Source organism: Flavobacterium sp. LC2016-23 (genome assembly GCF_009674775.1).
Classification (GTDB): domain Bacteria; phylum Bacteroidota; class Bacteroidia; order Flavobacteriales; family Flavobacteriaceae; genus Flavobacterium.
In genome coordinates, this window is sequence record NZ_WKKE01000022.1 from 1 (window position 1) to 57671 (window position 57671).

A 57671-nucleotide genomic window follows, 5' to 3' on the forward strand; every position below is an offset into this window, starting at 1 on the left:
TCGTCCAGTTCTTTGTAGGTCAATTGCGTTTCTTCAAATACTATGGCAATATTATTTGGAGTTTTGGCAACTTGTTCCTCAAATAAATCCAGTACGGTTTTTCCAGCCGGATATTCGATTGCTGTATTGTTAAGATCAAACAATAATTGGTTCTTCTCTTCCTGTGTTAGAAAATCTACTTCCTGAATCTGTATTTCAGGCTGTGCTACTGTCTGCAGCATTAAATTTTCAAAATGACAGAACATTCTCTCGATCAGATCACTTTCATAGATATCGGTATTGTATTCAATTCTAAGGTCCAGTCCTTCGTTCTCAACGAAAATAAAACTTACATCAAACTGAGCTGTTTTGCTTTTAAACTCATACGTGCTTACCTCAAGATCAAGGAGTTCTTCTGTATTCAGGTTGTTTAATTGTTCCTGGTTTTGCAGTACTACCAGGACATCAAATAAAACGGAACGGCTCGTATCTCTTTTTAAATTCAGTTTTCCGACTAATTCATCAAAAGGATAACTTTGATGGTCGTAAGCGCTTAACAGAGTCTCTTTTTGCAGTTTTAAAACATCCAGAAAGGTATTTTCTTCTTTTAATTGTGTTCGTATAGCCAGCGTGTTCAGATACAATCCCATTTGATTCTCTAAATCCGGATGCTCCCTTCCCGCTATCGGAGTCCCCAGTATGATGTCGTTCTGACCTGTATACCTGTGCAAAAGTGCATTGATACCGGCCATTAAGGTCATAAACAAAGTCACATCATGCTCCTTTGAAAATAACTTTAACTGTTCTAAAAAAGCATTCGAAAACTGGTGGCTTACCGAATCGCCATTATAGGTTTGTACTAACGGACGGGCATTAAAGCCTGGCAGGTCTAATACAGGCAATTCGCCCGTAAACTGTTCGAGCCAGTACTCTTTTGATTGTTGCTGTTTTTCATTTTGCAATTCGTCATGCAGCCATACCGCATAGTCTTTGTATTGAATGCTTAACTCCGGGAAAGTGATTTCTTTTCCCTGCAGTAATGTATTGTAAGTTTTTACCACCTCGGCTATTAACAGTTCTATTGACCAGCCATCGCCAATGATATGGTGCAGGGACAGGAAAAAAACAGATTCGTTTTCTTCCAGTTTGATTAAAGAAGCCCGTACCAGTGGCGCAGTCTCTAAATTAAAAGGGTGACTGTTTGTATTTTGCAGATAATCAGCAATGGCTTCATGCTTATTTTCTGTCGAACTAAAATCTTTCTCTGCTATCGTAAATTTTACTTGTCCGGCCGGGATTATATATTGCTGGACTTCTCCGTCGGCAGTAGCTTTAAAGCAGGTTCTTAAAATCTCATGACGATGAATTAACAGCTTAAACGATTCTTCAAATTTCTGTACATCAACAGTTCCGGTGAGTTTTACCGTTGCAGGCATGTTATAGGCTAAGCTACCTCCTTCTAACTGACTCAGAATCCATAACCTTTTCTGTGAGGCGGTTACGGGATACGAATTTGCTTCAGGAGCCTCAGGGATTGCCTGATAATCATTCTCCTGCAATTGTCTGCTTAATGCTGCAATGGTCGGGCTTGTAAAAAACGTTTTAAAAGAAACTGTTTTTCCTAATTGTTTATGGGTTCTGTTAATGACCTGAGCAATGATTAAACTGTGTCCGCCTAACTCAAAAAAATTATCGGTTATCCCTATTTTTTCAAGTCCAAGTACTTCCTGCCAAATGGCCACTAAACTTTTTTCGGTTTCATTTTGTGGTGCGGCGTATGCTTTTCTGATCACGTCAGCGTTAGTGATACCCGGCAGTGCTTTTCGGTCTATTTTTCCATTTGGCGTCAGGGGCAATTTATCTAATACGATGTAAAAACCCGGAACCAGATAATCAGGTAATGCATGTTGCAGAAAACTTCTCAGCTCCGATTTATCGACAGGCGCAGTACTTACCAGATAGGCTGCCAGTACTTTCTCCTGATTGTTTTCTTTTACCTCTACAACAACTTGTTTTAGATCATCGGAATACTTTAAAATTGTGTTTTCTATTTCTCCTAATTCGATCCTGTAGCCTCTTATTTTGACCTGAAAGTCTTTTCGACCTAAAAATTCAATATTTCCGTCAGATAACCAGCAGCCTAAATCTCCGGTATCATACAGGCGTTCTCCTGCCTGAAAAGGATTTGCGATGAATTTCTCCTGCGTAAGTTCCGGTTTGTTTAAATAGCCTCTTCCTACTCCGGCTCCGGAAACATATATTTTTCCGGCAACCCCTATTGGCACAGGTTTAAACGCTTCGTCCAGGATGTAAATTTTAGTATTCGATATAGGTTTACCAATTGGAATGACTGTCTTATCAAAATCATTTTCGGACAGCTTATAAATCGACACACAAACGGCACATTCCGTTGGGCCATAAGCATTATAATAATCAATTCCTGATTGTACAACTGCAATTGCTTTGGTAGGATTAGCCGGTTCTCCGGCGGTAATCACACATCGCAATCCTGAAATGTCCTGTTCGGATAATAATCCTAGATAACTCGGCGGAAAAGTAACTACCGTAGCTTTTGTTTCTTTTAAAAAGGATACAAACAGATCTTTGTCTTTTATGACTTCTTCCGTCGGAATGCATAACGTCGCGCCGCTGTACAAACTCATCATAATCTCTGATATAGAAGCATCAAAAGCGACTGAAGCAAACCAGACAATCTTATCCTCTTTACGGACGTCAAAAAAGCTAATCTGATCCAGCGACATATTGATGTTACTCGTATGCTCAATCAGTACGCCTTTTGGCTGTCCTGTAGAACCCGAGGTATAGATCACATACGCTAAATCTTTGGGTGAAATGACGGTATTGATATTTTCATCGCTGTTACGGTCAAAATTTACAGATTGTAAAGCTACTGTCTTGCAGTTATGAAGGTCTGTAACGCTATCCGTGATCAGGAGTTTTAAACCACTGTCTTTGATCAGATAGTCAATTCTTTCCTGAGGATAATGGGTATCTATGGGTAAATAAACAGCACCTAACTTTAATATGGCCAATAGCGAAATGATTCCGTTATCGGACTTAGGTAAAAACACGCCAACGATATCTCCTTTATTTAGGCTGTAATTTGAGGAAATGTAATGAGCTAACTGATTGGCTTTTTTATTTAATTCGGAATAGGTTAAGTTCGATTCTTTACATACCACAGCAACATTGTCCGGTGTTTTCGCAACCTGCTCTTCAAATAAGTCAACTATTGTTTTTTCTTTCGGATAAGCAACATCGGTGGCGTTAAAATCTACAAGTAACTGCTGTTTTTCTGTATCAGACAGTAATTCATAATCCGCCAGGTTTGTTGCGATATTATTTTCCAAATCAGCAATAAACTGCTTAAAGTGTTGTAGCAGATAGTTAGCAAGTGTCTTCTTTGCAAAATTTTCTAAATAAGAAACGTTAATCGTAATAGCGCCATTCTCCTCTGTTTTTAAATGAAATAAAATCCCCTTACACGCTAAACCGTTGACCGAATTAATTCCGATACTGTAATTAGAAAAAATACTTAAATCGCTAAAACGGGTCTTTTCAGATAAATCATCATTAGTGTAGTCTGAATATTGTAAAGTCTCCAGAATTTCAGATTTTACTTTTTGAAGATATTCTTTAAACGATACATTTAAATCTACAGGAAATGATAACAGCATAGGATGTGATGGCTCCTTATAATCGGAAACAATGTAGCCATCAAAATCAGCCATAAGCTTTTTTAGCAAAAAAGAATAAATGGCACTTAAAACCGTTGCCTTAGCTATTGTGTTACCGTTTGTAAGCTTATTGAAATAGTGGAGATCCCCAGCCTCTATAGTAACACACGGAAGATTATTTTGCCTGCCCCCTACAGCAGCAACCTGTTCTCTGTCGGCTATTTTTTTCTTCCAGTATTTTGTAACTAAATAAAAATTATTTTGCATTGTACTATTATCCATAACTTTCGAATTCGTATTTGGTTTACAATCAGTGTTCTATTCCGATGCGTTATTTTTTTAACTTTAAATGAAATTGAAAGGTTTTTTATTTCTGTTCTTTTCTGACATAAAAAGTCTGAATCATTCTTGAAAAAATGTAAATCTTTTGTATTTAACTACAGAGATTTCGCACGAAAATAACAGTTCCATTTTTCTAAAAATTACGGACTTTTCGTATAAAAGTTACGGACTTTTGTAAATTGCGCTTATCATATCTTTATAAACAAGAATAAACTTACATAGATACGTACTAAACGTATGTTTTTACATTAAATTAACAAAATAATCATATAAGAAAATTCTGAAGCATAAAAGACCTTTTTTTCTAAGTAAAAAGAGCGGTCCTTACTTCTGTATCTGATGAATAACAGATCATACATTCAGTACATTTTTTAAACAAAAAACCTCCAAAATCTAATGACTTTGGAGGTTTGTAATTGTATTGAAATAGCAGCCTAAGATCTGCCGGTCGTTTTTACATTTTTTAATGCTTTAAAGTAGATTACTGAACTGGCATAAAGTCAAAAAAAAGCTGCCTTATTATTGAGACAGCTTCTTTTTGTTATCGAATCTTTTTTACAAATGCGCTATATACGTCATCCTTAATAGAAGTTCGCAGATAAACTTCGTTTTCATCACTTGTTTTAAATTCAAATTGAATTAAAGCGGCATCAGAATAATAAAATAAGGAATCATCATCGGCAAATTCGAGATTTGAAATAGGCTGGGTTGTTAATTTGGTTTCCGATGCTATTTCACCATTCGTTATGTCTAATTGAAAAAGTTTTCTTTTGCGGGTATATCCCCAAACATTATCACTTTCCTCCACAATGTATTCGATCGTATCATCTTTAAAATCTGTTTTCCATAGCTGGGTTCCTGTTTTGGAATCAACAGCGTATACCGAAGAAACTTCCGGGCCTTGTGCCGCAAAATATACTTTTTTGTCTTTGCAAAATATACGTTCCTTGATATTATGCTGATTCTCATCAAATTTAAATTGCCATAAAATATCCGGTTTATTTGGACTTAAAGCAAAAAGCACATTTTTTTCACTTGCTATAAATACATTTTCACCATCGGTTACCGGTTTTCCGTGCATAGGTTCCTGAAAGTCCTTTTGGTAGATCAGTTTTCCGGTATTGGCTTCAAAACTATAGACATAGTTGCCACTTTGGGTAAAAATTTTGTTGTCAAAATAAAGAACCGGAATATCGTTATTGGCAGAATCTAATTTATAGTTCCAGAGTAAACTTCCGTCTTTTAGATTCAGCGCATAAATATTTTGATTTTGAGCCGTAATAAACAATTTTCCATCATTTATCACCGGAATCTGATCTTTTAGTACAATTTGATCGGTACTATTTCCTATCCTTGATTTCCAGAAAAGAGCGCCGGTTTGATTATCAATGGCAAAAATTTCACCGTTAATAAACGGAACATATAGCACTCCGTCCAGCAGCGTTACTTTATTGGCGCACATTTCAGTATACGCATCTGTCGCTTTTACAGTCCAGGCAATTTGTTCGGATTCTAAATCAAATGAAAAAAGGGTACCGTCGTAATCATAAATGAGGACTAACGCCTGATCTAACGGAACTTTTTTAAGAGGATTTATGGCTTTATGGGAGAAGCCCTCAGTAGAATTTGGAACTTTAGTATCAGAATCAGTTTTGACAGGTTTTGCTGTGGTTGGCGTCTGCCCAAACATATTGATAACCGTACATACAAATAAAAGTGTTATTAGGCTTTTTTTCATTTTTACAATTTGGGAATGTCTCCGCCAAATATAGTAAAAATATATTATAGGATTTTAGAAGTGAAAGCGCTTTAAAAATAGAATCATAAAGTACTTAAACTAAAAAGGAGGCTTCAATGAAGTCACTTTTCGAATACCGGATCTTTTTACCAATTATTCTTCATGTGTATTGCATTTTATTGTTATTGAAAACTTACTTTTAATTTTAACTTTACAGCAAAACTGTTGTGAAAGTTTTGTTGTATTTTTTTTTTACAACAGAATATTTACAACAAAACTGTTGTAAAAGTTTTGTTGTATTTTTTTTTACAACAGAATATTTACAACAAAAAAGTTACAGACTTAATTTTAATTTTAGTTTTACAACAGAAATAGTATTATTCACTTCCCTGCATCCAAATATAAAAATTAGAAAAAACAGCTTTAAAAAACTTCTTAAAATTGCTTACAAACCCCTAGATAAAGCGTTTTACAGGTTATTTAACTATTGTTTTAATGAAAAGGATAATGATTTTATTTCATCAATTACAGTAAAAATATTCCTTAAATTCGCTTGAAGAAAATTAAACGGATTGCTTAAAACCAGCTAAAAAAATTGCAATGAACAGGAACCTGCAATCTTTCCCGATACTTATTAGCGAAAGGCTTACACTTCGGAAACTTTCCAAAAAGGATTCTGAAGAAATATGGCAGTTGCGCTCGGACGCAGCAATAAATAAATTTCTTAACAGAAAACCAGCCAAAACGTTAGAAGATGCCTTACACTTCATCAGCACTATAATTGAAAATGAAAGTGAGGATCTTTTTTATTGGGCCATCACAAAAACCGGGGAGGATAAACTACTGGGGACCATTTGTCTGTTTGACTTTGTGGCAGATGTAAAAAAATGTGAAATCGGATATGAACTGCTTACCGGATATCAGGGCCAGGGAATCATGACCGAAGCGGCGCGAACGGTTTTAGAATACGCTATTAAAACACATGGAATCAAAGCAATAGACGCACAGACCCATAAAGACAATCAAAACTCCACCAAACTTCTTGAGAAATTAAATTTTAAGAAACGGGATGATGCAATTGAAAATAATCCAAATCTTATTTTGTTTCGATTGACGATATAAAGCCATCATCAACCAAAAAAGAGACTCGAAAGTCTCTTTGTGCAATTTATATATCTTTTATAAATGTTATTTAGTGATTAGTTTTTCAAGCCTTGCCATCATTTCATCCTTTTCTTTCAACATACGTTCGTATAAGGCAATTTTTTCTTCGTGTATTTGTACAATTTTATCAATCGGATTAAAAGCACAATTGATATATCCAGAATTGTTAGCAACTGCTCCTTCATGAAAAGTGTTGGCAATAATATTTACCGCTTGTTCTTCATCAAAATTCTGAAAAGCTTCCACAGGAATTTTTAAGGCCTGTGAGATTTGATCCAGTATATCGTTTTCAATGACATCTTTTTGCTCCAGCATCGAGATTTTCTTTTGATTCCATTCGTTTCCGAGATCAAAAGCCAATGCCTCTTGTTTGATGCCCAGCATTTCTCTGAATCGTTTTACGTTTCTTCCCTGATGTATTTTCTGTTCCATAATGCGTATCAATATTTCTAAAGGCTCAAAGATAAAGCCATTTTGATTAAAAATTGTGCGTTTCAAAGATAAAAAAATATCCGGTAAAAGATTTATTTTGTAAGATATTATATCTATTTTTTAAAGAGAGTATCTTTTTAAAAGAGCGGAGATCCATTTTTTGTCATTTCGACGAAGGAGACTCGAGCGATAGCGAACAGACGAAGTAAATCACACTAGTAACTCCATCCCTAAAATCGCCAATCTTTGTCGAAGTGCTAGTGTGATTTCTCCTTTCAGTCGAAATGACAAACTTTTTTGCATGATTTGAAGAAAATTTCATTACAAGCTAATGATTTTTTATCTTGAAAAGGTTAATAAATTGTAGTAATAATATTTCTTATATTAGAGGTCTAATAACTAAGAGTCATCTCAAAAGATGTGTTTTTTATGGATGGAATAATTAAGTTAAAAGTAAGCCAACAAAAAAACAGAAGATTATGACTAGAATAATATTGATAATTACTGTTTTGCTTTTTAACTGTTTGAGTTTTTCTCAGACTGCAAAAAAAGATAATTATACATTGACAATCCGAAAAGGAAAAGTTGTAAAAGAAAACAAACAAACATTTTGGATAACTCCTACAACTCTGACCAACAATACTAGAGATACAGTAAGATATTACAGTATGTCTTGCTCATGGCAAAGCTTTTATTCAGTTGATAATAATAAATTGCAAGTTGAAGCAAAAAATTGTGACAAAAATATTCCGATAATTTTGACACTTGCACCTGGAAAATCAAGAACAGTCAAAATTAGACTATTATTAAGTCATAGAATTGATCCTTCTGAAATAAAATTCAAGATCGGCTTCAACTTAATTAAAGTATCCGGAACTCATAAAGAATTCAACTTTGACTTTGAAGAACAGCAGAGAAAGAAAAATATAATTTGGTCAAACATAATTTTAAGATAAAAGAACAAATGACATGTAGGTACAATTATGAAAACGGTAGTGGTAAATTCTGAAAACTAACCGACCAATTAGGAACTTCAAAATAATATTTTATGATCATCGTGGGAGTAATTTTATTAGCGATTGTTACATTTTTATTTCTATACATAAGAGATAAAAAATTATTAGAAACTGTTACAAAATCTCATCGTGGTACCAAAACGGAAAGAAAATTGGTTCTAAAACTTTTAAAAGCAGGATTTCCGGCACAAACCATTTTTCACGATTTATATCTTCGTGATAAATACGGAAATTATTCTCAAATTGATTTGGTTCTTGCAACAAAAGTCGGAATAATTGTGTTTGAAGTAAAAAAATACAGCGGATGGATTTTTGGAAATGGAAATCAGAATAAATGGACACAAGTTTTAGCTTACGGAAAAGAGAAATATTACTTTTATAACCCAATTCTTCAAAATAAAAAACATGTAGAAAATCTTAAAGCAACGCTAACTGATTTTCAAAATATTCCATTTTTTTCAGTCGTAGTATTTTTTGGAGATTGCGAGTTTAGGGATGTCAGTTTTATTCCAAACAATACCTTTTTAACTAAATCGCCAAGAGTAATATATGCTGTGAAAAAGGTTCTTAAAGAAAATGAACCTGCAAATTACAAAAGTAAACGTGATGTTGTTAATGTTTTATCTGCAGCTGTCGAAAACGGTAATAACCAGGAAATTTCCGAAAAACATATTAAAAACATAAAAGACATGTTGGGTGAAGATCGAATTTTTCACTAAATCATGAATCTGTATTTCCCGCAACGATAAGATAGTATTCCCATATAAAAACATAAAAAAACTCCATTATTTCTAATGGAGTTTCTTGGTGGGCGATGAGGGGTTCGAACCCCCGACCCCCTCGGTGTAAACGAGGTGCTCTGAACCAGCTGAGCTAATCGCCCTATTTTATTAGGCTGCTATCATTTTGTGATTGCGAGTGCAAATATACAGCTAGAATTTGTATTTGCAAGCATATTTAGAAAAAAAATGAAATTTTTTTTAGCATTATTATTTAGTACGCTATTTTTCAGCTGCTTAAAATGGGAATTAAATTTTGCTTTTCTAAAATTTAGTTAAAAAACAAAATCCCAAACGGTAATCTCGAATAATCTTTTGTAGTGAGACGCTATAATCATACATTTGCATACCTTAATACTATATTCAGATGCCACGATATCAGGAAAACGATTTACCAAAAGCTAAATTAGACTCTAATTCACTTCAAAAAGCACTTCAAATTTTCAAATACGGTAAAAATCACAAATGGAAGTTTTTCCTGGGATTGATTTTTCTTTTATTAACCAGCGCTACTGCCCTCGCCTTTCCTAAATTAATGGGTATGTTAGTAGACTGTGTAACCAACAAAGACCTGAGCAGGGCCAATGAAATCGCCATTGCACTTATGGGAATCCTGACACTGCAGGCTATATTTTCTTTTTTCAGGATTTCACTTTTTGTGAATTTTACAGAGAACTCCTTATCAAATATCCGTTTTGCCCTGTATGAAAACCTGGTCAAACTCCCAATGTCTTTTTATGCCCAAAAGCGTGTTGGCGAACTAAACAGCCGTATCAGTGCCGATATTTCGCAATTACAGGATACTTTTACCACTACCATTGCTGAGTTTTTACGCCAGTTAATCTTAATCATTGGTGGTTTTGTTATTCTGGGAAACATCAGCCCGAAATTGACTTTAATGATGCTGGCTATTGTTCCTATTGTAGCCGTAGCAGCCGTAATTTTCGGAAGATTTATTCGTAAATACGGTAAAAAAACACAGGATAAAGTAGCCGAAAGTCAGGTTATTGTGGAGGAAACCCTTCAGGGAATCAGTAATGTAAAGGCTTTTGCCAATGAATGGTACGAAATTCAGCGTTACAAAAACAAAATAAAAGAAATTGTAAAAATCGCTATTAAAGGCGGTCAGTACAGAGGTTATTTTGCCTCCTTTATTATTCTTTGTCTTTTTGGCTGTGTAGTGGCCGTGGTTTGGTACGGCATTACTTTAACGATCAAAGGCGAAGTTGAAGGTGTGGGTGATTTGATTTCGTTTGTACTTTATACTACGTTTATCGGAGCCTCTTTTGGAGGAATAGCCGAAATGTATGCACAAATCCAGAAAGCGGTTGGGGCAACGGAACGCGTTTTTGAATTACTGGAAGAAACTCCGGAAGAAATCAACGCAAAGCCACAAACTACTCCTATTGAAAAAATCAAAGGAAATGTAGCCTTTAAAAATGTAGCCTTCAGTTATCCTTCCCGAAAAGAAGTCGAGGTGCTAAAAGATGTCAGTTTCACAGCCGGATTCGGTCAGAAAATCGCGATTGTGGGGCCAAGTGGTGCCGGAAAGTCGACTATTTCTTCCTTATTGCTTCGTTTCTACGATATTACATCAGGAGAAATTACCGTTGATGGAAAAAATATCTATGATTATGATTTAGAAAACCTTCGCGGAAACATGAGTATCGTTCCGCAGGATGTAATTTTATTTGGCGGAAGCATCAAAGAAAACATCGCGTACGGAAAACCAAATGCAACAGATGAAGAAATTATACAAGCGGCCAAACAGGCCAACGCATTCAACTTTGTAGACGGTTTCCCGGAGAAATTCGAAACTTTGGTTGGAGAACGCGGTGTAAAATTATCCGGCGGTCAGCGTCAGCGTATTGCTATTGCGAGAGCTTTGCTTAAAAACCCAAGTATTTTAATTTTAGATGAAGCTACTTCCTCTTTAGACAGTGAAAGCGAAAAATTAGTTCAGGAAGCCTTAGAAGTCCTGATGGAAGGAAGAACAAGCATTATTATTGCACACCGTCTTTCGACCATTAGAAATGCCGATAAAATTCTGGTTTTAGATAACGGAAAAATAACCGAAGAAGGTACGCACCAGGAATTAATAAACCTTGAAAACGGGATTTATAAAAACCTTAGTAATCTTCAGTTTAGTAATTCATAGAATTGAAATTCCAAATTAAAAAAATTCCAAATTCCAATAACCAGCTTTGCGGGAATCCCTTTAAAAAACAAACCCGACAGGTTTTAAAAACCTGTCGGGTTTAAAAATAAAAAAAACTCCATTTGCTATGCAAATGGAGTTTTTTTATAAAATCTAAAAATCTAAAAATCTAAAAATCTAAAAATCTAAAAATCTAAAAATCTAAAAATCTAAAAATCTAAAAATCTAAAAATCCAGACAAAGACTGAGACTATAAACTGCGACTGAAAACTACTTCCCCTTCCTACGCTTACGTTCTGCCTTAATCATCGATAATTCACGGCTGGTCTGACCTGCCACGGATGTATTTTCTTCAGCACGACGAATTAGGTACGGCATCACGTCTTTTACAGGTCCGAACGGTAAATATTTGGCCACATTATAACCGTTTTCAGCCAGGTTGTAGCTGATATTATCGCTCATTCCGTACAATTGACCGAACCAGATTCTGTTGTCGTTTTTAGCGATTCCTTTATCGTGCATCATTTCCATCAATTTATAAGAACTCAATTCGTTATGAGTTCCGGCAAAAATGGACATGGTATCTAAGTGATCGAGCATATAACGTACCGCATGATCGTAGTTTTCATCTGTTGCTTCTTTAGAAACACAAATTGGGGAAACATAGTTCTTTTCTTCGGCTCTTTTGTTTTCTTTTTCCATGTAAGCGCCGCGAACCAGTTTCATTCCAATAAAGAAACCTTCTTTTTTGGCAACCTCATGCAGTTTTTTCAAATAATCCAAACGATCCCAACGGTACATTTGCAACGTATTAAAAACAATCGCTTTTTCTTTATTGTATTTGCGCATCATATCGGTAACCAAATCGTCAGCAGCATCCTGCATCCAGCTTTCTTCACCATCAATTAATAGTGCAACATCTTTTTTATGTGCTTCACTGCAAACCTTGTCAAAACGGGCTGTTACTCTGTCCCATTCTGCCTGTTCAGCCGGAGACAATGTTTGTTTTTCTCCTAATTTTTCATACAACTCAAAACGGCCTAAACCAGTTGGTTTAAAAACCGCAAACGGAATCGCTAAACGTTCTTTAGCAAATTCTATCGTTTTTAAAGTCATTTCCAAAGCAGCGTCAAACTGCTCTTCTTCTTCTTTTCCTTCAACTGAATAATCTAAAACAGATGAAACGCCTTTGGTAAACATTTTGTCTACTACAGTAATACAGTCGTCTTCGTTGATACCACCACAAAAATGGTCAAAAACAGTTGCACGGATTAATCCTTCTACTGGCAAATGTGCTTTAATAGCAAAATTGGTAACAGCAGTTCCTATCCTCACCAAGGGTTCGCTGTCGATCATTTTAAAAAGAAAATAAGCTCTGTCAAGTTCCGTATCGCTTTTTAACGAAAATGCAACCTGAGTATTATCGAATATTTTTTCCATTTAGGTTATTTTTTTGTGCAAATATAGACAGAGTTTCAATATTATTTAGTTAAAAATGCCTTATTTTGCGGATTCAATTAACCAAAAAAATATGCAATCTATTCAGGCCAATAATTATCTCGTGCATTTCAACCAAAATGCATACGAAGCTTTAAATACACATTTAAAAGAAAATAAATACTCTAATTTGTTTATTATAGTTGATAATGAAACAAATGAGCATTGCTTACCTAAATTTTTGCCCTTACTTGAAACTGATTTAACCATCGAAATAATCGAATTTGAATCAGGTGAAATCAATAAAAATATCGAAACCTGTATCGAAATCTGGAAGGTGCTGACCGAACTGGGTGCCGACAGAAAATCGCTTGTTATTAACCTGGGTGGCGGTGTTGTGACCGATTTGGGCGGATTTGTGGCTTCCACTTTTAAACGCGGAGTCGATTTTATCAACATTCCGACTACCTTATTGTCTATGGTTGATGCTTCGGTTGGAGGGAAAACCGGAGTAGATTTGGGAAATCTGAAAAACCAGATTGGTGTTATTAACGTGCCTCAAATGGTATTAATTGATACACAGTACCTTGAAACCCTGTCGCAAAGCGAAATGCGTTCAGGACTGGCAGAAATGCTAAAACACGGCCTTATTTATGATGCAGCGTACTGGAGACAGTTTCTGGACCTAAAATCAATTGATTATGCTGACTTTGACGAACTGATTTACCGTTCTGTTGAAATTAAAAATGAAATTGTAATTCAGGATCCAACTGAGAAAAACATCCGTAAAGCCCTGAATTTTGGTCATACCTTAGGACATGCCATCGAAAGTTACTTTTTAGAAAGCGAAACCAAAAAGACTTTACTGCACGGCGAAGCCATTGCAATCGGAATGATTCTGGAAAGCTATATTTCATTGCATAAAAAATTAATTAGTACAGCCGAATATGCCGAAATAAAAGCGGCCATCAAAAGTATATATGACGATGTCCAGATCGAAGAAAATGACATCGAACCGATCCTGGAATTGCTTATTCACGACAAAAAAAATGAGTACGGATTAATTCAATTTGCATTGATTGAAGGAATCGGAAAAATAAAAATTAATCAATCCGTTGAAAATAAATTAATTCTGGACGCGTTTGAGGATTATAAATCTTAAACTTTTTTTTAATCAAAACCATTGCTTTAGGTATATTTTATTTTTTACATTTGCCACGATGAAAACAAACAGTAAACAAAGACATTTTAGTTCTTATAGAAACCGGCTCAATAGTTCCTTGCTAAGGATGCTGGATCGTTTTTATAATAGTAAAAGTCCGTTTTGTTTTGATGTTTTCCAATGCTCAAAAGCAGAACACGAAAAACTGCAGATTATATTTGCCAATATTAGGGTTTGAATTAAGATTTAGCACCGTTTTCCTAAATTAATAATACAATCTTAAATATTGAAAAATAAATGAATACAAAATATTCGGACTTAATAAATCAGACGTACTACTTTCCACAAGAGGAATTTAAATTAAACAAAGACAACTTACAATTTCACAATATCGATTTGATGAAATTGGTTGAACAATACGGTACACCATTAAAATTCACATATTTACCTCAAATTTCTGAAAACATCAATAAGGCCAAAGCCTGGTTCAGAAAATCGATGGAAAAAAACAAGTACGAAGCAAAATATTACTATTGCTATTGTACAAAAAGTTCTCACTTTGAATATATAATGAATGAAGCATTTAAGAACAACATTCATGTTGAAACTTCATCTGCATTTGACATTAATATCGTAGAGAATTTATTGGAAAACGGTAAAATCAACAAAAGTACTTATGTCATTTGTAATGGTTTTAAAAGAGACGAATACATTAGCAACATTGCCAGATTAATCAATAACGGACATAAAAATACTATTCCGATTATCGATAACTATGAAGAACTGGATTTGCTTCAGTCAGAAATAAAGGGAAAATTCAAAATCGGAATCCGTATTGCCGCTGAGGAAGAGCCTAAATTTGAGTTCTATACATCAAGATTAGGTATCGGATATAAAAACATCGTTTCCTTTTACAAAAAACAAATTCAGGAAAATGACAAATTAGAGCTGAAAATGCTTCACTTTTTCATTAATACCGGAATAAACGACACAGCCTATTACTGGAATGAACTGGTAAAATGTATCAAAGTATACATTGCACTTAAAAAAGAATGCCCTACCCTTGATGGGCTGAACATCGGAGGTGGTTTCCCGATTAAAAACTCACTGGCTTTTGAGTACGACTACCAATACATGATTGACGAAATCATCAATCAGATTAAAATTGCATGCGATGAAGCCGAAGTGGATGTACCGAACATCTTTACTGAATTTGGTTCGTTTACAGTAGGTGAAAGCGGTGGCGCTATCTATCAGATTTTGTATCAGAAACAACAAAATGACAGAGAGAAATGGAACATGATCGATTCTTCGTTCATTACCACTTTGCCGGATACCTGGGCGATAAACAAACGTTTTATTATGCTGGCAGTAAACCGCTGGAATGATACGTATGAGCGGGTTTTACTGGGAGGACTGACTTGTGACAGTGACGATTATTACAATTCAGAACAGAATATGAACGCCATTTATTTGCCTAAATACAACAAAGAAAAACCTTTGTATATTGGTTTCTTTAATACTGGAGCGTATCAGGAAACTATTGGAGGGTACGGAGGTTTACACCACTGTCTGATCCCTCAGCCTAAACATATCTTAATCGATCGTGACGAAAACGGAATTTTAGCTACTGAAGTTTTCTCAGAACAGCAAACTTCTGACGATGTATTAAAGATTTTAGGCTATACTAAAAAAGCATAAAAAAAAACTGCTAAATAAAAGTTAATAACCATAAAATTATTAATTTGCAGTATCATCCAAAAGGTTAAACTTTTAATTCAAAAAAAAAACAAAAAAATAAAAAAAATGAAAGGACCAATCAGTCAGTTTATTGAAAAACATTATTTGCACTTTAATTCTGCTTCTTTGGTTGATGCTGCGAAAGCATACGAACAACAATTGGCAAATGGGGCTAAAATGATGGTAAGTATGGCTGGCGCTATGAGTACAGCAGAAATTGGTAAAATTTTTGCCGAAATAATCAGACAGGATAAAGTTCAGATTATTTCCTGTACCGGAGCCAATCTGGAAGAAGACATCATGAATTTAGTAGCACACTCTCACTATGAAAGAGTACCAAACTATCGTGATTTAACTCCTGAAGATGAATGGGCTTTGCTGGAAAGAGGATTAAATCGTGTTACTGACACTTGTATTCCTGAGCATGAAGCATTTCGTCGTTTACAAAAACACATTTATAAAATCTGGAAAGATGCTGATGACAAAGGAGAACGTTATTTTCCACATGAATTCATGTATAAAATGCTGTTATCAGGTGTTTTAGAGGAATATTATGAAATAGATTTAAAAGATAGCTGGATGTACGCGGCAGCTGAGAAAAATTTACCTATTATTGTTCCGGGTTGGGAAGATAGTACGATGGGTAATATTTTTGCTTCCTACGTAATTAAAGGTGAATTAAAAGCTTCTACCATGAAATCAGGGATTGAATACATGACATTCCTTGCTGATTGGTATCCGAAAAATAGCAGTAACGGTATTGGATTTTTCCAAATTGGTGGTGGTATTGCCGGAGATTTCCCTATTTGTGTAGTGCCGATGCTTTACCAGGATATGGAAATGCATGATATTCCGTTTTGGAGTTATTTCTGCCAGATCTCAGATTCAACAACGAGTTACGGATCCTATTCCGGAGCAGTGCCAAATGAGAAAATCACCTGGGGTAAACTAGATATTAAAACCCCTAAATTTATTATTGAGTCGGATGCTACAATTGTTGCTCCGTTAATTTTTGCATATTTATTAGATTTATAGGATAATTTTATGAAAAGAGTTATAGTAGACTACGCTAAACTTACCAACGAAATTTTAAACCTTTTGGTGGAAAAATTTCCTGATGGTTATGATGATTCGGATGTTATCCGTTTTAGAAATGCTAAAAATGAATTGATCGAAGCTGTTGAAGTTCGTACTGAAGACACTATTTATTTAGTAAAGATTAGTACTAAACTTGCTGATAGAATTGAAAATTACGATGAAGATGATGATATTGACGTAGATGTTGATGTAATCGAACCAGTAAAAGGTCTTGATCTTGATGATGATATTGACGATGATGATGATGACGATACACTGGACAAACCGGATGTTGACGGCGATGATGACGATGATGACGACGATAAAGACAAAGATGATATTGCTGACGATGATGACGAAGACGATGATGAAGATTAATTTATCGCTTTCTACATAAAATAAAGGAACTCTTAATCGGGTTCCTTTTTTTATTAGCAAAAATTAATTCTTTAATTATAAGAAAAATACTATATTTACGTTTTGTTAAAGCTATCAGCCCAATGAATTCAGAAATACTACATGCCAAACTAAAAGAGAACTTTGGATTTGAGAAATTCCGACCTAATCAGGAAACAATTATCAAAACCATACTTTCAGGTCAGGACACTTTGGCGATTATGCCGACCGGAGGAGGAAAATCAATATGTTTTCAGCTGCCGGCATTGGTTTTGCCGGGGATTACAATTGTAATTTCGCCTTTGATTGCCTTAATGAAAGATCAGGTAGACAGCTTAAAGACCAACGGCATTCAGGCCTGTTACATCAACAGCAGCCAATCTGCGGAAGAACAGCAGTACTTTATAGATAATTTAAAATCAAACACTTTTAAACTGGTTTATATTGCACCGGAAAGTTTATCTTATCTGGATGTTGTTTTTAGTGAACTGACGATCAGTCTTATCGCCATAGATGAGGCGCATTGTATTTCTTCCTGGGGACACGATTTCCGTCCGGCTTATACCAATTTGGGTTATTTAAAAAGCCGCTTCCCTTCTACTCCGGTTCTGGCCCTTACTGCCACAGCCGATAAGGCAACGCGTACCGATATTACCAAACAATTAAACTTAAAAAATCCGAAAACCTTTGTCGCTTCTTTTGACAGGAAAAATTTAAGCCTGGAGGTTCGTCCGGCATTAGATCGTGTCAAACAAATTATTGATTTTGTAGAAGACAGGCCCAACGAATGCGGGATAATCTATTGCCTGAGCAGGAAAACGACTGAAGAACTGGCCGATAAACTGAAAAAGAATGGCGTTGCAGCAAAAGCTTATCATGCCGGATTAGATAATAAAGTACGTTCTAAAACACAAGACGAATTCATCAATGATGATTGTCAGGTCGTTTGCGCTACCATTGCGTTCGGAATGGGAATCGACAAATCGAATGTACGTTGGGTGATTCATTATAATTTACCCAAAAACATTGAAGGATATTACCAGGAGATTGGCCGCGCAGGTCGTGACGGATTGCCGGCAGAAACCATTTTGTTTGAAAGTTATGCCGATGTAATTCAGCTTCAGAAATTTGCATCCGAAGGATTGAATGCTGATGTGCAACTGGCAAAGTTAGAAAGAATGAAACAATATGCCGACGCTTTAAGCTGCAGGCGGAAAATTCTGCTCTCCTACTTTGGCGAATTGGTGAAAGAGAATTGCGGTAATTGCGATATTTGCAAAAATCCGCCCACTTTTTTCGATGGTACGATTCTCGCGCAAAAAGCATTGTCTGCCATTAGCCGTTTACAGGAATCAGAACCTCTTGCTGTAATTGTAGATTTCTTAAGGGGCTCGAAAAACGCATATATCTACGAAAAAAATTATCAAACGCTAAAAACCTACGGAATTGGCGCTGACATTTCGTGGTACGACTGGAATCAATACCTGATACAGCTGATTAATCTGGGCTATTGTGAAATTGCCTTTCACCAGCACAATAAAATCCTGCTTACCCCTTTCGCAAGGAAAGTTTTATTTGAAGGTGAAAAAGTAAAATTGAATACCGTTGTTAAAAAAGTAATTGATAAAAACGAAATCAAAGAAGCAAAAGCTAAAACTGCTAAAAACTCTCTTTTTGAAATACTGCGAAAATTACGCTATGAAATTGCCAAAGACGAAGAAGTTCCTGCTTACGTCATTTTTAGTGATGCCGCTTTAAGACAAATGGAAACTTTAAAACCGATGAGCGACGAGGAATTCCTTGCGATTGATGGTGTAGGGAAAGCAAAACTCGAAAAATACGGCTCCGAATTTATAGATGCTATTATTTATTATGAAAAGGTAAAAAAAGCGAATGTTAAGCCTAAAAAAGAGAGCAATACCTATAAAACGACTTTAGAATTATTCCAAAATGGTGCTTCTGTAGCGGAAATTGCCAAACAGCGAAATTTAGGGCAAACTACGATTGTTTCGCATTTGGCTAAACTGTATGTTGATGGAAATGATATCGATTTAAGTCCTTTTGTTTCTGAGGATGAAGTTAAATTGCTCCATAAAGCACAAGTAGAATTAGAATATCCAACAGCCCTGAAGCCTTATTATGATTATTTTGAAGAAAAAATGCCGTATGATAAGATTAGATTTGGACTTGCAGTTGTGGAACGGAATAAATAGATTTTTTGTATCCTTTCGAGCGAAGGGAGACTCGAGCGATAGCGAACAGACGAAGTAAATCCCATTAGGAGTTCGACAAAGCCTGGTGAAAGTAGGCCTGGAGTTTCTTGTGTGATTTCTCCCTTCACTCGAAATGACAAGATTGTGAAAAAATTAAACATAAAAAATCCCGTGAATTGAATCCACGGGATTTTTTTATTATCAGAAAAAAGAAAAGCTACAAATACCGCTCTTCAAAAACTTTCTGATGATGTTTTTGATGGCCGATAATAACAAAACCTAAAGCACGAACAGAAATCTGGTTATTGGAAGCCGTTCCAATTGCTTTAAGCTGTTCTTCAGATAAGCTTTTGTAAAATAATAAATTAGAATGCCTTACAGCAGATAATTCAGTTAGTAAATCCTGAATACTTCTTCCTGCTGCATTGGTATTAGCGGCATAATCATTCTCTTCAAAACTCTGTAAAGGCGTTTTGTCAAATCTCGAAAAACGTAATGCCCGATAAGCAAAAATACGTTCCGTATCAATTACGTGCTGAATAATTTCTTTAATGGTCCATTTGCCTTCTGCATAGCGGTAATCGAATTTATCCATTGGGATATTTTGCACAAACCGGATAAAATCATGCAGGGAAATTTCCAATTCTTCGATCAGATTTACATTTCCGGCTTCCCGAACGTAAGTTGCAAACCCTCCTGAATATTCGTTTTCTAATAATTGGCCTGAATTCATTTTCTGTCTTTTTAATTTTTTAGCTATTTTAAAACTTCCTTATTAAGCTGAGTTTCTACTTGCGTTTGTGTTTCCAAAAAGTGATCTTGTAACGATTTTTTCATATACTTTGATGAGCTCGTCATTAGCCCCGTTTTCTTTGTTCAGTTCATTAATTCGTAACAAAGCATATTGTTGTATCGTCAACAATGGCATAACGATACGCTCTCTTATCTGAATGGATGCTATACCATCAGGATAATTTTCCATCAGTGTTTTATGGTCGGCAATTTTAAGCAAAAGACGTTTTGTTTCTACAAATTCGTCATAAATAATCTGCCAGAATTCCCCAAATTCAGGGTCTTTTCTCATATAAGCTGTCAACGGAAAAAATGATTTAGCCAACGACATCATACTGTTTTCCAGAAGTGTTCTGAAAAATAAGGAGTTGTGGTATAAATCATACACCTTATCCCATTGGTTGGTTTCTTCAAAATGTTTCAAAGCAGATCCTACTCCAAAAAATCCGGGTACATTTTGTTTTAACTGACTCCATGAACCTACAAACGGGATCGCTCGTAAATCGGCAAAATCCAATTGTTCCGATTTGCTTCTTTTAGATGGACGGCTTCCGATATTCGTTTTAGAATAATATTTCAGCGTACTCATTTTTTCCAGATACGGAATGAATTTAGGATGATTCTTAAAGCTTAGATATTTATCATATCCTAAACCGGCCAACTGCGTCAAAATTGCGGTTTCCTCGGGACTTAACTCATTTTTTTCTTTACTAAATACCTGGTTTGTAACTCCGGCGCTTAACAAATTTTCAATATTATAACGGCAGGAATCCAATGTTCCGAAATTAGAACTGATGGTTTGCCCCTGAACTGTAATCTGGATTTCGTTATTTTCAATTTTCGGACCTAAAGAAGCATAAAACTTATGTGTTTTTCCGCCACCACGTGCCGGAGGCCCTCCACGGCCATCAAAGAAAATAGCTTTTACCCCATATTTTCTTGAAATTTCCGTTAAAGCAATTTTTGCCTGATAAATACTCCAGTTGGCCATTAAATAACCGCCATCTTTCGTTCCGTCAGAGAAACCTAACATGATCGTCTGCTTATTTCCTCTTGCCTGCAAATGTTTAGAATATTCAGGATTGGTATACAGCTGCTCCATAATATGATGGGCATTTTGCAAATCATCAACAGATTCAAAAAGCGGAATAACATCTACGGTTGGATTTTCCCAATTATTCAGACGAATCATTGCAAAAGTCTCCATAACATTCAGCGCGCTTTCGTTGTTACTAATAATATAACGATTGGCACCAAATTCTCCATTGGCTTTCTGAATCGTTTTTATAGCCTGTACAGATTCCAAAGTAGATCTTGTGATTTCATCCTCAAAATCAGCCGGATTTAACTCTCCTTTGACTTTAGATAAAACAACCAATTTTTCCTCTTCGGATAATTCGAAATAATTTTTCGGAAATATATCGGAACCCGAATTCAGGTAATAATTCACGACATCTTTAAATACACCGTTATGAATTTTACTATTCTGGCGAATGTCTAAAGTCGCAAAATGGAAACCAAAAAGATTGATTTTTACTAAAAACGCTTCCAGTTCGTCTAAATAAAGCGACTGATGTTTTTCTATAATAATATTTCTAATTAAGTTCAATTGTGTCAGCAATTCGTCTAAAGTGATGTAAATTTCACCTTTGGAATAAAAAACCGAACGATAAAGTTTATGTTCAAGTTCAGATACTAAAGTATCTACACCTGAGAATGTTAGCTTCCTTTTAAGATTCCTCATTTCAACATAATAGCACTTTAAAATAGAAGTACGTAAACGATCTGCTACTTTTAAAGTAATCTCTGTTGTAACAAAAGGATTTCCGTCGCGGTCACCGCCTGGCCAGAATCCAAGTTTGATTAATTGGTTTTGAATTGCATTTCCATTAAGTATATTCTTTTGCAGATAATGTACAATTTCACCCGAAGTAGCATAAAATACATTCTCCAGATACCAGATTAAACTCACCGCTTCATCATAAGGATTTGGTTTTTCATTTTGTATGAAGGGCGTTTTTCCCAGCTGTGCTAAAAGTTGTTTGATTTTAAACAAATCATTCAATCGAATTGCTTCTGTCAGATCGTTTATAATCCCTAAAACCGGTCCGGGATAAAATTGTGTCGGGTGCGCTGTTAATACTGTTCTGACGTTAAAATTTTCCAGAAATTCAATTAGTTCATCGTCTTTCTCCTTGGCATCTGATCTTTCTTTTATATCACGAAGCGAACCACGGCCTTCCATGTTATTCACTTCAGGGAAAGCGGCATCTTCAATAGCATCAAAAAGTACAATCTGACGTTCGATGTACTGAATAAACCGAAACATTAAATCGATTTTTTCCTGCTCAGACGCATTATTTAAGTATTTACCGGAAAAGAAATCAAAAATTTCCTTTGGTGTTTCCTGTTTTTTAAATCCTGTTTCACAAGTCTCTGTAAATAAAGGAAGTAATACCCCTGTATTATCAATAGAATCAAAAGGTAATGTTATAAAAACACTATTGTAAATGTGGTATTTTGAGAGAACATCTTGATTAAAACGCTCAATTTTGGGTAACGTATACATAATCGTGTTATAGTTGGTTGGTTAATTGGTCATAAAAAAACCCCAAGAATAAACTTGAGGTTATATTTTAATATAGCATTCAAGAAAATATTACATATTTTTAAAAATAGTATGCATCAAACGCTTCTTATCGTTTATACTTTCCTCTAATGAAATCATAGTTTCTGTTCTGTAAACTCCCTCGATATCATCGATCATGAAGATTACTTCTTTTGCATGCTTAGTATCTTTTGCTCTGATTTTACAAAAAATATTGAATTTTCCTGTAGTAACAGATGCTACCGTTACGAATGGAATTTGATTGATTCGCTCTAATACAAATTTAGTCTGAGATGTATTATTCAAAAATACTCCCACATAAGCAATAAATGAATACCCTAATTTATCGTAATCTAAGGCTAGTGAAGATCCCATTATTATCCCTGCGTCTTCCATTTTTTTTACTCTAACATGTACTGTTCCAGCAGATATCAATAGTTTTTTTGCAATGTCAGTAAACGGAACTCTCGTATTGTCTATTAACATATCTAAAATCTGGTGATCTACTTCATCTAAACGAAATTTACTCATAATTCTTTAATTAATATTACTAATTGCTATAACAAAGTATAAAAATATATATAAAAAATAACAAATTCACATAAAAATTAACTTTTTATCAATCCGTTAACAAATTTAATATTTTTATTTAAATAAAAATCTGCTTTTTGATTCGAATTCGGAAAATTACTAAAGTCATCTGAATAACTGGCTCCTTCAGCATCGTATTCATAATGTCCGAAATAATTTTCTAACTCGCCTACTTCAACTATATAGGCATTGAAGTGAATCTTATTTTCAATCAATTCTTCTCTGTATTGTGCGACAAAATTCGTAATAATTTCGATACCATCATAATTTATTTTGATATTTTTATACATAAAATCATAAAAAACCACTTTATTTTGTGAAATATTCAAATAATCATAAAATCTATTATCAACTAAATCGTTTTCGCAGAGTATTTTGAAAGCTGAAATAAGTGAGAAAAAGATGAACTTTCGAGTTATTTCGCGTTCATAATCGTTTGTATAATGTCCTGCCTCAAACAGAATGGTCGGGACACCCAGAAACTGAAAAGTATCACCAATGCAATTGATATTAAACGAATCGTCAAAACGACCGACTTGCCCGGGAATATATTCCTGCAGAACATCATTTATTCCTGCGATAAGGTTAATCGCCTTTAATCGGTTGGCATTGACTTCCCTTTCTTCATTATAAGAAGGTGCCAAAAAGGAAACAGTAGCTGGTTTTCCTGTATCTCCTGCTCCAAAAATAGTACGCTGATCATGAAGATTAAAGCAATAGTGAGGTTTAAAAGATTCAAAAACATTCCTTAATACATTACTTTCAGGCTGAGTAAGATTCTGAGAATCACGGTTCAGGTCTATCTTATTTGCATTTTCACGGGTATACAGCGCCGCTCCGTCAGGATTTAAGATTGGAATGCAATAAAACGTAAAGGTTTTGAGCATTTTATCAGCAAAATCAGATCCGCTGTTTAAAACATTGATAAAGTCAAAAAGTGCTTTTGTGGTAGTACTTTCGTTTCCATGCATTTGTGACCACAGATAAATACGTGTTTCTCCGGTACCAATCTGGTAACTATATATAGGTTTATCCAAAACCGATTTACCGATCAGCTGCACCTGATGATTCGTATTTAATCTGTCTAATAAAGGCTGAATATGATCTAAAGTCAGGTAACGTCCTTCTATTGATTGTTCTTTGTATTGGTTAAATAATTGTTCTAAATTCATTGTCTTTCGATTAGTTTACAAAAGTAAACATCTTTATTTTTACAATTGTAAACACTGAAAAAGAATCCAAATTTAGAAATGTAAACAGATATTTAAAGGTTATTAAGTGATTATACCACTCTGTTATTAACAATTGTGACTTCTGTTAATTATAATAGCTAAATATATATCTATCAACTACTTAAATATGACTACTTCAAGTTAAAAACTGTCAAAATAAGCCTTAAAATACTAATTTACAACTGTAAAATAGGTTATTCCGATTCTTTTAATTACATTTGTAAACATACAAATTAATTATAATAATTTACAATGGTAAACATCGATGATTTTGTTAAAAGATTGGAAGTTATCCTCGATTATTATGGATTAAACGCCTCTGCTTTTGCGGATAAAATTGGCGTGCAACGCTCCAGTATGTCTCATCTCCTCTCCGGAAGAAATAAGCCAAGTCTTGATTTTGTATTAAAAATTTTAGATGTTTTTCCCGATGTAGATTTGTATTGGATCTTAAATGGAAAAGGAAGTTTTCCTAAAAAAGAAGATGATCCAAAAAATAATACAACAGCGATTATTGCTGATACTGAAAAAAAAAGTCCTTCCATTCCGTTGAATGATCATTTTGACTCAGGGGATTTATTTTCGCAAATGAATACTATAGAAAATATACCAGAAGAAAAGAGAAACCTCTTAGAAACAAAAAGTCCAAATGTTGTCCCGAATGAAGGTGAAATTGAAAAAATTGTATTTTTTTACAAAAACGGAACATTTAAGGTATATACACCATGATTTAAAAATAACGCGTATTTGAAAATTTTTGAAATTATTTTTTGTTTACACGATTCTCAAGCGATTGATGATACAATAAAAAAACGGCCTGACTTCATATTTTGAATCAGGCCGTTTTAATTATGAGATAGAAATAATTATTTTCTCAAAAGGAATACTGAAGTTACTCCGGCTTCAGCTCTTACATTCAGTGGAGCAAAATCACCTGTCGATGTAGGATAGCTAAAAGTTAATACCTGTCCCCCTGCATTAAGCCTCTCGGCTACATAAATCTTTTTCGTCACACTATCATAAGCAACATCTACAGGATTTCCTAAAGTCGAATTTGGACCATACACTCTAATTTGATTCATTAAAGCAATTGTTCCGCCTGCCATTGTTGAATTAAACACCGTTGAAAAGTTTTTGATTATAATCAGCCCTCCGTCTGTTCCGGATGTTGCGCTTGCCACATCGGTTAAAATCATTACATCTTCAGAGGAAGAATACGTTATTCCGTGGGAACGTGTTAAACCTGCAATGGTAACTCTCTTGGTGGCAGTGATTGTTCCTGAAGCATTATTCATAAAATCTTTAAAGTAGACAAGATCACCAGTCAGATCTGCAACAGCATATAAATCGTTTCCGTTAATGTGAATTCCCCATAATTTAAAATCTGTCGTAAATGATTTTACAAGAGAAAAACTGGAAGCTGTCTTTTTATACACGAGGAATTTATTTATCATTCCGTTAGAAGCCAGCTGATCCTGAGCTACTACGACAATGTCTCCTGAAACTGCCGTTTCGCGTGCGTTGGTAAATTCTCCCGCCAGGCTGCTCGCCGAAAGCATCAGATTATCTGTACCTGCTTTTAAGGCACTCTTTATTCCGGTATACGTTTCTAATTTATTATTCGTTCTCGAAGCTACAATCACTGCGTCGTTATCACTATTATATGAAATTCCTTCAGCATCCAACGAGGCTATTGTAAAAGATTTTACCGTTGGAGTTGCTGCCAGCAAATCTGTATAAGTGATTTTTCCGGAAGTGTTGCTGGAAGTAACCAGTGTTAATTCAGGTGTTACAGCAGGATCATTATTGTTATCAGAGTCGTTATTATCACAAGATGCGAAAACTAAAACCAAAAATGCGGACGTAATAAATAGATTTTTCATAATTATAATTTTAGATCGTTATCTATTGACTTACGAAAAAACTATAATCGTGGTTTTCATACTATTAATATTATTATTTTTTTATTAAAATTGATAACTTCTTTCAGGAATTTTACCCACAACTCCATCGTAATGTTTTTTCAATACTTGTAAATCAGCTTCATAATTTCCTGTTGGAAAAAAGGGTGTTCCTAAATTTACTTCTTTTTTTCCCCAGTCAAAAGCCACAGGAACTATTGGTATATTCGCTTTAAGCGCTATATAATAAAAACCGCTTTTTATTTCACCAACTTTTTTACGTGTTCCTTCCGGAGCAACCGCTAAACGAAAAACTTCCTTTCGATCAAAAATCGCGGCTATCGACTCTACTTTATTCAAACCTCCGGAGCGGTCTAACGGTTCACCTCCTACACTTCTGAAATAATAACCAAACGGAAACTTAAATAATTCTTTCTTTCCAACCCAGTTCATTTCCAGTCCGGAAATTCCTCTTGTAAAAATTCCCAAATAAAAATCATGATTGCTTGTATGAGGCATTACCATTAAGATACATTTTTTCACTTCCGCATTTTCAATCCCCACTATCTTCCAGCCCATTAGCTTAAAAAAGATAAATTTATACAACTGTTTCTTCATTAAAATTTATTATTTCAGGCAAAATAAAAGATTTAAATGTTATTTTTGGTTAAAACGAGAACAAAATGATTCAAAAAATATTCAGTTATCTGATTCCTATAAAAATATTCAAAAAAAAATCGGCCCGAAGCAAAACAATCGAAGTTACGTGGGCCAATGGAGAATTAGTTCTGGATTCTGAAAACACTAATTATTCTTATGGAAGCCTGCAGCGTATATTAAGGTATGGATTGCGAAATATTGGTTATAAAAATATTCTTGAGATGGATCATATTTTATTATTAGGAGTTGCCGGTGGAAGCGTCATTAAAACTTTAGTGGATGAAATTGAATATAAAGGAAAAATTACGGGTGTTGAAATCGATCCTGATATGATTCAGATTGCGAACCAATATTTTAATCTTGATAAGATAAAACAGCTGGAAATTATTATTGATGATGCTTTTGAATTTGTTTTAAAAACGAAAGACCAGTACAACTTAATTATCATTGATGTTTTTGAAGATATAAAAATGCCTAACTTTCTATTTGAGTTTTTTTTTAGCGAACGGGTTTGTTCTCTTTTAAAAAACAGGGGATTTATACTTTTTAATACCATGATCCTGGATGAAGCGCATAATATAAGAAACAAGAAATACATTTCAGAAATAGATTCTAAATTGTTTACCTCAAAAATGTTGCCCCGAATAGAAGTTCATAACGAATTAATAATCATTGAAAAAGTAGCTTAATTTACCCGTATGAAAAACCTTGTATCCATTTTAAAAGCCTTGCCTGTTACAAAAGTTATTGACTCAAGTATTGATTTTTCAAAATACATTCCATTAGATTTATCGGTCACTAACAAAGAATTAGTTAAAAACAAACCTGTAAACGCTGCAGAATTTGAAGTTTTTATTTCCAATTATTTAGAACGTAACAATGCTAAAATTGCATTTGGTGGTTATATAGAAGGTCGAAATCTTTACCAAAGAAGCAGTATTTTTAAAGATGGATCCAGCCCGGAACGCAACATTCATATTGGACTTGATTTATGGGGGAAAGTTGGAACAACCATTATTGCGCCACTTGATGGTGTAATCCATAGTTTTAAAAATAATGAAGGTCTTGGCGATTACGGACCGACTATTATCATGGAACATGAAGTCGAAAATGAAAAATTTTATACTTTATACGGACATTTATCGTTAGAAAGTATAGAAAACCTAACCGTTGGGGATATTTTCAAAAAAGGAGAAAGTTTTGCAACTTTTGGAGATTCAACAGTTAACGGGGATTATGCTCCACATTTGCATTTTCAGATTATAAATAATATTGAAAATTATAATGGTGATTATCCCGGAGTCTGCAATATAAATGACTTGAACTTTTATATAGAAAACTGCCCCGACCCTAACTTATTATTAAAAATAACATAAATAGTTATGAAGAAAGCAATATTGATTATATGTTTGTCCTTATTAGTGGGATGTAAATCCAAAACAGTCAGCAGAGATACTGAAGATCTTAAAATTACAAAAGTAGCGTCTTCAGAAATTAATTCCAGTCAGCAGCAAAAAGCCTATGATTTGGGAAAAAGAGTCCTGGAAACCTGCAATACCTCTAAGTTCAAACCTTTTAATGAAACTGAAGTCACCAAATCTGTGATGGAGAACACCACCGAGGAGCGTCTGACAAAAACCTGTCAGCGGTTCAGACAGTATTATGGCAGTTTTATTGATTTGAAATTAGATGGTGTTTACAAAACTAAACGAGAAGTGATTTATCGTTACCATGCCACCTACACAAAAAAAGTGGCCAACAAGGAGCTTCGTGTTTTTGTAAACGAAGAAAATTTAATTTCAGCCATAAAATCAATGGATTGGGATGAAAATTTCGAAACTAAATTAAAAGAATAAAAAATATGAATTTAAAATTCCCTCTTTTTGTGTTGTTGTTTATTTCGGCTTTAGCAAGTGCACAGCAAACTATGACCGTTAACGGTTCCAAACCTTTTCCGGCTACACAGGAATACACCTTTATATGCGAAAAATATGCGTACACTGGTGAGACAAAAGTTCAGGTTGCAAAAACAGAAAAAGGCGGGATTTTAAAATTATCAATTGCTACAGCCAATGACGCATCCAGAATTTCAGGTGGTGTTTATGTAGATTTAGCCAATGGTGATGTGATCGCCTGTGTCGACAAAAATGTTAAGGAGTCGGCAAATGGCCAGACAACTTCGTATTATTATTTTACGCCGGCAGAAATGGTAAAACTGAAAAAGACTGATATTAAAGGAATTAGATTCATTATTGTTGGAAGTTCTAATACTTTCGGAAATCAGACCGGTTACTTTACAACAGTAAACAAAACAACTTATTTTTCTACAGCATTTGATACTTCGAAAAAATCGTATGATACAGCAAAAGAAATTAGTATTTTGTAATTAATATTTTACAAAATAAGTATTATATTTAAAGTCTAATTATTAAAAAATGAATTCAAACGAAAATTTAATTGCTAAGTTCTATACTGCTTTTGGAAATGGTGACTATAAAACAATGAGCGAATGCTATCATCCAAAAATACATTTTATTGATCCCGCTTTTGGTTTACTAAAAGAAGAACAAGTTTCTAAAATGTGGGAAATGCTGCTTTCAAGAAGCAAAGGGAATCTCAAAATTGAATTTTCGAATGTTAAAGCAGACGATTTTTCCGGTTCTGCCAATTGGGTGGCGACCTATAATTTCAGCAAAACAAACAGAACAGTTGTCAATCGAATTTATGCCGAATTTATCTTTCAGGATGGTTTAATCATCAAACACATCGATCATTTTGATGTGTGGAAATGGTCTAAACAGGCTTTTGGTATTACAGGTCTTCTTATGGGATGGACCGGTTTTTTTCAGGGCAAAATCCAGAAACAGGCTTTGCTTTCCCTTAAAAAATTTCAGGAATCAAAATAATTGAAATAAATAATAAACCCGACAGATTTTTAAAAATTGTCGGGTTTGTTTTTTATAAGCTTATGAGTTAAACCAGCCTGCAACCAATTCATCTTCAAATGAATTTGCATTTTTGTGAATAAACTCATTTGTGTTTTTATTATAGGAATAATCCAAAGCCCACTCTTTGTGATTTGCGGCTAGTTCTCTAATACTTTTACAGACAAAAGCAATCTCTTCATCAGTGGTTGTAGGGTGAATAGACATCCTGATCCATCCCGGTTTTTTGATTAAATCACCAATTGTAATTTCATCGACCAGTTTATTGGATGTTTCCTGATCTACATGCAATAAAAAATGCCCGTAAGTTCCGGCACAGCTGCAACCGCCTCTGGTCTGAATTCCAAATTTGTCATTCAGTAATTTGACGCCTAAATTAAAATGAAGTTCCTCAATAAAAAAAGAAACAACCCCCAGGCGATTTTTATGTTGTCCTGCTAAAATTTTAATATTATCGACAGGATCAAGTTCATTAAAAACAAAGTCAACAATTTCATGTTCACGTTGCAGAATGTTTTCGATACCCATCTCTTCTTTCAGCTCGATTGCCAAAGCCGTTTTTATAACCTGAAGAAATCCGGGAGTTCCACCATCTTCACGATCTTCAATATTATCAATATACTTATGTTCACCCCAGGGATTTGTCCAGCTTACAGTTCCTCCTCCCGGACAATCGGGAATCATATTGTTGTATAATTTCTTATTGAAAATCAAAACACCTGAAGTTCCTGGCCCTCCTAAAAATTTATGCGGAGAAAAGAAAATGGCATCCAGGTAAGATTCCGGATCAGCAGGATGCATGTCAATTTCGACATAAGGTCCTGAGCAGGCAAAATCTACAAAACAAACGCCATTGTGCTGGTGCATCAGTTTGGCAGCTTCATGAAAAGGCGTTTTTAATCCCGTAACATTGGAGCATGAAGTGATAGAAGCAATTTTAATGGTTCTGTCGCTATATTTTTTCAATAATTGCTCCAGATTATCCAGGCAAAAAAGCCCTTTTTCGCAAGATGGAATAATCTCAACATCTGCAATCGTTTCTAACCATGAGGTCTGATTCGAATGATGTTCCATATGTGAAATAAAAACGATAGGTTTTTTTTCAGCAGGGACAATTGTACAATCTTTAAGATTCTCCGGAATTTTTAAACCTAAAATTCGTTGAAATTTATTGACTACACCTGTCATTCCGGTTCCATCAGTAATCAATACATCATCCTGACTGGCATTGGTATGACGCTTGATGATATTTCTGGCATGATGATATGCTTTTGTCATGGCAGTACCTGACACTGTGGTTTCAGTATGCGTATTGGCAACAAAAGGACCAAATTCATTCAAAAGTTTCTCTTCTATCGGTCGATACAATCTGCCACTGGCAGTCCAGTCGGTATAAATGATCTGTTTTTTGCCGTATGGAGAAGTAAATTGCTGGTCTACGCCAACAATATTTTTTCTAAATTCCTGAAAATAGGTTTCTAAAGTGATGGTACTATTTTTGCTATTCATTGGTATGCCTGTATTTAATTGCAAATATATTGCTTTTTTATAGAATTGAGAATTTATCAATTATAAACTTCAAACATTAGATAACCTTTTGGTATCTTTATTTAAATAGTCTTTTTTGTAAAAAATTATCACAATATTCTATCAGATTAATAGGATAACAGAACTTAAACTATAACAGTTATGGTAAATTTATCAGTTGCCACTTTTGGTGGAGGATGTTTTTGGTGTATTGAAGCTGTAATCCAGCGTTTAAAGGGAATAGCAACTTTAAAATCGGGATTTTCAGGAGGTTTTATCAAAAATCCGCCCTACCGTGAAGTTTGTACGGGAAGAACGGGTCATGCCGAAGTGATTCAGGTAAGCTTTAATCCTGACATAATTTCATATCATGACTTAATTTTAATTTTTATGACAAGTCATGATCCTACCACTTTAAACCGTCAGGGTGCTGATAGCGGAACACAATATCGTTCCATTATTTTATACCACGATGAGACGCAGAAAGAAATTGCGGAAGAGGTTTTTAAAGAAGTGACACCTCTATATGAAGACGCGGTTGTAACGGAACTAAAGCCTTTTGAAGTCTTTTATAATGCCGAAGACGATCATCAAAACTATTATAATAACAATCAGGATGCCCGTTATTGCCAAATCGTGATTGACCCTAAAATACAAAAACTAAAAAAAAGGTATGCTGATAAACTAGCCTGATAAAGTACAATGAAAAATTTAAAAATAGACAATAGATTTACGGCTGAACTGCCTGCAGATCCTAACGAATCCAATGAAACCCGTCAGGTTTCAAATGCCCTTTTTTCATACGTAAATCCAACACAACCTGCCGATCCCAAACTCATTCATGCTTCAGAATCTGTAGCGGAGCTGGTTGGCATTTCTAAAGATGAAATTCAGTCAGAATCGTTTCTAAACGTTTTTTCAGGAAAAGAAATACTTCCCGGAACGCGTCCCTATGCCATGTGTTATGCCGGTCATCAATTTGGGAACTGGGCAGGACAATTGGGTGACGGGCGTGCCATAAACCTGACAGAAGTAGAACATGAGAATCAGTTTTTTACCCTTCAGTTAAAAGGTGCCGGAAAAACTCCTTATTCCAGAACTGCCGATGGCCTGGCCGTTTTGCGTTCTTCGATCCGGGAATATTTATGTGCTGAGGCCATGTATTATCTAGGTGTGCCTACTACCCGATCACTTTCTTTGATGCTTTCCGGTGATGAAGTTTTGCGTGATATTTTATACAACGGAAATCCTGCTTACGAAAAAGGTGCCATCGTTTGTCGTGTGGCGCCATCATTCATTCGTTTTGGAAGTTTCGAAATGATCACTTCCCGAAATGAATTGAAAAACCTGAAACAATTTGTGGAATACACAATCAAGCATTATTTCCCGGAAATTCAGGGAGAGCCTAAAGAACAATATTTGCAGTTTTTCCAGAAAGTGGCCGATACAACGCGCGAAATGATTTTGCACTGGCAAAGAGTGGGGTTTGTTCATGGTGTGATGAATACAGACAATATGTCTGTTCACGGAATTACTATTGATTATGGTCCTTACGGCTGGTTGGAAAACTATGATCCAAATTGGACTCCAAATACTACCGACAGCCAAAACAGGAGATATCGTTTTGGAAATCAGCCTCAGGTAGCACAGTGGAATTTGTATCAGCTGGCTAATGCGCTTTATCCGTTAATTAATGACGCTAAGCCTCTGGAAGATATCTTAGAATCGTTTATCAACAAATTTGATTCTGATTATAAAAAAATGTTCCTTAGTAAATTAGGAATATTCACTTCAACTGAAACTGATAGTGAATTAATCACTGATCTGGAGGAGAACCTGCAATTATCAGAAACCGATATGACGATCTTTTTCAGGAATCTAAATCGAATCAAAAAAGAAGATACGGCTGAAAATGCCCTGGAAAAAATTAAAGATGCCTTCTATATTCCGGAAGAAATTGCCAACAATGTTCTGGAAAACTGGATCAGCTGGTTTGCTTCTTATCTAAAAAGATTAGGGACAGAAGAGCTTTCAGATGAAGACCGTATCGCAAAAATGAATACTATAAATCCAAAATATGTATTACGAAATTATATGGCGCAATTAAGTATTGATGCTGCAGATCAGGGAGATTTTTCTTTGGTGAGTGAATTCTATTTGCTACTTCAAAGACCTTATGACGAACAACCGGAAATGGAAAAATGGTTTACCAAAAGACCCGATTGGGCCCGCTCCAAAGTGGGCTGTTCTATGCTTTCCTGTAGCTCTTAATATTTTTTTTTGCCACGAATTTCACGAATTATCACGAATTTTAAATTTATAAATTTAAGCTAACACGTATTTTAATTAGCGAAAATTCGTGAAATTAGTGGCAACTTTCTCAATTTGAGGTAATATAATCGATTATCATATTGGCGTGAATTCTGGAATTTTCAATAAACCATTTGTGTGTGTGCATTCCGCCACAAATTACACCTGCCAGAAATAATCCCGGGACATTCGTTTCCATAGTTTCAGGATGGTATGTTGGTGTTTTCAATTCATCATCAGACAATTGAATTCCCATATTTTCTAAAAAAGACAAATCGGGCCTGTAACCTGTCAATGCCAGAACAAAATCATTTTCTATCGTAATTTTCCCATTTGGGGTTTGAATTTCGACTTCATTGTCTTTGATTTCAGTGACATTAGATTCGAAATAAGCGGTGATACTTCCTTCTGCTATCCTGTTTTCGATATCGGGTTTTGCCCAATATTTGACGCGTTTGTTAATTTCATTTTTACGAATGACCATAGTAACATTGGCCCCTTTTCTCCAGCATTCCAGAGCGGCATCAACAGAAGAATTATTAGCGCCAACCACCAAAACATTTCTAAAAGCATATTCATGGGCTTCTTTGTAATAGTGGCGGACTTTTGCCAGTTCCTCGCCTTTTACATTCATTTCGATCGGAATATCGTAAAAACCGGTCGCGATAATTACGTTTTTAGCGTCATATGAATTTTTATCCGTTTTCACTTTAAATGATCCGTCATCCTGCTTTTTCACTTCAGCGACTCTTTCAAATAAATGGATAGAGAAATTAAAGTAACGATGTATATTTCTGTAATATTCCAAAGCTTCCTGACGGCCCGGTTTTGGTGCGAGACAATTAAATGGAATGTCTCCGATCTCCAGCCGTTCGGCAGTTGAAAAAAAAGTCATGTATAAAGGATAATTGAAAATACTGTTTACAATCGCTCCTTTTTCTATAATCAGGTAATTCAGGTTTTTCTTTTGGGCTTCTATGGCGCAAGCCAGACCAATCGGACCGCCTCCAACAATTATTAAGTCATATGGTGTTGTCATAAATTATTCTTTTCCCCAGTCTTTAAATGGATTTTTACTTAAATAGGCGTTGTAATATCTTGGATCGTTAGTGACTTCTTCTCCAAGCCATTCTGGTTTTTCGAAGGTATCTGTTTCAGATTGTAACTCTATTTCAGCCATTACCAAGCCTTCATTTTCTCCATAAAATTCATCCACTTCAAAAATATGATCTCCGGATTTTATTTCGAAACGTGTTTTTTCAATTTTGCCCTTTTCGCACAATTTTAGTAATTCCTGAGCTTCGTCAATCGGAATTTCATTTTCCCATTCAAAACGCGACATTCCACCATGATGCCCGATCCCTTTAATAGTGATAAATCCTCTCTGGCCTTTAATTCTAACACGAACTGTTCTTTCAGGAATTGAACTTAAATATCCCTGCGCAATTTTATTTTGAGTAAAAGCCTGTTCTTTAAAATCATTTGATTTCACAAGAAACTTTCTTTCAATTTCAACCATTTTGATGTGTAAATTAATTTTAATGCAAGTTACTCAATTTAATTAAGTCTCAGAATTGACAGACGTTAAACTCTTTGTTTCCTGTCATTTTTGATGTTATTAAACTTAATTACAAAAACGACTTTAAAATATCTGATTATTAACATGTTACGTGTTATTTTTTTGGTTAAATTTGATACGATCTTAATTTCACACTTATGTCTAAAAAAGCACTATATCTCTTAGGCATTGCAATACTCATTATTTTGGGTACTTTTTTCTATCCGGAATTGTGTTGCCATTGTATGAAACCCCTAACAATTGATTCTGTTGAAAAACCAATTGTAGTAACTTCTGAGCCTGTTATGGTCTTAAAGTAATTAATCAAAATCGACAATCAATGAATATACCTTGTATTTTAATACCTGCGCTAATCGGATTAATCTGTGCAATTTTAGGTTACTTACTAGGAAGAATGAACTGCAATACTGATGATTCGCTTGCCACTACTTTACAAGCTGAGCTGGATGCCTGCCAAATAAATACCAAAAATCTAAATAAACGAATCGCTGCTTTAGAAGCAGAACTTGCCGCCCGAACAATTATTACTACTTCAGCCCAATCATTTACTGCACCGACGAATCCACTCTTATTATTTGAGGCTGAACTTGCCAGAGCTGTTATGGGAGAAAAAATAAAAGAAAATGATCTTACAATTGTGGAAGGAATCGGTCCAAAAATTGAAGTATTGTTTAAAAATGCCGGAATAAGCACCTGGCATGAATTATCAGAAGCGTCTACAGAAAAATTACAGTCCATTTTGGATGAAGGTGGTGAAAATTATGCTATTCACAATCCAGGTACCTGGCCAAAACAAGCTCTACTGGCATACGAAGGAAAGTGGCAGGAATTGAAGGACTTACAGGACAATCTGAGAGCCGGAAAAGAATAAAACCAATACCTAAATAACCTTAAAAACTGGCTTCAGGCCAGTTTTTTTATAGTTTATCAAGAAGATGAGATTGCCATTTTTTAGCTTTATTGTACCATAACTGTCCTTTTGAAACTTCTAAAGGGCACTCAAAATTATTGGTATAAAGAGCCCCAGTTCCGAGACCCTGAGGCATTTTTGAATGCTGCAAAAAAGTCCATTGTGCGATTGCATTCAGTCCGATATTACTTTCTAAAGCTGATGTAATCCACCAGCCAATCTTGTATTGGTCTGCCAGCGTAATCCATTCCTGCGTACCTCTGAAGCCCCCTACAAAACTTGGTTTAAGAATAATGTATTGCGGTTTGATTTTCTGCAGCAGCTTTTCTTTTTCTTCAATTGAAAATACTCCGATTAATTCTTCATCCAAAGCAATAGGAAAAGGTGTTATTTCACACAACTCTTTCATTGCTTCCGGGTTTCCTTTTTTTATAGGCTGTTCAATACTATGAAGCTGGAATTTATGTAGTTGATTTAATTTATCTAAAGCTTCACTTAACTCAAAAGCGCCATTGGCATCGACTCTGATTTCTATTTGTTCCGCAGAAAAATGACTTCTGGTAAAGTGTAATAATTCCAGTTCTTTTTCGAAATCTATAGCTCCAATTTTGAGTTTGATACAATCAAAACCTTCGTCTAATTTTTCTTCTATTTGTTCTTTCATGAACTGGGGTTCTCCCATCCAGACCAGACCGTTTATAGGAATTGATTTTGAAGTAGCTGTAAAAGCAGAAGGAAATAACAAATATGGATTTTCACTTTTAAGAGACAAAAAAGCCATTTCTAAGCCGAATTGTATAGAAGGAAATTCCAGCAAAGTTTCCCAAAGTGCAGTTTCTCCCAGATGGATATTATGACAGGCCCAATTTAGTTTTTCCTCATAATCCCCGCGATCGTCAGCACTTAATCCTCTTAAAATGCCACACTCCCCTATTCCCTTTTTTCCGTTTTCTTCGAGGACAATAAACCAGGTTTCTTTTTCGGTCATAATGCCCCTCGACGTTCCTGACGGGCGTTTAAACTCCAGCATATATTTGTGGTAAGTGGCTTTCATTTTTTAAGTACTGAGATTGTTTTCTAAGATTCTAAAAAAGCTTTAAAACTCTTTCGTAATCATCGGATTTAATACCTGCTTTTTGAAATGTTGTAAAGTCTGACTTCGTTTTGTCGGTCCAGCTCAGACTGTCTGTAACATTTTGATTTTGGTATTTTTTATAAATAGATTTTGCGGAACTGTAATCATCACTTAGCAAATAAACGTGTGCCAGATTCAATTTTACTAATAATTCCGTATCATCCAGTTTTTCACCTTCTTTCAATGTTTTGATTGCTTTTGCGTATTGCTTCGTCAGGATATAACAATAACCAATCGAGCTGTAGTCTAGTGCTGTTGCTTTTCCGTCATTAATAATGGTATTTAATTTAGGAATCGCTTCGTTGTATTTTTCTTTTTTTATCAAAGCTGCAATTTGCGTTCGTAAATCGTTGTAAACGTTTTTAGAAATATCCGCATCATTGTAACAGGCATTGCCGAAATCTTTATACACTTTGGTTTTTTCAATTGCCAATAACTTTTGAAATTCAGAATAGCGGTATTGTTTCATTATTTTATTCAAAATACAGACACAAAAATCATCCGAATTGGCCATTTTCTGAGCCATTGTCGAGGTTTTACACAAACTTATAATTTCATTTTTATTATCCTGATTCCAACCGCGGTTGAGTTTGGTATCCACCCAGGGCACCACTTCCAAAACAATCTTTTGACTTAAAAGCCAGTTTTTACTTTCGAAACCAAACCAAATGGTAGTTGTATTTTCTTTCAGGCAGGAAGATTTATCCAGAGAAAGCCTTTTGGCATCTTTACTGACCGGTTCTACCTGAGCAAAACAGGCTGTATCTGTTTTTCCGTCACTTACATACTTTTTTGCATTTTCATTGGACGTAAAAATCGAATACGTGCATTGGTCATCTCCTGAAATTTTCGACATCAGAAAAACAGCTCCTGCAGAACCCTGACCGATTCCGTAAGGATCCGGTATCGCTTTAAGAATTGACACCAGACTATTGGTCATTTCCTGATTTTTATCCAAAAGCGTAATTCTGTAAACTATTTCGGTAGTCCCGACAGGCAAATCTTCTGTGTGAACCGTAATACGGTCACCGGCAGAAACAATAATTTCTCTGGTAGTGGCTCTTTCTTTGTCCCAATACCCCTCTTTTTGAGCGTACGTACTGTAAAATGAAATTACACAAAACAACAGAAGTATTTTTTTGAAAATCATAATGTTATGAATTTTATTGAGTATCATTAATCATATTTAGAATCCGTTTTTCAGCTTCCGCTTTTGTGATCCCTTCATGAAAATCTTTAACAAAAGAATGATTGAAACTTTCATGAGGAAAAATTACCGGTCTGTTATTGCCTTTTTGAGTCACCACCGTCGTTGGAATACTTTCTGAAAACTCGTAACCGCTTATGTCATTCGATAACCAGCCAAAATATTCCGTTTCATGATTTTCATTGTCAAAATTTTCAAGATAATCCTGAAAACTCTTTTCGCTCAAAGAAACCCAAACCCCGTATTCTAAGTCCTGACAATGATCATTTACTTTTTGAAATAGCACGCAGCGTATAAATCTGGCCACTTCTTCCGGATATTTGATAACACAAAAATCTTGGTCAATAACAGCAATTTCCTCCTTCTCTTCACTCGAAAGCCAGTAATAATTGTTAGGTGAATTATACGTTAAGGCTGGCCAGCCTTCATGCTGCTGACCACAACATTCACAAGTAAAAGCAGTAGTATTCATTGTTTAAATTTCCGGGAGTAACCGTTTCGTTCAGTTTAAAATTTACAATTCTATCGATTCTCCGATTTTAAGAAGCATTAAATCTTTTCCTTTATCGAAAAATTTACGAATTGATTCTTCGTGATTAATTTCAATATAACCAAAAGTATCAAAATGATATCCCAGGATTTTATCACATTCTAAGAAATCTGACGCTATGATTGCATCTTCAACGTCCATAGTAAAGTTATTTCCGACTGGAAGAATAGCTAAATCTAATTTAGTACGCATCGGAATCAGTTTCATATCCATAGAAAGTGCTGTATCACCCGCAATATAGATGTTTTTATGTTCCCCTTCGATTACGAAACCTCCAGGATTTCCGCCGTAACTTCCGTTTGGAAAAGAGCTGGAATGGATCGCATTTACGTATTTTACTTTTCCAAAATCAAATTTCCAGCTTCCACCATGATTCATCGGGTGTGCCTTGAATCCTAATGTGGCATAATAACTTGTAATTTCAGCGTTTGAAACAATAACTGCATCGGTATTTTTTGCAATAGCTTCAACGTCTAAAACATGATCGCCATGTGCGTGAGTCAGTAAAATATAATCGGCTTTTAAAGTGTTAATATCGATTGCCGAAGCTTGAGGATTGCCTGTAATAAAGGGATCAACAATAATATGTTTTCCTCCAACTTCAATCCCTAATGATGCGTGTCCGTAAAAAGTAATTTTCATTTTTATAAAATTTAAAGTTGAATTTATTTTATCTTCCGCCTAAGAACAAATTAACTATGATGTCTGAAATTAATGAAATCATGCATATTGTCAAAAGAAGGGAAAGCAAGAATGTGCTTAATGCTAATTTTTTTAATTCCGGATCTAACAGTTTTGGCTCCTGGTTTTTAGCAACCGTAATTAAATGTTTGGTTAAAGGGATGTATGCCAGTAAAAACAAATATTGATCGAAACGATACCCGCTTAAAACAGCAAATACCACTACCAGTATCATTGCAGTTACGATAAGTGTAAAATGGTATATTTTTGCTTTTTTACCACCAATCTGAACGACTATAGTATTTTTACCCGATTTTCTATCTGATTCTTCATCACGCATGTTGTTCAGATTTAAAACTCCGACACTTAGCAAACCAATTGAAATAGCCGGTAATATTAAAAGCGGATCTACTTCTTTGGAATATAAAAAATTAACCCCCAAAGTACTCACCAATCCGAAGAAAACAAAAACAAATACATCGCCAAAACCTTTGTATCCGTAAGCTGAATTCCCCACTGTATATCGAATAGCAGAAGCAATTGCCGCAATGCCAAGCAACAGGAAAAACAGAGAGTAACCAAAATTAGATGCTCCAAAAGCAAAATAAATCAGGGTAATGGCTGATAATAAAGTTAAAAGTGATGTAATTATAATCGCTTTTTTCATTTCCTGCGGTGTAATAACACCACTTTGGATAGCGCGCTTTGGCCCAATTCGGTCTTCATTATCAGTGCCTTTTACGCCATCTCCGTAATCATTTGCAAAATTCGATAAAATCTGTAGTCCAAGCGTAGTTAAAAGTGCGAAGCCAAAAATTTTCCAGCTAAAAACTTCTGTCGGCGTATTGATGGTTTCTGTTGGGTTGGATAAGGCATAAATACTCCCTACTATAATTCCGGAAACTGATAAAGGTAATGTGCGCAAACGTGCGGCTTCAATCCAGTGTTTCATTCTGTTTTTAATTTTAGATTTTAGATTGTTAGAATTTAGATTGTTGGAAAAGTTTACAGTCTCAGTCTCAGTCTCGGTCTCGGTTGAAGCTGAAAACTGACACTGAGACTGAGACTCTAAACTTTACGGTAACCACTTATTCTCTCCGAAGTTGGGTCTTCTTTTTTCCAAAAATGCATTTCTTCCTTCTTTCGCTTCTTCGGTCATATAAGCCAGACGGGTTGCTTCGCCTGCAAAGACCTGTTGGCCGACCATACCGTCATCAGTCAGGTTCATGGCGAATTTCAGCATTTTTATAGATGTTGGTGATTTTTGCAGAATTTCCTGTGCCCACTCATACGCAGTATCTTCGAGTTCATCATGAGGAATTACGGCATTTACCATCCCCATATCCATTGCTTCCTGAGCCGAATAATTTCGTCCTAAAAAGAAAATTTCACGTGCTTTTTTCTGACCCACCATTTTAGCCAGGTACGCAGATCCGTATCCCCCGTCGAAACTGGTAACATCAGCATCTGTCTGTTTGAAAATAGCATGTTCTTTACTGGCCAGGGTCATATCGCAAACCACGTGTAAACTGTGTCCGCCACCTACTGCCCAACCGGGAACAACGGCAATAACTACTTTAGGCATAAAACGAATTAAACGCTGCACTTCCAGAATATTCAGACGGTGTTGTCCATCTTCCCCTACATACCCCTGATGCCCGCGAGCATTCTGATCGCCGCCGCTGCAAAAAGAATAAACGCCGTCTTTAGTTGAGGGCCCTTCTGCCGAAAGCAATACTACTCCAATTGAAGTGTCTTCCTGTGCGTCGTAAAAAGCCTGGTATAATTCTGAAGTTGTTTTTGGACGAAAAGCGTTTCTGACATTTGGTCTGTTGAAAGCAATTCTGGCAACTCCATTACATTTTTTATAGGTGATATCTTCAAATTCTCTGGCAGTGATCCAATCCATTTCTATTTGTTTAGTTTTAATAATTATAGTGTAAAAATAAACCATTTTTATATTTTTACCTACTCTATTTAATTTTAGTCTGCAAGAAAATAGCTCCCAATATTAACAATTGGTATTTACTTACAAAAAATAACATTATTTAACATTTGGATTCAAAAAAAATAAGTAATTTTACACTCTAGAAATCAATGAGATACATTTTATTTCACTGATTTATGATTGATTTTCTTTCACTGATTTATTAACCTAAAAAATGACTTTTTTTGAGAAAATTTAAAAAATTTGTCGCTTATTTTTTGATGGTTTTTATTGGTAAGCCCTTAATTAATGAGCAAATGATTTATGCATTTGTAAAAACTTCAAAAAAGAGATAGTAACACCTACGGTTAAAAGCTGGAATTGTCTGTAATTAGCAAAGATTGAAAACGAAAAAAGGAAAACAAGCTAATAAACTACTTTCTAAAAGTTATTCTATAAAACCAATGGCTCAGCCGTGAAATTGATTTTTTGCATTTAAGATGAATGTATCGATTGTTTAAAGACATACCCAAGTAAAGGAGTAATTTCAAAAATTCTTAAAGCTATTACTTTTTTAATGGATTCGAATTATTTTATTTCTGTTTTTTTTTAATTACAATTTTTTTTAAAACTAGAATAAAAAAGAGAGAGGCTACTTGTAATGAGTAGCCTTTCTTGTTATGTTTTACAGTAAATTCCAAAGTTTTAAATTCCAGATTCCAATACTACGTGTTTTTGTTGGAATTTGCTTTTACTAGACTTCTACTGCATCGTAATCAACAATAGCGTTACATTTTTGGAATTTGGAATTTTAAATATTGGATTTTAAAGAAAACTAATTATCCTTTACCAGATAGATTCCGTCTTCTTTAATTTCAATGAGTTTGTCTTTATACAAAGCACCTATTGCTTTTTTAAAGGTCTTTTTACTCATTTTAAGCACCGTTTTAATGTCTTCAGGGTGAGAACTGTCATTTAAACGTAAAAAACCGCGATTGGCTCTTAGTTCGTCCAGGATTTTCTCCGCATTTGGCTCAATACTCTCATATCCCTGCACCTGAAGCGCCACATCGATTTTATTATCAGGACGGATGTTTTTTATATAACCCGTCATTCTGTCGCCTGTTCTTATAGCATCATCGTATACTTCGTCTTTGTAAAGCAGTCCTTTGTGTTTCTCATTGATAATAACATTAATTCCGATTTCGGTAATATGCGAAACGATTAAATCAACTTCTTCTCCTTTTTCAACAGTTAAAGTATCATTGTTCAAAAACTGATTGGTTTTACTTGAAGCCACCAGACGATTGGTTTTTTCATCCATGTAAAGATAAACCAAATAGCGTTTTCCTTTTTCCATAGGACGTGCCTGTTCTTTAAACGGAACCAGAATGTCTTTTTCCATTCCCCAGTCCATAAAAGCACCCACCTGATTGATGTAGTTGACTCTTAATAAAGCAAATTCATTCAGTAATATATAAGGTTCCAGCGTTGTCGCAACAGGACGCTGTTCGTGGTCTAAATAAACAAAAACGATAAGCTCCTCGCCTATCTCAAATTCATTTGGAACGTATTTATTGGGTAATAAAATATCGTGAATTCCTTCAGGGTCTTTTTCAGGGTTTCCTAAAAATAAACCAACTTTGGTATCACGCAATATAGTAAGGGTGTTGTATTTTCCTATCTCAATCATATTCTTAAAATTCTAAGCTGTTAAGCAGCTAAGTTTCCAGCTGCAAATGTACGAAGTTTGAAAATGGTAATCCTAAAAATGTTTCTAATTAAAAAAAGACACCGGCATCTTAGCGTAGTTTAGTCATTTTAATTAAATTTGAGAACCCGTAATTAATCCAAAATCAATGAATAAGACCCTTTTCTACACCATTTTTACTTTTTTGTTTTTTACTCATATTACGACTTCGCAGGTTGCCGAAGATCCCGAAATAAAAAAAATGATCAGCGAAATCAAGGCCGAAAACCTGGAAGCTACGATCCATAAATTAGTTTCTTTTGGCACCAGACATACGCTTAGCGATACCAAAAGCAAAACCAAAGGCATTGGCGCCGCACAGCAATGGGTAAAATCCGAGTTTGACAGGTTTGCACTGGAATCTGACGGAAGATTAACTGCTGTAATTGATTATTTTGAAGTGAAAGCCGATGGAAAACGAATTATCAAAGACAGTCAGCTTGGCAATGTTATGGCGACTTTAAAAGGAACAGATCCGGGCGATAACCGTGTGCTGATCATAAGTGGACATCTCGACTCGAGAGTTTCCGACGTCATGAATGTAAAATCGAATGCTCCGGGCGCCAATGACGACGGATCCGGTGTTGCGGCTGTCATTGAATTGGCTAAAATAATGAGCAAGAGAGCATTTCCTGCCACCATAATTTTTGTAGCCGTGACCGGTGAAGAACAAGGTCTTTATGGAGCGCGTCATTTAGCAGAATTAGCCAAAGCATCCAACTGGAATATTGTGGCCATGCTGAACAATGATATGATTGGAAATAGTTTGTCCAGTGGTACTAATGTAAGAGACAATACGCAGATCCGGATTTTTAGCGAAACGATTCCGTTTTTAGAAACCGAAGAGGAAGCTAAGATGCGTAAAGCGACAAACCGTGATAACGACAGCCCTTCACGATTACTGGCACGTTATATTAAAACCGTTACGGAGCAATATGTGGACCAGCTGAAAGTTAAATTAGTGTACAGAAACGATCGTTTTTTGCGTGGCGGAGATCACACTCCGTTTAGCCAAAATGGATTTACAGCCGTTCGTTTTTGCGAAATGAATGAAAATTTCAACCATCAGCATCAGGATTTAAGAACCGAAAATGGCATTCAATATGGTGATCTTCCCGAGTTTATGGATTTTGAATATCTGCGAAAAAACACTTGTGCAAACTTAGCCACTCTAGCCAATTTAGCCTGGTCGCCTAAAGCGCCTTTAAATGTAGGGATTGAAGTAAAACAGCTTTCCAATTCTTCTACATTAGCATGGACTGCCCCGGAAGGAAAAACACCATACGGTTACCAGATTCTGATGCGAGAGACTTCTTCTTCTCACTGGGAGAAAACTTTTTTTGTAAAGGAGACTAAAGCCGAAATACCGTATTCTAAAGACAATGATTTCTTTGCGGTGCAGGCTGTAGATGCATTGGGTCATGCCAGTTTACCAGTATTTCCAGTACCTGTTAAGTAAGCTATTACCGGCAATTCAAGAAGCATTTTACAGGGCAAAGGAACTAAATGTAAAAACATCGCATTCAATAGCTATTCAAAGAAAAAAAGCATCATATATGATGCTTTTTTTCTTACTATTAAACTAACTCCTTAAAATATTGTTTTAAAATAACATCGTTTTCAAAAGTGGGCGTGAATACTTCCAGAATACACGGAGCATCATTTGCTACATAAAACGATTTTATGTTTTTGACTAAAGATTCCTCGTCAGTAGCCGTGAAGTAATTCAGCTGATACATTTTAGCCAGATGTTCCGCTGTTAAATGATGTGAAGTTTCAAAATAAGTATTGAAAACCGGTTTCTCTTCGTGTCCCGGTAAAATCCTGAAAATCCCGCCCCCGCCATTATTAATTAAAATAATTTTGAAATTTTGAGGGATATAAGAATTCCATAAAGCATTACTGTCGTATAAAAAACTAATATCTCCGGTAATAAAGACGTTTTGTTTTCCGCTTCCTACTGCAGCGCCTATAGCTGTCGATGTGCTTCCGTCAATTCCGCTTGTTCCCCTGTTACAAAAAACTTCGATAGAAGGATCAATATGAATCAGTTGTGCATAACGAATCGCTGAACTGTTGCTAATTTGCAGCTGACTGTTTTTAGGCAAAGCTTCAATTACTTTTTCGAAAACCTTAAAGTCAGAAAACGGAATTTTATCCAGGTATTCTTTTCTTCTGATTTTTCTCAGATCGTAGATATTTTTTATGTTGGCAAAATAATCGCTCTCTGTAATTTCAGCTTTCGAAAATAAATCTTTAAAAAAGTCATTTGGCTGCATTACAAAATGATTTGATAACGCATTAAAGGTATCATAAGCCCTCAAAGTGTCAAGGTGCCAGTGGTATTTTGGTTTGTATTTTCGTAAAAATGCCTTGATGCGTTTTGAAACAATCATTCCGCCGAAAGTCACTAAAATTTCAGGTTGAAAATCTTTAAAATCAGCCTCTTCAAAAGGTGTAATTAAAGTATCGATACTATTAATAAAAGCAGGGTGATGCAGGTTTGAAGTGGTCTCTGTCAGCACCACTACAGACGGATCTTTGGCCAGCGCCTCTGTTACTTCATCATTGATTGCATTGGCGTCATTTACACCAACCATGACTAATTTTCGTCTGGCTGCATTCCAGACAGAAACAATTTCGTCACTGTTTTCTATGGTTTTTGTTTGTAGTGCAGGTTCTGCATTTGTAATTTTTGATTTTACAGAAAGTGCTTCAACGGTTTCATACAAAGGCTCTTCAAAAGGCGCATTAATGTGTACAGGACCTTTTTTAAGGATAGCGGTTTCGATTGCCTTATTAATTTTCAGATCATTTTCAACAGAAGCTTCTTCGGTTAAATTAGCATTGAAAACCGAATGATTTTCATAAACATTCTGCTGACGAATCGTTTGCCCGTCTCCAATGTCGATTTTGTTTTGCGGACGGTCTGCAGAAATGATAACTAACGGAATCTGACTGTAAAATGCTTCTGCAACAGCCGGATAATAATTTAACAACGCAGATCCCGAAGTACAAACCACTGCTGTTGGCTGTTGGGTCTGCTGGGCAATGCCCAGGGCAAAAAAAGCAGCACAACGCTCATCGGCAATACTGTAACATTTAAAATTAGCATTTTGGGCAAACCCGATAGTTAAGGGTGCGTTTCTTGATCCGGGAGAAATTATGATAGTGGTGATTCCTTTTGCTAAACAAATTTCGATGATGCTCTGAGCAAGCGGTATTTTGGGGTAAATCATTCTTATGACGTGTTATTATTCCAGAAAATCGAAAAACTTTCTAATACTACAAAGTTACAAACTTCGATGTTGATTTAACTTATAAATGGTGAGATATTAAGTCAATTTTTAGAAAAAGGGAATATCTTTGTAAAAGCTATTTTTTTGAATAAAATAAACTTCTAATGCGTTTCATATACCTGTTTTTATTTTTCATTTCGGTACCAATCTTACACTCACAAAATCAGTTTGTTCCTGATGATATACCTTATAGAACGGGTTTAGAAACAGCCAAAGCTGCAAACAAACCGCTTTTTGTAATGCTGTATGCCGATTGGTGTCCGCATTGCAATCAGATGAAAAAAGAGGTCTTTAGTGATCCTGCAGTAATGGATTTCCTTAAAAGAAATTATGTCTGCCTCTGGAAAGATATTGAAAAGGAAGAAGGAAAAATGCTCAAAGATAAATTCAATACCAAATCACTACCCACCTTTTTATTTTTAGATGCCACTGAAACATTGCTTTACGCGCTAAAAGGCGAAATGAAAACAGCAGCGTTTCTGACCGAAGTGAATTATGCTTTGAATCCGAAAATGCAGCTGCCGTATTTAGAAAAAGAGTTTCTGGCTGATCCATCCAATTCGACAAAATTCTTTGCTTACCTGAATACTTTAAAGAAAGGAAAAGACAGAACCGATTTGTCTCCGGCCACGCACCTTTATCTGAACACACAGTCTGATACACAATTGGTGAGCGAAACCAACTGGCGTGTGATTGCAAATGGGGTGACAGACATTAATTCGAGGGAATTTCAATATGTTTTAAAACATCAGAAAGAATTTGCTGCCGTAGCTTCGCAAAATCGTGTAGACCGCAAAGTCGAAAGTATCGTAAGCGAATTGCTTCGCCCTTTGGTCGATAATTTAGACACCGTGAATTATTATAAACAAAGGGAAATTGCAAAATCGATCCGATTGCAGAAAACGGATTCCCTGGTTTTTAAGTTTGATCTGACTTTAGCCGAAAGAACCGAAAAATGGCAATTTTATAAAAAAGTAACGCTTGAAGATACTCAGAAACTGGTGTGGAATGATGCCAGTTTCCTAAAAGATATCGGACAAACCTATCTCAAACATATAACCGATACCAATGCTTTGAAAATGGCTATTTTTTGGGTAAAACATTCTTTAGAATTGAATGATTCGTATGACGGAAATTTACTTTTAGCCCGGCTTTATAACAAAATAAAAGACAAGAAATCCGCTTTAAAATATGCGCAACATGCAAAAGTAATCTGTACCGAAATGACCTGGAGTACTAATGATGTTGATGCTTTATTAGCGGAATTACTGTCTAAATAACATTAAGAAAAATCAAAAAAAATCATGAACATCACGCTCAGACCCGCCACTACAAACGATTTGGAAAAAATTCTTGCTATCGTCAATCATTCTATTCTGCATACAACCGCTAATTATAGTTATGATATTCAGACTCTTGAAGTGCAGACAAAATGGTTTGAAGATAAAAAAACTAAAAACTTACCTATTGTTGTTGCCGATTTAAACGGTGAAGTTGTTGGTTTTGGGAGTTACGGCACATTCAGGGAGAAGATCGGTTATCAATACACCGTGGAACACTCTGTTTATGTGGTAGATCATGTGATCGGAAAAGGAATTGGCTCTCAGTTACTGACAGAACTCATTCGTTTGGCAAAAGAACAGGGTTATCATGTCATGATAGGTGCTATCGATGCTGATAACGCAGGAAGTATTGCTTTTCATGAAAGATTTGGTTTTGTTTCCATAGGAACGATTCGGGAAGTGGGATACAAATTCGATCATTGGCTTGATTTGGTTTTTATGCAGTTGATTTTGGAGTAGTGTGTTGGTCCACGGATTAAGAGGATTCGCAAAAGTGACAACACAGATCTGCACAGATATCAGATTACTAGAATTTTACCGCAAAGAACGCCACGATTTACACAAGGAACGCAAAGTAATAGGCTTATTTGTTATCATTTCCGTAAATTGTTTAATAAACTGTTATGAATAACATTTGATAAAAAAATCCACAAACCTGTATTGCTGCAAGTTTGTGGATTTTTGGTTAAAATAGCACCGTTATTAGCTTTTTATCCAATTGATTACTTCAGGATCTGTAGGCAGCGTTCTTGGTTTAATTACTTTTACCAATTCTCCTTTTTCGTTGATCAGGTATTTTTGAAAATTCCATTCTACTTCAGAATCCTGTAATCCATTTTTAGATTTTTGAGTCAGGAATTTATATACTTCACACATATCATCTCCTTTTACGGAAACTTTATCCATCATAGGGAAAGTCACCCCGTAATTTTGCTGGCAAAAAGCCCCGATTTCTTCATTTGTACCAGGTTCCTGTGAAGCGAAATTATTGGCAGGAAAACCAACAATTACAAAACCTTTGTCTTTATATTCTTTGTAAATCGCTTCCAGATCCTTGTATTGAGGTGTGAGACCACATTTTGAAGCCGTGTTTACAATCATTACTTTTTTGCCTTTTAAAGAAGCAAAATCAAAAGGATTTCCCGATAAATCTTCTACTTTAAATTGGTAAATAGTTTCTTTTGTCATAACCTTATCCGTTTTAGGAGTTTTTGTTTTATTGGTTTGTGCTTGATTTTGGCAGCTAAATAAAAATAGGACGCCATAAGCCAGAGATAATATTTTTTTCATCGTTTTAATTTTTTTATAAAATTAGTTAAAAAGAGTTTTACAGTTGTTTTTCAGCAACCTTATTTTGTATTAAATATAAGTTAAATAAAAAAAATGAAGCCTAACGTTAATCAGACGTTAGGCTTCTCCCCATACAAACAAATCAAACCATGAAATTTGAATTTTTTAAAGCTTTTTTGCTTTTTATCTTTTATAGTTCAGAATCTGCAATTTAATTTTTCCACAATTCCGGACTATTTTGTCGTATTGACATTGCAGCAAACCTGAGTATTGTAAACCTGCTGACAAAATCATTTTTTTTTAATTGTTTTATTCTCTATAGTTGATTCCTCGGTTTTTATCGAAATTTTTCATCCTCGATTTCACTCGTCTGCAAATATTTTTTAGTATCGGTGTTTACAATAGTAAAAAATTCTAATTCGTTTGCAGGGGCAAAACTTTCAGCATCGGCATCATCTAAAGCAATATTTTCGATTGGAAGTCCGAGGGCATCAACTATTAGTTTTTACAAAGACTCAAATTCGTTCTTCCCTCCTTTGCTTTTATCTCTTTTAAACCATCTTTATTAAAATTTGCAAGTGCCAAAACACTGGTCAGGCCTACAATCAATATTTTTAAATTATTTATTTTATACATGACTTAATTATTTTACTGAGATTTACTTTACGATTTCTATCTTAAAAAATGCCTGTTTTACTAATTTCTTAACCTAACAGTTCACCCTGAAAATTTAATTTTAAAGGAATATTTGTTTTATTTGCTATTTAACTAAATATTTTATTTCATGTTATAATAGCATTTACGTAAGTGGTTTCCTTTTGGTTTTAAAAAAGTCAAAAAAAAGTTACTTTTTTTTAGAACTCCTTGTTTTACTAAGGTTTAGACTGTTAAAAAAAAATATCGTTTTCACGAAAAAATAAATTATCTTTATCTGAACTAATCAAAATAAAAAAATAAAAATTTAGTTTAAGCTTAAAAATCCCATTATATGAGTCAAGAAGAATTACTAGTTTTAATTTACAAAAAAGACGAAAGAGCTTTTACCCATTTGTATGATATGTATTCGAAAAGTTTGTTTTCGGTTATTAATGTTCTGATAAAAAACCGAGAAGAAGCTGAAGATGTTTTGCAGGAAGTTTTTGTCAAAATATGGAAAAATATAGATTCTTATAACGAAAGTAAAGGCCGATTTTATACCTGGATCCTTAATATAGCTAGGAATACATCAATTGACAAGCTCAGATCCAAAAATTTTAATAACAGTCAAAAAAACCTTTCTTCAGATAATTTCGTAAATCTGTTAGATGACAGTAATAAGTTGACGAATAAAATTGATACGATCGGTATTCAGGAATTTGTAAAAAAGCTGAAACCTAAATGTATTGAGATAATCGATTTATTATTTTTCAAAGGGTATACCCAACAAGAAGCTTCAGAAGAACTGGCAATGCCATTGGGGACTATCAAGACGCAAAACAGAAACTGTATTAACGATTTACGTAATTATTTAAAAATCTAATGGAAGCAAAAGAATATATAGAATCAGGAATTCTGGAACTTTACGTTTACGGTTTATTAACCGAAGAAGAAAATCTGGAAGTAGCCGAAATGGCTAAAAACAATCCCGAAATAGATCAGGAAATCCTTTCGATTGAAAGGGCTATTGTGGCTCTGTCGTCAAGTTTCTCCCCATTCCATTCGGTTGCTAATTTCGAAAAGATCAAGGCACGCCTCGAGCTTAAGCATGGCAAAGTAATCGATATGAAGCCTGCTTCAAACTGGTCACAATATGTGGGCTGGGCAGCTGCAGTCGTATTGCTTTTAGGTCTTGGGTACCAAACTCTGGAACTGACCAAAACAAAAGACGCTATTGCAACCGTTGGTAACGAGAAAACTAAAATAGAAAGAGATTTTGCTTATCTGGAGCAGCAAAATAAACAAACTGAAAAAAGTCTGACTATTGTAAGAGATATTAAAAACACCGGAGTAACACTTGGTGGTCAGGCGGTTTCTCCAACCTCATTTGCAAAAGTATACTGGAACAAAGACACCAAAACGACTTATATTGATGCTGCAGGTTTACCAAAACCTCCAAAAGGAATGGTGTATCAGGTATGGGCTTTAAAATTAAGTCCGGTACTTACACCAACCAGCATTGGTTTGTTAAGTGATTTTGACTCCAACGATCAAAAAATATTTGCTGTAAGCCAAACCGTTTCAGCGGAAGCTTTTGGTATAACACTTGAGCCGGCCGGAGGAAGCCTTACACCTACTATGGAACAGCTATATACTTTAGGAAAAGTATAATAACAGAGTCGTACTAATATTGAAAACGCACATTAATTTATTTTGATGTGCGTTTTTTTTATTATTTTTAAGTCAAAAACAATCAAAAGCCATCACATGAGCGGAACTTTACTTTTAAGAATTACAATTGCTATTATTCTCCTGACCCATTCTGTATTCGGAATGTTTAATAACGGGATCAACGATTTTGGGAATTTATTTCTCAACCAGATTGGATTTGCACCGTATGGCGTTCTTTTGGCCTGGTCGATTAAATTATCACATGTTTTAGCGGCCGTTCTTCTGCTTCTTAATAAATATGTCAAATTAGCCGGTTTTGTAACAATTCTGGTTCTTATTATGGGAATTATTCTGGTTCATTTTCAGGAAGGCTGGTTTGTCGTAGGCGGCGGAAGAAATGGTATGGAATATAACTTTTTATTGATTATGGTGCTTCTTGCTATTATGTTTCCGAATGGTTTTAAAAAGGATAAAATTCAGGCGCAGCACTAACAAATTCTATTTTATAATATTAAAAATAGCCTAAAGAATGGAAATAACCTGCAAAAATTGTAATCATATTTATAAAGGCCATTACTGTAATAATTGTGGTCAGCCTGCCGCAACCCACAAAATTAATGCACATTATTTATGGCATGAAATCAGGCACAGCTTATTACATTTTGATGAGGGCATTCCGTATTCCATCAAACAATTATTTACAAGACCAGGGCATTCTATTCGCGAATTTATTGAAGGAAAACGTGTCAGGCATTTCAAACCTTTGTCTTTGGTTGTAGTTTTGGCTACTTTTTACGGCCTCTTATATCATTCCTTTCATATTAATTTATATGATAATACGTCTAATCCCAATATAGATATTGGTCAGTTTAATGAATGGAGTTCGAAACATTATTCATGGATCATAATCGTGACCATTCCGTTTTTTACTTTAGGAACCTACCTTAGTTTTAGAAAACAAGGTTATAATTTTGTAGAATACTTTGTACTAAATACTTACAAAGCCTCTCAGAAATTGTTTGCTCATCTTATCATATTTCCTCTGGTTCTTTACAATAACGGAAAACCTGAACTGCATAAAATTATGATTGCAGTATATATAATTGATCTTATTTTAACTTTCTGGACGAACATTCAATTCTTTAATAAAATTTCTAAAATCAAAGCATTGTTACTCTCTATTTTAAGCCAGCTTATTTTCTGGGCCAGTTTTCTTTTAACAATAGGTGTGATTGCTTCTCTATTGGGGTATTCATCTTTCATCAATTAATTAATTTCGACGGATTGGCTTGAAATCTTTATAACAAAAAAAATGTTCGACTTTTCAGTCGAACATTTTTTTTGAATTAATAATTCTATATATTATTTTTTGCTTTTATAATGCTTTCTGTAGGCTGGATAAGTTATCGCTCCAATTAGCGAAATAGTTCCCAAGGAATACCAGATCCAGTTTAGGGAATGCGCTTCCCCGCTTGCGTAAGAATGCAGACCAACCAGGTGGAAATTTACTCCGTAATAGGTAAACAAAATCGAAATAAAGGCAAACATACTCATTAGATTAAAGAACCACTTTCCGCGTAAAGCAGGAACAAATCTGGCGTGAATTACAAATCCGTATACCATAATCGAGATCAGGGCCCAGGTTTCTTTCGGATCCCATCCCCAGTAACGTCCCCAGCTTTCATTGGCCCATTGTCCCCCAAGGAAGTTTCCAATAGTCAGCATAATCAATCCAATAGTCAGTGCCATTTCATTGATATAGGTTATTTCTTTAATGTTTAAGCTCATTTTAGCCTTGTTCTTTTCTGTAGTAAAGAAAATCAGTATCAAAGCCACAAAACCTAAAATCATTCCCAAGGCAAAAGGGCCGTAACTGGCCACAATAACCGCCACGTGAATCATTAACCAATACGAATTAAGAACCGGCTGCAGATTTGCAATTTCCGGATCGATCCAGTTCATGTATGCCGCCATTAAGATCATGGCTGTTACAAAGGCTGATGAAGCAACGGTTAGCTTCGATTTTCTGTCAAAAGCCAGTCCGAAGAACATTGTAGCCCACGCTACATAAATAATGGATTCATAAGCATTACTCCAAGGTGCGTGCCCCGAAATGTACCAGCGGGCGATTAATCCTAAAGTATGCAATGCAAATAAAAAGCCGATGATAATATGAAAACCGTTTACTGTTATACGCAGCCATTTTTTTTCAAAAAAGATATTCAAAATCGTAAATAGCAACATTAAAACAGAAGCTGTAATGTACCAATACGGAAGTTTCTTAAAAACATCATATTTGTTATAGGCAATTTCCGCATCAATTTTTTGTTCACCTGGGCGAACTTTACTTCCGAATTTCTTTTGGAAGCCATTGATACTTTCGACTAAATTATCGGCCGTGCTAAAATCTTTGGAAATGGAAGCATTATTCAAAGCACTAAAATATAAAGGCAGAATTTGCTTCACATAAGTAGAGTCCATTCCTTTCAGTCCGGCACTTTCGCGCTCTAAATACGAAATCCATTTGTTATTCGGATCATTCGGAATCGGGAATATTTTCAAAATACTTCCGCTCAATGCCGATTCCATTAAATTTACTTTTTTATCGGTTTCAATAAAATCTTTCTCAAACTGATTTGGATTGGCCGCTTTGTATGCTGCGTCTAAATAAGGTGCCAGTTTGTAATTTCCATTGGCATCAAAGAAGTTTACAAAAGGAGCGTGTTTAGCCTCTTTTTCTACTCCGATAATTTTACGAATACTGTCATTCCCTGCTCTCAGGTGGATAATTGGAACCTGAATCCAAACCTGGGCATATTGTGTCATAGACAAAAATACCTGATCGGAATTCATGTCGTTGTAGGTATCACTCTGACTTACTTTTCGAAGCAATTCTGATGAAAAAGTATTAATAGGTTTCATCCTTCCGCCGGCATCCTGAATAATCAGGCGTCCAAATTTTGCTGCGTGTGATTCAGGAGCTTTATAAATACTCAATAAAGAATCTAACTGTTTCTGACTTGGCGGTGCCGTAACATGATTGGCATGATCGTTCGGATCTTCGGTATGTGAATGTGTATGTCCCGGTGTATGAACATGAGGTGCAGGCGCTTCCTGTGCAAAACCATTTAGACTTAAAAGCAAAACTAAAATCGTAACGAATTTCTCTTTTTTCTTTTTTACACCTTCCAGTTTGCGCTTTAAATCAGCAAAACGGGAATGTTTGGTAAACATGATCGCCATCAGACCGAAAAACAGCATGAAATAGCCTAAATAAGTGATAGACGTTCCCCAGAAATCATGATTTACAGATAATACAGTTCCTTTTTCATCCGGATCAAATGAAGACTGGAAAAAACGGTACCCTTTGTGATCTAAAACGTGGTTCATATAAATATCAGCATCAAAAGTTTCTGTAGAATCCTGAACGGTAACTTTACTTTCAAAAGCAGAATAACTTTTTTCTGTTCCCGGATATTTTGTAGCAATAAAATCGTTTAATTTAACTTTAAAAGGCAAAATATAAGCTTTACTTCCGTAGAATAAAGAATATTCAATATTGCCAATTTTAACTGTTTTTGGTTCTCCAACACTTCCTTTAGATCCCAAAAGCGTGATTTCTTTTTCCTGTCCTTCTGATTTTACTTTTACGATTAAAGCATCATGATGGCTTTTAGCCTTAAAATCTTTATTCGATTCATAGGCTATACTTCCTTTCATGGCAGGATCCGGAAATACAATTCTAATGTCGCCGATACTGTATAGAGAACGCATCATCAGAGGCTGTACGTTATCTTTGGTCACTTTACCCTGAAATTTATCCGCCATTCGCATAAAATTACCTTCGAAAGGCGTCTGAATAGTATATTTTTCCCCTGTAGTATTGATGTTAATGGCTCCTGCTGTAGGCTTATTCAAAGCAAACAAAACGTTGTGAATATTTTGAACTTCACCTTCTTTCAGGAAATGTTCTTCACGCCCTCCTGCTCCTGCTTCTACTAATTTCAGGTATAAAGTTCCTTTCGGATCCGGTTTTACCACTTCTTTCGCTCCCATAATGTAGTTCTCGTAAGTTACTTCAAACGAAGTTTCATCAAACTTGCCTGAAATAGAAAAATCATTATTGGTCACAGGTGATAGTAAAAGGCTTTTTTCGAAGACTCTTCGTTTCATTTCTCCCTTGTACTCCCCATCAGCAAATACGGTCAGGAATGTTTTTTCAGAATAAATCTGATTTTCGGCAGCACCTTCACGAATCGGCATCACGCCTTCATAACTGATGTATCTTGTAATAAAAGCTCCTAAAAGAATAAAGATAAAGGCAATATGCAATAAAAAAGTTGCCCATTTTTCCTTTTTCAGTAATTGATAACGCTTAATGTTTCCAATGAAATTAATCATAAAAAAGACCATTATCGCTTCAAACCACCATGTATTGTAAATTATAATTCGGGCCGTATCGGTATTGTACTTACTTTCTACAAAAGTTCCGATACCCATTGCTAAAGCAAATGTTAAAAAAAGAACGGCCATTAATCGTGTAGAAAATAAAAAAGAGAATATTTTTTTATCCATTTTTGAGGAATTACATTGTATAAAAGTGCCACAAAAGTACTTAAAAATGTTGAGTTCCGATATTTGTGATTTGTTAATTAAAACCAAAAAAAGGTGTTGCAATTAAATCAAATTCTTAAAACCCTCTGCTTAATTTTATAAAGCTACAAAACACTGGACTATATTGTAAGCCACAGATTACACGGATTAAACAGATTCTTTTTTTACCTTGGTGACGGAACCTTCTTTTAAATTAATCATAACGCATCAAATCTCTTTAATCCGTGTCATCTGTGGCCAAACTTTTTTCTGACGTATTCTCTTTAAAAAAAATAATGCTAATTTTGCGCTATGATTCGAATAACACTAATTGGTTCCGGAAATGTAGCACAGCATTTGATTAAGGCTTTCGCTAAAAGTGAGCTTATAGAAATTGTACAGGTATATTCCCGAAAGAAAGAGGCTTTATCCGCTGTAATTGAATTTGATAAAATTACAAGTGATTTTGAGGATTTAAAAGAAGCTGATTTGTACATTATCGCAGTTTCTGATAAAGCAATTGCAGACGTTTCAAAGCAATTGCCTTTTCAAAACCGAATTGTTGTTCATACTTCCGGTGCCGCTTCACTCGATGTTCTGGATTCAAAAAACAGAAAAGGCGTTTTCTATCCGCTGCAAACATTTTCTAAAAACAAGGATATTGATTTCTCAGCAATTCCGATGTGCCTGGAAGCAGAAAACACTTTTGACTTTCGTATTCTGGAAACTGTCGCAAAAAGTATTTCAAATGCAGTTTTTGCAATTAATTCAGATCAGAGAAAAGCACTGCATGTTTCGGCTGTTTTTGTGAATAATTTTACCAATCATTTGTACCAGATCGGACAGGAAATTTGTGAAGAACACCAGGTTCCTTTTGAAATTCTTAAACCGCTGATACGGGAAACAGCAGAAAAAATAAACACCTTAAATCCGATTGACGCACAAACAGGTCCTGCAAAACGTAATGACGCTGTGACTATTAACGCTCATTTGGATTATTTAACAACTGAAAATCAAAAAAATATCTATAAAATACTAACCCAATCTATACAAAATAATGGCAAAAAGTTATAAAGAAATAATGAATGACATCACGACGTTTGTTTTTGATGTTGATGGCGTACTTACAGACAGCTCTGTTTTTGTAACCAATGAAGGAGAAATTCTTCGTACGATGAATATTCGTGACGGTTACGCTATGAA

Annotated in this window: 51 protein-coding genes and 1 tRNA gene (1 of these 52 running past the window's edge); 27 read left to right on the plus strand and 25 right to left on the minus strand. The window is 35.2% G+C overall.

Annotated elements, in window-relative coordinates; genetic code table 11:
* Together GJU43_RS17705 and GJU43_RS17710 are read right to left on the minus strand one after the other, a co-directional pair.
* Positions 1 to 3959 (minus strand): non-ribosomal peptide synthetase (locus GJU43_RS17705; RefSeq protein WP_154342458.1); only part of this gene is annotated, 3959 nt, incomplete at its 3' end.
* 601 nt (positions 3960 to 4560) lie between these two features.
* Positions 4561 to 5757: a PQQ-binding-like beta-propeller repeat protein gene (locus tag GJU43_RS17710; RefSeq protein WP_154342460.1), complete on the minus strand. Its 1197-nt coding sequence runs from the start codon at positions 5755 to 5757 to the stop codon at positions 4561 to 4563.
* A 600-nt stretch (positions 5758 to 6357) separates the two neighbouring features.
* Between GJU43_RS17710 and GJU43_RS17715 the strand changes: the two genes are divergently transcribed.
* Positions 6358 to 6879 carry a GNAT family N-acetyltransferase gene (locus GJU43_RS17715; protein ID WP_154342462.1) on the plus strand — a complete coding sequence of 174 codons (522 nt, stop codon included), beginning with the start codon at positions 6358 to 6360 and terminating at the stop codon, positions 6877 to 6879.
* Positions 6880 to 6945: 66 nt separating this feature from the next.
* Here GJU43_RS17715 and GJU43_RS17720 read toward each other — a convergent pair whose 3' ends face one another.
* Positions 6946 to 7353 (minus strand): helix-turn-helix transcriptional regulator, encoded by a 408-nt coding sequence (locus GJU43_RS17720; RefSeq protein ID WP_154342464.1) that lies wholly within the window; start codon positions 7351 to 7353, stop codon positions 6946 to 6948.
* Positions 7354 to 7832: 479 nt separating this feature from the next.
* On the opposite strand from GJU43_RS17720, the gene GJU43_RS17725 reads away from it, so the two are divergent.
* Both GJU43_RS17725 and GJU43_RS17730 read left to right on the plus strand, forming a co-directional pair.
* Entirely contained in the window at positions 7833 to 8309 is a 477-nt protein-coding gene (locus tag GJU43_RS17725; protein WP_154342466.1) for a hypothetical protein, read from the plus strand.
* A 92-nt stretch (positions 8310 to 8401) separates the two neighbouring features.
* Positions 8402 to 9088: a nuclease-related domain-containing protein gene (locus tag GJU43_RS17730; protein WP_154342467.1), complete on the plus strand. Its 687-nt coding sequence runs from the start codon at positions 8402 to 8404 to the stop codon at positions 9086 to 9088.
* An 86-nt stretch (positions 9089 to 9174) separates the two neighbouring features.
* On the opposite strand, the gene GJU43_RS17735 is transcribed toward GJU43_RS17730, so the two are convergent.
* Positions 9175 to 9252 (minus strand) — tRNA-Val (locus tag GJU43_RS17735).
* Between the two features lie 263 nt (positions 9253 to 9515).
* Here GJU43_RS17735 and GJU43_RS17740 point away from each other — a divergent pair.
* On the plus strand, positions 9516 to 11306 hold the full coding sequence (locus GJU43_RS17740; RefSeq protein ID WP_154342469.1) for an ABC transporter ATP-binding protein: 1791 nt from the start codon (positions 9516 to 9518) through the stop codon (positions 11304 to 11306).
* A gap of 270 nt (positions 11307 to 11576) precedes the next feature.
* On the opposite strand, the gene GJU43_RS17745 is transcribed toward GJU43_RS17740, so the two are convergent.
* Positions 11577 to 12746: a proline dehydrogenase family protein gene (locus GJU43_RS17745; RefSeq protein ID WP_154342471.1), complete on the minus strand. Its 1170-nt coding sequence runs from the start codon at positions 12744 to 12746 to the stop codon at positions 11577 to 11579.
* Between the two features lie 91 nt (positions 12747 to 12837).
* Between GJU43_RS17745 and aroB the strand changes: the two genes are divergently transcribed.
* The 5 genes from aroB to recQ all read left to right on the plus strand — a co-directional run bounded on the left by aroB (position 12838) and on the right by recQ (position 19331).
* Positions 12838 to 13905, plus strand: coding sequence for a 3-dehydroquinate synthase (gene aroB, locus GJU43_RS17750; RefSeq protein WP_154342473.1), 1068 nt, complete (start codon positions 12838 to 12840; stop codon positions 13903 to 13905).
* Positions 13906 to 14202: 297 nt separating this feature from the next.
* Positions 14203 to 15606, plus strand: coding sequence for an arginine decarboxylase (locus GJU43_RS17755; protein WP_154342475.1), 1404 nt, complete (start codon positions 14203 to 14205; stop codon positions 15604 to 15606).
* A gap of 105 nt (positions 15607 to 15711) precedes the next feature.
* Positions 15712 to 16680 carry a deoxyhypusine synthase family protein gene (locus GJU43_RS17760; RefSeq protein WP_154342477.1) on the plus strand — a complete coding sequence of 323 codons (969 nt, stop codon included), beginning with the start codon at positions 15712 to 15714 and terminating at the stop codon, positions 16678 to 16680.
* Between the two features lie 9 nt (positions 16681 to 16689).
* Entirely contained in the window at positions 16690 to 17100 is a 411-nt protein-coding gene (locus GJU43_RS17765; RefSeq protein ID WP_154342479.1) for a DNA primase, read from the plus strand.
* Positions 17101 to 17222: 122 nt separating this feature from the next.
* Positions 17223 to 19331, plus strand: a complete 2109-nt coding sequence (gene recQ / locus GJU43_RS17770) for a DNA helicase RecQ (protein ID WP_154342481.1) — start codon at positions 17223 to 17225, stop codon at positions 19329 to 19331.
* A gap of 217 nt (positions 19332 to 19548) precedes the next feature.
* On the opposite strand, the gene GJU43_RS17775 is transcribed toward recQ, so the two are convergent.
* From GJU43_RS17775 to GJU43_RS17790, 4 genes are all read right to left on the minus strand, one after another.
* On the minus strand, positions 19549 to 20064 hold the full coding sequence (locus GJU43_RS17775) for a DinB family protein (RefSeq protein WP_154342483.1): 516 nt from the start codon (positions 20062 to 20064) through the stop codon (positions 19549 to 19551).
* 42 nt (positions 20065 to 20106) lie between these two features.
* Entirely contained in the window at positions 20107 to 22692 is a 2586-nt protein-coding gene (locus GJU43_RS17780) for a phosphoenolpyruvate carboxylase (RefSeq protein WP_154342485.1), read from the minus strand.
* 90 nt (positions 22693 to 22782) lie between these two features.
* Positions 22783 to 23262 carry an Lrp/AsnC family transcriptional regulator gene (locus tag GJU43_RS17785; RefSeq protein WP_007805990.1) on the minus strand — a complete coding sequence of 160 codons (480 nt, stop codon included), beginning with the start codon at positions 23260 to 23262 and terminating at the stop codon, positions 22783 to 22785.
* A 77-nt stretch (positions 23263 to 23339) separates the two neighbouring features.
* Entirely contained in the window at positions 23340 to 24494 is a 1155-nt protein-coding gene (locus GJU43_RS17790) for a M14 metallopeptidase family protein (RefSeq protein WP_154342487.1), read from the minus strand.
* A gap of 312 nt (positions 24495 to 24806) precedes the next feature.
* Between GJU43_RS17790 and GJU43_RS17795 the strand changes: the two genes are divergently transcribed.
* Positions 24807 to 25283, plus strand: a complete 477-nt coding sequence (locus GJU43_RS17795) for a helix-turn-helix transcriptional regulator (protein ID WP_154342489.1) — start codon at positions 24807 to 24809, stop codon at positions 25281 to 25283.
* A 137-nt stretch (positions 25284 to 25420) separates the two neighbouring features.
* On the opposite strand, the gene GJU43_RS17800 is transcribed toward GJU43_RS17795, so the two are convergent.
* Entirely contained in the window at positions 25421 to 26437 is a 1017-nt protein-coding gene (locus GJU43_RS17800; protein ID WP_154342491.1) for a hypothetical protein, read from the minus strand.
* An 84-nt stretch (positions 26438 to 26521) separates the two neighbouring features.
* Entirely contained in the window at positions 26522 to 27073 is a 552-nt protein-coding gene (locus tag GJU43_RS17805; RefSeq protein ID WP_154342493.1) for a 1-acyl-sn-glycerol-3-phosphate acyltransferase, read from the minus strand.
* A 65-nt stretch (positions 27074 to 27138) separates the two neighbouring features.
* Here GJU43_RS17805 and GJU43_RS17810 point away from each other — a divergent pair, with 65 nt between their 5' ends.
* Genes GJU43_RS17810 through GJU43_RS17830 form a run of 5 tightly spaced genes read left to right on the plus strand, consistent with a single transcriptional unit; the run spans position 27139 to position 30021 of the window.
* Positions 27139 to 27804, plus strand: a complete 666-nt coding sequence (locus tag GJU43_RS17810; protein WP_154342495.1) for a spermidine synthase — start codon at positions 27139 to 27141, stop codon at positions 27802 to 27804.
* A 9-nt stretch (positions 27805 to 27813) separates the two neighbouring features.
* Positions 27814 to 28491, plus strand: a complete 678-nt coding sequence (locus tag GJU43_RS17815) for a peptidoglycan DD-metalloendopeptidase family protein (protein WP_154342497.1) — start codon at positions 27814 to 27816, stop codon at positions 28489 to 28491.
* A 6-nt stretch (positions 28492 to 28497) separates the two neighbouring features.
* Entirely contained in the window at positions 28498 to 28971 is a 474-nt protein-coding gene (locus GJU43_RS17820) for a hypothetical protein (protein ID WP_154342498.1), read from the plus strand.
* A 5-nt stretch (positions 28972 to 28976) separates the two neighbouring features.
* Positions 28977 to 29501 carry a hypothetical protein gene (locus tag GJU43_RS17825; RefSeq protein ID WP_154342500.1) on the plus strand — a complete coding sequence of 175 codons (525 nt, stop codon included), beginning with the start codon at positions 28977 to 28979 and terminating at the stop codon, positions 29499 to 29501.
* A 49-nt stretch (positions 29502 to 29550) separates the two neighbouring features.
* Complete coding sequence (locus GJU43_RS17830) at positions 29551 to 30021, plus strand: nuclear transport factor 2 family protein (RefSeq protein WP_154342502.1); 471 nt, start codon at positions 29551 to 29553, stop codon at positions 30019 to 30021.
* A 60-nt stretch (positions 30022 to 30081) separates the two neighbouring features.
* On the opposite strand, the gene GJU43_RS17835 is transcribed toward GJU43_RS17830, so the two are convergent.
* The gene (locus GJU43_RS17835) at positions 30082 to 31569 is read right to left on the minus strand and encodes an aminotransferase class V-fold PLP-dependent enzyme (RefSeq protein WP_154342504.1); all 1488 of its coding nucleotides are present in this window, start codon (positions 31567 to 31569) and stop codon (positions 30082 to 30084) included.
* A 180-nt stretch (positions 31570 to 31749) separates the two neighbouring features.
* Here GJU43_RS17835 and msrA point away from each other — a divergent pair, with 180 nt between their 5' ends.
* Together msrA and GJU43_RS17845 are read left to right on the plus strand one after the other, a co-directional pair.
* Positions 31750 to 32280 carry a peptide-methionine (S)-S-oxide reductase MsrA gene (gene msrA / locus GJU43_RS17840; RefSeq protein WP_154342506.1) on the plus strand — a complete coding sequence of 177 codons (531 nt, stop codon included), beginning with the start codon at positions 31750 to 31752 and terminating at the stop codon, positions 32278 to 32280.
* A 9-nt stretch (positions 32281 to 32289) separates the two neighbouring features.
* Positions 32290 to 33858, plus strand: coding sequence for a YdiU family protein (locus tag GJU43_RS17845; RefSeq protein ID WP_154342508.1), 1569 nt, complete (start codon positions 32290 to 32292; stop codon positions 33856 to 33858).
* A 109-nt stretch (positions 33859 to 33967) separates the two neighbouring features.
* Here the strand turns inward: GJU43_RS17845 and GJU43_RS17850 are convergent, their stop codons facing one another.
* Together GJU43_RS17850 and GJU43_RS17855 are read right to left on the minus strand one after the other, a co-directional pair.
* Positions 33968 to 34936 (minus strand): YpdA family putative bacillithiol disulfide reductase, encoded by a 969-nt coding sequence (locus tag GJU43_RS17850; RefSeq protein ID WP_154342510.1) that lies wholly within the window; start codon positions 34934 to 34936, stop codon positions 33968 to 33970.
* Positions 34937 to 34939: 3 nt separating this feature from the next.
* On the minus strand, positions 34940 to 35416 hold the full coding sequence (locus tag GJU43_RS17855) for a CYTH domain-containing protein (RefSeq protein WP_154342511.1): 477 nt from the start codon (positions 35414 to 35416) through the stop codon (positions 34940 to 34942).
* Between the two features lie 379 nt (positions 35417 to 35795).
* Here GJU43_RS17855 and GJU43_RS17860 point away from each other — a divergent pair, with 379 nt between their 5' ends.
* Entirely contained in the window at positions 35796 to 36347 is a 552-nt protein-coding gene (locus GJU43_RS17860) for a hypothetical protein (protein WP_154342513.1), read from the plus strand.
* 46 nt (positions 36348 to 36393) lie between these two features.
* Here GJU43_RS17860 and GJU43_RS17865 read toward each other — a convergent pair whose 3' ends face one another.
* From GJU43_RS17865 to GJU43_RS17895, 7 genes are all read right to left on the minus strand, one after another.
* Positions 36394 to 37440, minus strand: coding sequence for an o-succinylbenzoate synthase (locus tag GJU43_RS17865; RefSeq protein WP_154342515.1), 1047 nt, complete (start codon positions 37438 to 37440; stop codon positions 36394 to 36396).
* A 31-nt stretch (positions 37441 to 37471) separates the two neighbouring features.
* A complete protein-coding gene (locus GJU43_RS17870) occupies positions 37472 to 38671 on the minus strand; it encodes a M48 family metallopeptidase (protein WP_154342628.1) in 1200 nt (399 codons plus the stop codon).
* Between the two features lie 13 nt (positions 38672 to 38684).
* Positions 38685 to 39200, minus strand: coding sequence for a DUF2199 domain-containing protein (locus GJU43_RS17875; protein WP_154342517.1), 516 nt, complete (start codon positions 39198 to 39200; stop codon positions 38685 to 38687).
* Positions 39201 to 39242: 42 nt separating this feature from the next.
* Entirely contained in the window at positions 39243 to 39920 is a 678-nt protein-coding gene (locus tag GJU43_RS17880; protein ID WP_154342519.1) for a metal-dependent hydrolase, read from the minus strand.
* A 28-nt stretch (positions 39921 to 39948) separates the two neighbouring features.
* A complete protein-coding gene (gene menA, locus GJU43_RS17885) occupies positions 39949 to 40911 on the minus strand; it encodes a 1,4-dihydroxy-2-naphthoate octaprenyltransferase (RefSeq protein WP_154342521.1) in 963 nt (320 codons plus the stop codon).
* Positions 40912 to 41034: 123 nt separating this feature from the next.
* Complete coding sequence (locus GJU43_RS17890; protein ID WP_154342523.1) at positions 41035 to 41868, minus strand: 1,4-dihydroxy-2-naphthoyl-CoA synthase; 834 nt, start codon at positions 41866 to 41868, stop codon at positions 41035 to 41037.
* Positions 41869 to 42721: 853 nt separating this feature from the next.
* The gene (locus tag GJU43_RS17895; protein WP_154342525.1) at positions 42722 to 43579 is read right to left on the minus strand and encodes a S1 RNA-binding domain-containing protein; all 858 of its coding nucleotides are present in this window, start codon (positions 43577 to 43579) and stop codon (positions 42722 to 42724) included.
* Between the two features lie 166 nt (positions 43580 to 43745).
* Here GJU43_RS17895 and GJU43_RS17900 point away from each other — a divergent pair, with 166 nt between their 5' ends.
* Positions 43746 to 45095, plus strand: coding sequence for a M20/M25/M40 family metallo-hydrolase (locus GJU43_RS17900; protein ID WP_154342527.1), 1350 nt, complete (start codon positions 43746 to 43748; stop codon positions 45093 to 45095).
* A 118-nt stretch (positions 45096 to 45213) separates the two neighbouring features.
* On the opposite strand, the gene menD is transcribed toward GJU43_RS17900, so the two are convergent.
* Positions 45214 to 46875, minus strand: coding sequence for a 2-succinyl-5-enolpyruvyl-6-hydroxy-3-cyclohexene-1-carboxylic-acid synthase (gene menD / locus GJU43_RS17905; RefSeq protein ID WP_154342529.1), 1662 nt, complete (start codon positions 46873 to 46875; stop codon positions 45214 to 45216).
* 164 nt (positions 46876 to 47039) lie between these two features.
* On the opposite strand from menD, the gene GJU43_RS17910 reads away from it, so the two are divergent.
* On the plus strand, positions 47040 to 48215 hold the full coding sequence (locus tag GJU43_RS17910) for a thioredoxin family protein (RefSeq protein ID WP_154342531.1): 1176 nt from the start codon (positions 47040 to 47042) through the stop codon (positions 48213 to 48215).
* 24 nt (positions 48216 to 48239) lie between these two features.
* Positions 48240 to 48737 (plus strand): GNAT family N-acetyltransferase, encoded by a 498-nt coding sequence (locus GJU43_RS17915; protein WP_154342533.1) that lies wholly within the window; start codon positions 48240 to 48242, stop codon positions 48735 to 48737.
* A 243-nt stretch (positions 48738 to 48980) separates the two neighbouring features.
* On the opposite strand, the gene GJU43_RS17920 is transcribed toward GJU43_RS17915, so the two are convergent.
* A complete protein-coding gene (locus tag GJU43_RS17920) occupies positions 48981 to 49568 on the minus strand; it encodes a glutathione peroxidase (protein WP_154342535.1) in 588 nt (195 codons plus the stop codon).
* Between the two features lie 498 nt (positions 49569 to 50066).
* On the minus strand, positions 50067 to 50204 hold the full coding sequence (locus tag GJU43_RS17925; RefSeq protein WP_154342537.1) for a hypothetical protein: 138 nt from the start codon (positions 50202 to 50204) through the stop codon (positions 50067 to 50069).
* A gap of 352 nt (positions 50205 to 50556) precedes the next feature.
* Here GJU43_RS17925 and GJU43_RS17930 point away from each other — a divergent pair, with 352 nt between their 5' ends.
* The 4 genes from GJU43_RS17930 (at position 50557) to GJU43_RS17945 (ending at position 53145) form a co-directional block, all read left to right on the plus strand.
* Positions 50557 to 51087: an RNA polymerase sigma factor gene (locus GJU43_RS17930; protein ID WP_127340584.1), complete on the plus strand. Its 531-nt coding sequence runs from the start codon at positions 50557 to 50559 to the stop codon at positions 51085 to 51087.
* Positions 51087 to 51875, plus strand: coding sequence for an anti-sigma factor domain-containing protein (locus GJU43_RS17935; protein ID WP_154342539.1), 789 nt, complete (start codon positions 51087 to 51089; stop codon positions 51873 to 51875). Before GJU43_RS17930 ends, GJU43_RS17935 begins: the two co-directional genes overlap by 1 nt.
* A 96-nt stretch (positions 51876 to 51971) precedes the next feature.
* Positions 51972 to 52367: a DoxX family membrane protein gene (locus GJU43_RS17940; protein ID WP_154342541.1), complete on the plus strand. Its 396-nt coding sequence runs from the start codon at positions 51972 to 51974 to the stop codon at positions 52365 to 52367.
* A 37-nt stretch (positions 52368 to 52404) separates the two neighbouring features.
* Positions 52405 to 53145, plus strand: coding sequence for a DUF3667 domain-containing protein (locus tag GJU43_RS17945; protein WP_154342543.1), 741 nt, complete (start codon positions 52405 to 52407; stop codon positions 53143 to 53145).
* Between the two features lie 92 nt (positions 53146 to 53237).
* On the opposite strand, the gene ccsA is transcribed toward GJU43_RS17945, so the two are convergent.
* On the minus strand, positions 53238 to 56450 hold the full coding sequence (ccsA, locus tag GJU43_RS17950; RefSeq protein WP_154342544.1) for a cytochrome c biogenesis protein CcsA: 3213 nt from the start codon (positions 56448 to 56450) through the stop codon (positions 53238 to 53240).
* Positions 56451 to 56780: 330 nt separating this feature from the next.
* Here ccsA and GJU43_RS17955 point away from each other — a divergent pair, with 330 nt between their 5' ends.
* Together GJU43_RS17955 and GJU43_RS17960 are read left to right on the plus strand one after the other, a co-directional pair.
* A complete protein-coding gene (locus tag GJU43_RS17955; RefSeq protein WP_154342546.1) occupies positions 56781 to 57542 on the plus strand; it encodes a Rossmann-like and DUF2520 domain-containing protein in 762 nt (253 codons plus the stop codon).
* Positions 57526 to 57671, plus strand: the 5' portion of a protein-coding gene (locus GJU43_RS17960; RefSeq protein WP_154342548.1) for an HAD family hydrolase. It continues 382 nt past the right edge of the window; only the first 146 of its 528 coding nucleotides appear in the window; its start codon is at positions 57526 to 57528; its stop codon lies off the right edge, out of view. Before GJU43_RS17955 ends, GJU43_RS17960 begins: the two co-directional genes overlap by 17 nt.

Coding starts and splice junctions, on each gene's coding strand:
- GJU43_RS17775 (WP_154342483.1), bottom strand. CDS start 20,064: ATGAATTCAGGCCAATTATTAGAAAACGAATATTCAGGAGGGTTTGCA.
- GJU43_RS17780 (WP_154342485.1), bottom strand. CDS start 22,692: ATGTATACGTTACCCAAAATTGAGCGTTTTAATCAAGATGTTCTCTCA.
- GJU43_RS17820 (WP_154342498.1), top strand. CDS start 28,498: ATGAAGAAAGCAATATTGATTATATGTTTGTCCTTATTAGTGGGATGT.
- GJU43_RS17730 (WP_154342467.1), top strand. CDS start 8,402: ATGATCATCGTGGGAGTAATTTTATTAGCGATTGTTACATTTTTATTT.
- GJU43_RS17930 (WP_127340584.1), top strand. CDS start 50,557: ATGAGTCAAGAAGAATTACTAGTTTTAATTTACAAAAAAGACGAAAGA.
- ccsA (WP_154342544.1), bottom strand. CDS start 56,450: ATGGATAAAAAAATATTCTCTTTTTTATTTTCTACACGATTAATGGCC.
- aroB (WP_154342473.1), top strand. CDS start 12,838: ATGCAATCTATTCAGGCCAATAATTATCTCGTGCATTTCAACCAAAAT.
- GJU43_RS17805 (WP_154342493.1), bottom strand. CDS start 27,073: ATGAAGAAACAGTTGTATAAATTTATCTTTTTTAAGCTAATGGGCTGG.
- GJU43_RS17710 (WP_154342460.1), bottom strand. CDS start 5,757: ATGAAAAAAAGCCTAATAACACTTTTATTTGTATGTACGGTTATCAAT.
- GJU43_RS17790 (WP_154342487.1), bottom strand. CDS start 24,494: ATGAATTTAGAACAATTATTTAACCAATACAAAGAACAATCAATAGAA.
- GJU43_RS17890 (WP_154342523.1), bottom strand. CDS start 41,868: ATGGATTGGATCACTGCCAGAGAATTTGAAGATATCACCTATAAAAAA.
- GJU43_RS17955 (WP_154342546.1), top strand. CDS start 56,781: ATGATTCGAATAACACTAATTGGTTCCGGAAATGTAGCACAGCATTTG.
- GJU43_RS17875 (WP_154342517.1), bottom strand. CDS start 39,200: ATGAATACTACTGCTTTTACTTGTGAATGTTGTGGTCAGCAGCATGAA.
- msrA (WP_154342506.1), top strand. CDS start 31,750: ATGGTAAATTTATCAGTTGCCACTTTTGGTGGAGGATGTTTTTGGTGT.
- GJU43_RS17860 (WP_154342513.1), top strand. CDS start 35,796: ATGAATATACCTTGTATTTTAATACCTGCGCTAATCGGATTAATCTGT.
- GJU43_RS17765 (WP_154342479.1), top strand. CDS start 16,690: ATGAAAAGAGTTATAGTAGACTACGCTAAACTTACCAACGAAATTTTA.
- GJU43_RS17855 (WP_154342511.1), bottom strand. CDS start 35,416: ATGGTTGAAATTGAAAGAAAGTTTCTTGTGAAATCAAATGATTTTAAA.
- GJU43_RS17880 (WP_154342519.1), bottom strand. CDS start 39,920: ATGAAAATTACTTTTTACGGACACGCATCATTAGGGATTGAAGTTGGA.
- GJU43_RS17810 (WP_154342495.1), top strand. CDS start 27,139: ATGATTCAAAAAATATTCAGTTATCTGATTCCTATAAAAATATTCAAA.
- GJU43_RS17825 (WP_154342500.1), top strand. CDS start 28,977: ATGAATTTAAAATTCCCTCTTTTTGTGTTGTTGTTTATTTCGGCTTTA.
- GJU43_RS17845 (WP_154342508.1), top strand. CDS start 32,290: ATGAAAAATTTAAAAATAGACAATAGATTTACGGCTGAACTGCCTGCA.
- menD (WP_154342529.1), bottom strand. CDS start 46,875: ATGATTTACCCCAAAATACCGCTTGCTCAGAGCATCATCGAAATTTGT.
- menA (WP_154342521.1), bottom strand. CDS start 40,911: ATGAAACACTGGATTGAAGCCGCACGTTTGCGCACATTACCTTTATCA.
- GJU43_RS17800 (WP_154342491.1), bottom strand. CDS start 26,437: ATGAAAAATCTATTTATTACGTCCGCATTTTTGGTTTTAGTTTTCGCA.
- GJU43_RS17940 (WP_154342541.1), top strand. CDS start 51,972: ATGAGCGGAACTTTACTTTTAAGAATTACAATTGCTATTATTCTCCTG.
- GJU43_RS17785 (WP_007805990.1), bottom strand. CDS start 23,262: ATGAGTAAATTTCGTTTAGATGAAGTAGATCACCAGATTTTAGATATG.
- GJU43_RS17725 (WP_154342466.1), top strand. CDS start 7,833: ATGACTAGAATAATATTGATAATTACTGTTTTGCTTTTTAACTGTTTG.
- GJU43_RS17900 (WP_154342527.1), top strand. CDS start 43,746: ATGAATAAGACCCTTTTCTACACCATTTTTACTTTTTTGTTTTTTACT.
- recQ (WP_154342481.1), top strand. CDS start 17,223: ATGAATTCAGAAATACTACATGCCAAACTAAAAGAGAACTTTGGATTT.
- GJU43_RS17755 (WP_154342475.1), top strand. CDS start 14,203: ATGAATACAAAATATTCGGACTTAATAAATCAGACGTACTACTTTCCA.
- GJU43_RS17895 (WP_154342525.1), bottom strand. CDS start 43,579: ATGATTGAGATAGGAAAATACAACACCCTTACTATATTGCGTGATACC.
- GJU43_RS17740 (WP_154342469.1), top strand. CDS start 9,516: ATGCCACGATATCAGGAAAACGATTTACCAAAAGCTAAATTAGACTCT.
- GJU43_RS17795 (WP_154342489.1), top strand. CDS start 24,807: ATGGTAAACATCGATGATTTTGTTAAAAGATTGGAAGTTATCCTCGAT.
- GJU43_RS17870 (WP_154342628.1), bottom strand. CDS start 38,671: ATGATTTTCAAAAAAATACTTCTGTTGTTTTGTGTAATTTCATTTTAC.
- GJU43_RS17815 (WP_154342497.1), top strand. CDS start 27,814: ATGAAAAACCTTGTATCCATTTTAAAAGCCTTGCCTGTTACAAAAGTT.
- GJU43_RS17720 (WP_154342464.1), bottom strand. CDS start 7,353: ATGGAACAGAAAATACATCAGGGAAGAAACGTAAAACGATTCAGAGAA.
- GJU43_RS17945 (WP_154342543.1), top strand. CDS start 52,405: ATGGAAATAACCTGCAAAAATTGTAATCATATTTATAAAGGCCATTAC.
- GJU43_RS17925 (WP_154342537.1), bottom strand. CDS start 50,204: ATGTATAAAATAAATAATTTAAAAATATTGATTGTAGGCCTGACCAGT.
- GJU43_RS17760 (WP_154342477.1), top strand. CDS start 15,712: ATGAAAGGACCAATCAGTCAGTTTATTGAAAAACATTATTTGCACTTT.
- GJU43_RS17910 (WP_154342531.1), top strand. CDS start 47,040: ATGCGTTTCATATACCTGTTTTTATTTTTCATTTCGGTACCAATCTTA.
- GJU43_RS17830 (WP_154342502.1), top strand. CDS start 29,551: ATGAATTCAAACGAAAATTTAATTGCTAAGTTCTATACTGCTTTTGGA.
- GJU43_RS17835 (WP_154342504.1), bottom strand. CDS start 31,569: ATGAATAGCAAAAATAGTACCATCACTTTAGAAACCTATTTTCAGGAA.
- GJU43_RS17920 (WP_154342535.1), bottom strand. CDS start 49,568: ATGAAAAAAATATTATCTCTGGCTTATGGCGTCCTATTTTTATTTAGC.
- GJU43_RS17745 (WP_154342471.1), bottom strand. CDS start 12,746: ATGGAAAAAATATTCGATAATACTCAGGTTGCATTTTCGTTAAAAAGC.
- GJU43_RS17865 (WP_154342515.1), bottom strand. CDS start 37,440: ATGAAAGCCACTTACCACAAATATATGCTGGAGTTTAAACGCCCGTCA.
- GJU43_RS17715 (WP_154342462.1), top strand. CDS start 6,358: ATGAACAGGAACCTGCAATCTTTCCCGATACTTATTAGCGAAAGGCTT.
- GJU43_RS17935 (WP_154342539.1), top strand. CDS start 51,087: ATGGAAGCAAAAGAATATATAGAATCAGGAATTCTGGAACTTTACGTT.
- GJU43_RS17850 (WP_154342510.1), bottom strand. CDS start 34,936: ATGACAACACCATATGACTTAATAATTGTTGGAGGCGGTCCGATTGGT.
- GJU43_RS17915 (WP_154342533.1), top strand. CDS start 48,240: ATGAACATCACGCTCAGACCCGCCACTACAAACGATTTGGAAAAAATT.